This is a genomic window from Anabaena sp. UHCC 0204 (genome assembly GCF_009711975.1).
GTDB lineage: Bacteria > Cyanobacteriota > Cyanobacteriia > Cyanobacteriales > Nostocaceae > Dolichospermum.
Genome location: NZ_VIKW01000007.1, coordinates 115,343 through 173,013, shown reverse-complemented (window position 1 = coordinate 173,013; position 57,671 = coordinate 115,343). Strand labels below are relative to the sequence as shown.

The following is a 57,671-nucleotide window of genomic DNA, read 5'->3' as shown; positions in this document are numbered from 1 at the left end:
TGAGAAAATCCTAAAATTGCATTTAGCGGAGTTCTTAATTCATGACTCATATTAGAAAGAAACTCACTTTTAGAATAATTAGCTGCATCTGCTAATTCTTTAGCTTGTTGTAAAGCTTGAGTTCTTTCTTCTACTTTTAATTCTAGGGTTTGGGAATAATCATGCAATTGTTTATATAGTTGGGCATTTTCTAAAGAAATAGCTGCTTGGGAAGTAATCATTTGTAAAACTTCAAAACGATCTGTAGTAAAGACTCCAGTTGTTAAATTATTTTCTAAATAAAGAATTCCTCTTAATTTTCCCTGATAGAGAATAGGAATACACAAAACAGATTTAGGTTTATAAATACGAATATAATCATCTGTATTAAAATTTTCATCTTGACTAGCATCTTCTAATAAAAGAGGCTGTTGATTCCGCACCACATAATTAATAATAGACTTTGGTAAAACAACACAAAGAGGATGTTTATTTTGATCAGTATCCTGAGCATAATAAGTCAAGATTGGTTGTTGAACAGTAACTTGTGTAATATCTGTTGTTCCTAAGGCTTGAATCATCCAATTTTCATTCTGTTCAGAAGAAGGTGGAAGAATTAAATAACCCACTTCTGCACCTGCATTTTCAATCATAATTTTCATTAAATTACTTAACAAACTCTCTAGTTGAATTTCACTAGATAAAGCTTGAGAAGTTTTAATCACACTGGTTAAATCTAATATTTTTGTATCTGTAACTGTTTTCGGGGTTGTAGTTAATTTCTGTGGTGTAATTTCCACAGTTTCTGATTCCCAATATTCCCGATATTTTTGCTGTAAATGCTGACATTTTCGAGTTGCACCCCAACGCTGATAAAAATAATAGGATTCCCGGAAATAAAGCCGAGCAAACTGGGGTTTTCCTCTGTTTAACCAAAATTGACTTGCTAATTCATTTCCTAATGCTGAAAGCTGAAGTAATTGCAACTTTTCTGCTAATGCAATTGCAGAATCATATAAATCCATTGCTATTAAATCCTGCTGAAAAACTCGATTTTTCTCAGCTAATAATAATTCATATTGTACCTGAAAATTATCTGGGCAATTTTTTGACCATGTGTGCAGTTTTTCTAGACTTATTTCAATGATAGGTAAATATTTTTGTTGCTGCTCTGGTGAACTTTTATCATACAGTGCTAATAAATTTAAAGGACAATAAAAGTAATATTGAGAAATGGGAAACATAATAATTCCCGCTGATAATTCTTGAGCATAAGTCGCAAAAATTTCTTGAGCAAGTTGATAATTACCATGTAAATAAAGCACTTGTCCAACTAAAATTGCATACCAGGTTGAACCATTAATGAAATTATTTTGATTCCAAAACTCAATAAATTCTTGAGCATTTATTTCTTGATAACTAAAACTGAGAGCATTATCTGTTTTCCCTTGTAAATTAAGAATAACTACCTGCAATAATTCCAAGACTTTTAACATTTTTTGGTCATTGGTTTGTTGAATAAATCCTAAATACTTTTCGGAATTTTGCCAAACTTCTGACAAGGGATTACCACAGATAAATTGTGACCAAATTAAGAAAACTGTCGCCCATACTCCAAATACAATGTCTCCATTTTCCTGACACTTTTGAATATTTTCCTCATATAAAAGGACATTATTCCGAAAAGATTGACAATGATAATTTATATAATTACAAAATAAATTTCGCACTTTTGGAAGCAGCAAAATATCCTCAAGCTTATCTATTAAGTTTAATGCTAAACAACCAAATTGATACGCTATTTGATACTCTTCCTGTTCTGCTAGATACATTCCATATAGGACATAACCAAAACTAGATTCATTACTGTTACCATATTCCAAAGATAGATTGACTAAATTTAACGCACATAATAACATTAAAGGAGAATTACCATTATAAAAAGCCACTTCCCAAAACTCCATACATACCTGCATTTTTAAATGAGGAATTTCTGCTTTAATAATTGGTAAATCAATCAAATCAGCAATATGGCGATTATTTAATTTCCGATTAATTTCTTCTAATTGTTGCTTAATAAAATAGTTTTGCTTTTCTATATCTTCAGGAAAATTTAGATTTAGTTGCTTTAATAATTTTAAACCTACTTGTAACCCTTTACTATAGTCTATTCCTTGGGTAGCTTGTAAATTTTTTAAAAGTGTGAATCCTTGGAGTTTGTGGGTTAATATTTCGGCTTTATTTACCAGTAAATCAATTAATAGTTCTGATTTTTCATGATTACCATTTAAATAATTAACTTCCGCTAATTCCCGGTGATACTCAAATCCTAAATCATAATTATTAAGCCAAATATCTTCTGGAATTAAACCAATTCCTACAGTTAAATAAGATAAAGCGGAAGAATAAGCGTGAGATGTTTTTGCTTTCTTACCTGCTTGTAAATTCAATTGAGCTAATCTAAATTTTTCTAAATCGGATTGCAGATAATTAATTCCTTGATTCAAATGACTAACTGTATCAAATAATCTATCTTCTAATTTTTCTGGAGGAAGATTTTCTAGTAATAAACGCCCAATTTTTAAATGTTGCTTTTGCCGTTTTTCGGCTTTTATTAATGAATAAACTGCTTGCTGAACTCGATCATGTTGAAATTTAAATAAGATGTTTTCAGCATTGACATCAGGATTAGTTGAGACTAACTTATATTTATTACTTAAAGGAATAAGTAACCCTTCTCGAATAGCTAAAATTAATTCATTTAAGACATTTTTAGGAGAATTTTCCGTAATCATTGACAGGGTTTGTAAATCAAAAGAGTTACCCAGACAAGAAGCCAATTGTAAAATATTTTGATTGGATTGATTTAAGTTCTGAATTTTCAGAATCATTAAATCAATCACATTATCAGTCATATTTTTCTGTTGAATTTGTTGAATATTCCACCACCATTTTCTCTGTTTATAATCAAATTTTAATAAATGTTCTGTACAAAGAGATTTGATAAACTCAATTGTAAAAAATGGATTACCTTGTGTTTTTTCATAAATAAGATTACTTAAATCCTGAATAGCTTCACCAGAAGTAGATAAGATATCAGCAGTTAAAGATTTTAAAGCATCAATAGATAAATTCTCTAAAGTAATTTCTGTTACCTTATCTGCAATATTTTCTAAATTACTTAATGTAATTGTTAAAGGATGTTTTTCATCAACTTCATTATGTCTATAAGCTCCAATTAATAATAAATTATGAATTGTTTGCGACTCAATTAGTTTTTTAATGAGTCGAAAAGAAGCTAAATCTGCCCATTGTAAATCATCTAGAAATAATACTAAAATTTTCCCTGATGTGACAATAGCTTTCACAAAATTTTCAAATACTAAATGAAAACGATGACTTGATTCATTTGCTCCCATACTAATAAGAGGAGGTTGTTTACCAATGATTAATTCTAAATTGGGAATCAAATCAATTAAAATTTGTCCATTATTTCCGACTGCATTTAAAATTCTTTCTTGCCATTTTTCTAAAACTTCACTTTTTTCTATCAATAAATAGTCACAAAGTTGATTAAAGGCTTGAGTTAAAGCAGAATAAGGAATATTTTGTTGATATTGATCATATTTACCAGAAATAAATAATCCATCTTGAGCAAGAGTCGGTTGATATATTTCCCGTACCAATGTTGATTTACCAACACCCGAATACCCTTTAATTAAAATTAATTTACTATTGGCTTGAGCTTGACTAACTTGCTGCAAACATGATAATAATTTTTCTTGGTGAATTTGACAACTATATAATTTTTTGGAAATTCTTAATCGAGCCGAAATATCTTGTTTTCCTAAAGAAAAAGGTATAATATTTTGATGATTCTGTAATTGATGAAGACATTCTAATAAATCAATCTTTAACCCATAAGCTGATTGATAACGATCTTCTACATTTTTCGCCATCAATTTGAGGATAATCTCTGATATAATAATGGGAATATGAGAACAAAGCAAATGAGGAGCAATAGCTTGTTTAGCTAAATGACAATGAATTAATGCTAAAGTATCATCATTAGCAAAGGGAAGTTGTCCAGTGAGTAATTCATAAAAGGTAATTCCCAAAGAATAAAAATCACTACGATAATCAAGTGGACAATTCATTCTTCCTGTTTGTTCAGGAGAAATATAAGGAATAGTTCCTTCAATTAGATTCAGATTAGATGGATTAAAATATTGATTGTCTTGTTGAACAAAGTCACCAGAAATCCCAAAGTCAATTAATTTAACTTCTTGGGTTTGGGGATTATAAATAATATTACTGGGATTAATATCTTTATGAATTATATTGACTTTATGAATTTCTTCTATAGCAGAAGCTATTTTAATAGCTAATAGTAGAAAATCAATGATGTTCAAGTTACCCGCAAGTTTTAACTGACTTAGAGAATCTCCTCCACAGTCTTCTAAAACCATGACTAAACAATGAGGATGATTTTCTAAGCCGTAAGTTTTGATAACACCTGATAAATGCAGTTTATGAATGACTTCATATTCTCTTTTAAACCATGCTAATCTTTCAGCAGAAGCATGAATATCCTGAAGAAGTTTGAGAATAACAGGTTTTTGATCAAGGTGACGATAAGCTCGATAAACTAAAGAGTTATGGCTTTCATAAATTTTATTAATGATTGTATAACCTGTCAAATTTAACATTGTTTTACTATCGTTGGTTTAAAATGATATTTTTTATTACTAATTATAATATAATAGTCCAAGTCACTAAATGCCAGTAAATAGTTAAGATTAGAATGAACTTTTTAGAATTCAGGATTTAGAATCAGAATGTAAGCATAAATAGCTATAAAAGGTAAAATATGGTTAAACAACGATTGGATACATTATTAGTAGATTTGGGATTATGTCCCTCTCGTCAGCAAGCACAAAGGCTAATTCAAGCTGGGGAAGTAACTGTAAATCAAAATAAGATTGATAAAGTCGGAACTGAAGTGGATATTACAGCCAATATTCAAGTTAAAGAACGTCCTCCTTTTGTTTCTCGTGGTGGTGAAAAACTCGCTAAAGCTTTAGAATTCTTTGCGATTTCTGTAGCTGAACGAATTTGTTTAGACGGAGGAATTTCTACCGGTGGCTTTACAGATTGTTTATTACAAGCCGGCGCAAAACAAGTTTATGGTGTTGATGTTGGTTATGGACAAGTTGACTGGAAAATTAGAAATGATGAACGGGTAATTTTAAAAGAACGCACGAATTTACGTCAATTACAACCAGAGGAATTATATGCTGAAAATGCTATATTTGCTGATTTGGTAGTTGTGGATGTGTCGTTTATTTCTTTAACTAAAATATTGCCGGCGGTATGGCGACTAACACAAGCTCCCAGAGAGGCTATATTGCTGGTAAAACCACAATTTGAGGTTGGCAAGTCTCGCGTCGGTAAGAAAGGGGTTGTCCGCGATCCTCTTGACCAAGCTGATGCAATTTTTAATGTTATGAAAGGGGCATTAGAGTTAGGATGGAAATATAAAGGTTTAACTTGGTCGCCAATAACTGGACCGGCGGGAAATATTGAATATCTCTTATGGTTGGGAATGGAAAATGAAATGCAACCACCAACTTTAGCCGCAATTCAAGAAATTACTAAACAAGTAATTCAGGAGTTTGGGAAAAAATGATTAGTTAGGGACACTTTCATGTCAATATTTATTGATTTTTATGAATATGATTTCTATATAATTTTGGGGTTTAGTATTGCTAAACCCTGATCTAAATTAAAGATCGTAAATCAAACACTCCAAAGCATCTGGATACATTTCACAATAGGTTTCCAGGGCTGTTTTGCGGTGTTTTGCTTGTTTTTGATGGGCTTTTTCTGCTTGCAGTTCTTCGACAATATCCCAAGCTACTGCACAATTAGCGGAATTATTACCATTTTCTTCGCAAGTTGCACGGGCTTCTGTAATGGCTTCAAGAATTGCTTCTTCAATGGGTTTTTTACCATTTATAACTTCGTTTAGGGATGTCATGATAATGTTACCTTTGTTGAGGGAGATCAAGGTTAATTAGGAATTTTAAGGAGTGCTAATGAATAATTTTTACTCACGGGGAATGAAGATAATTATTCATGGTTGATTAACTCTTTTTAAGAGTAACAATTCAAATAATTATTTTTAGTTAATTTATATACTTTTTTATTCTCTGGTGATATAATCATGACGTGATACGTCAGAAGTTAGGAATTGTAAAGTAATAAATAATCCAAATATTTTAGTTATAATTTGAATAGAGTATCTGTAACTTATGATTATGGGTGAATTAGCAATTCAAGATCAATATTTACGCGAAGCCTGGGAACAAGGTTTACAACAGGGTTTAACTCAAGTTGCACTCAATATGCTGCGGGAAGGTATTGATTTATCTCTAGTAGCCAAATTAACTAATCTACCACTTGAAAGGATTCAAAATCTACAAGTTAGTGATGTCGATGATTCTCAAACATTGGTAAAAGATTTTTTGCAGTTGAGTGAATCATCATTAAATAAAGTTTGGCTTGAAGCAGAGGAAGATGAAGCTTGGAAGGATTTATAGAAAATTTTGTGAAAGGTGATGTTATCTCTGTGCCTTTTCCCTTTTCCGACGCATCTGCTACTAAGAGAAGACCTGCTTTAATTATAGCAGAATAGGATAGTAATAATATTATCGTCTGTCCTATTACGAGTAAACCAGGTAGAGATCATGAAATTAAGTTAGAAGACCAAGATTTTAGGGTTGGTAAACTAAATTTAAGTCCTTGTTATATTCGTCCTAATATTATTACCACCATAGACAAAAGTAATGTTATTCGGAATATCGGAAAATTGAAGGATGAAAAAATAAATCAAGTTATTGCTACAATTGTCGAAATCTTACAAAAACCTTCTGAACCTCCATCTCCAGCATCAAAAGCATGGGAAAGAGGCAAAAATCCAAAGCTATAAAGTTTGTGATGACTACTTAGATTCAATTTCTCAAAATTCACCAAAATTACCGCCTAATTCTTGCTGTAGGCGATACAAAATAGTATTTTTATCTACTTGTGATAAAATTTCCTGAATGACGGTATTAGCGCCTAGTTGTCCCCAAGTACAGCCTTTTTCTAGATATAGTTGTGCGGCTTTACCGACTGTATAAGCACCATAACCGGCAATTCCACCTTGAGCGATCGCACTACCCACAAAAGTAGTAATATTGAGAGGATTATCACCACTAGCGATCGCTGCGGTACTTTTACCTAAACCTAATATAAAACTACTACCAATTTCACTTAATAATAAACCACCGGAACTGAATAAAATTGTTTTTAATAATTTACTAGCCTCATAGCTAGTCATGGGTAAACCATACAGTTTAGCTAAAGCCCGAATTAAGGCTAAATCGGTAATTAAACCTCCAACCATATCGAAAAAAGCAATGGGATTTAAACCGATAGCTAGGGCTTTATATTTGCTAAATTGCCAAATAATATCTTCTGCTTCTTTTTCGCGGATATCAACGGTTTTTGCGGCTATATTTTCTTCAGATTCTCTAGCTTGAAGGAGTGCATTTAAAGCTAAAAGCGATCGCCCTTCTCTATTTAAAATATTCAATATTGTTTGCTTTAATTCCTCTACCTGGGGTGGTGGTGTTTCCCATTCATAATTAATCGTTCCATCTGGATATTCTACCCTCACTTCCATTGGTGCAGGTTCAGCCGATATCATCACAATTTCGTCTGGTAATAAGGGCTTATTTTGTAAATTTCCTGCGCCTAATTGTTGGAGATTTTTGTAAATTGCATTTCTATCTGTATCTGGGTATAAATCAATTTTATTAAATACCAAAATTAAGGGTTTTTGGGCTTGACGTAATTCCAACAATCCTTGATATTCAGTTCTGGTAATATCGCCAGAAACAACAAATAAGATTAAATCAGCTTGACGTGCTACATCTCGCGCCATTTGCGCCCGTGAATCTCCTTCAATTTCATCTAAACCAGGAGTATCAATTAATTCGACTAATACCTTATCTCCTGGTTTCCACCGCACAGAACGAGGCCATTGAGTGACACCATTTAAAGGTCCTGTTTGCAGAATTTTTTCCCCTAATAGAGAATTTAATACTGCTGATTTTCCCCGACTTACTAAACCAAAAGCGGCAATTCTTACTACATTTGCATCTAATTTACTGAGTGTGGCATTTAAGGCTTCTATTTCTGGTTTTAGCAATCCTGCTAATTCTGGATTTGCGGCTAGTTGTCCCGATTTACGGAGATATCCATACCAAGATAATGCTTGTCTGAGACTAGCACGGGCGCGGTTTAAATGTGTTTCTTGCAGGTTACGGTTACTCACAGGGAATAGGGAATAGGGAATAGGGAATAGGGAACAGGGGACAGGTGACAGGTGACAGGTGACAGGTGACAGGGAACAAGTTACAGGGAATAGGGGACAGGGGACAGATAAGGAATACAGAGATTAAAAATGTTGAATTAATTTTGCTCAGGTACTTACATATTTCTCGTAGTTCACGATCAAAAATCACTCTTTCCTAATTATTACAATTAAGCTGCTGTTAATGACTTACCTAAAATTTGAGGTTCGGGTAAAGGTTGTCCATCTTCTAAATAAGATGAAATCAGCATTTCTAAAACTTCCTGAGCATTTTTTAAAGCCTCTTCATAAGTGTCTCCATGAGTATGACAAAATTCTCCCCATTCAGGAAGACTTACCACAAAGCAGTTATCTTCTTCTGACCATTGAATAATGATTGTGTAATGATTATTCATTTTCTGCTTCCTCTTGAGCTTTTTTAATTTCTTCTATTCTTTTGATGGCGTTATTAACGTCTTTCTCCTGGTATTCTTTCGCATCTTTTCCGTCTTTACCTGATATAGTAACTCTCCCAGATAACAAAGGATGATACCAGTTAGTGTGACTACCTTTTCCAGTACGACAAGTAAAACCTGATTGCAGTAATAAATTTTTCAGTTCTCTAATTTTCTTGGGCATATCTCATATAATATCATTGTCCCAAATATGCTTCTAAAACTTTGGTATTATTTTGGATTTCTGTAGGTGTACCAACAGCTAAGTTTTTGCCTTCAGCTAATACCCAAACTCTATCACATAAAGACATAACTACATCCATGTTATGTTCAATAATCAAAAATGTCATGCCGTCGTTACGATTCCAAGATAAAATGCGATCGCTGATGTCATCAATTAACCGAGGATTGACACCAGCGGCTGGTTCATCTAACAATATTAACTTAGGATTAGTCATTAATGCTCGGCCAATTTCTAAAAGTTTCCGTTGTCCCCCAGATAAACCACCGGCATAATCAGCGGCTTTTTTTTCTAAGCCTACAGACTCTAACAAAAACATTGCTCGTTCTTTTAATTGCTTTTCTTCTTTAGCGACAATGTGGGGTTGAAATTGAACTTGCCAAAAGTTTTCACCAGTTTGTTTTTGCGCCCCCAAAAGCATATTTTCTAATACTGATAACTTCGATAAAGCCCGCGCTACTTGAAAGGTTCTAACTAATCCTTGTTGAGCGATTTTGTATGATGGCAATTGATGAATAGGTTCACCATCAAAAATGACTCTGCCTTTATCGGGATGGATGAAATTAGAGAGTAAATTAAATAAAGTAGTTTTACCAGCACCATTAGGACCAATTAACCCAGTAATACTACCTTTGGTAACTTCAATATTAGCTTCCTCAACTGCTTTAATCCCACCAAAACTTTTACAAAGTCCACTTGCAGCTAAAAGAGGTAGTTGGGGTGGTTCGAGATTTATCATTATAATCTTCTTCTCAACTTATTTTTAGGTTTTTATGAGCTTTTAATTATTACCATGAATTGATTCAGATAAGATACCTAATATTTTTTTGATATCTTTAATATAATATTCATTAAAATCAATGTAAACTACTTGATCTTGCAATTTCAAAAATTTCCACATATTTCCTGTTGTCACAATACCATAAATCAAATCTAGATAATTACCTTCCTTTTGATTAAATAATTGTGCAGCGATCTGCTTGCAGCAGCGCTTACGCTATCATTTCTGCGATACATTGACCTAATCCAACTTTAATATTTTCATTTTTTGCTTCAACGATAGTGATAATAGGAGAAGTAATAAATAATTGTTCTGGTGATTTACTAATTATAAAGTCACAAACTCCATTTAAACCCTGTTCTGGATCAACGTTAAAATCAACACCTGAGAATAAACTAATTTCTTCAGTAAAAATATTCTTGATTTCAATTAAAACTGGAGCAATTATCATTTCTGAGCGAGCTTTTTCAGTGTTAATTGCTAATGCTAAAGAAACATTAGTTTTCAGAACAGTATCTAAAATTGAACTGGCTTCCTTTTCTGGTGTGTCAGCAAATAAATCCACTTTTTCGTTAATAGTTAATCCAAATTTTCTCACTACTTCCTGTAATTTAAAATCGCTATAAGCCATTTCATTTACCTCTTAAAAGCTGCTGGTATTCTTAATCACAAATGCCCAATTATTTACCAAGAGTCAGTTCCTCCTTTTTCCCTAAAATACCTTGAGGCCGCCAAATCATTAGCACCATCAAAATTAAACCAATAAACATGACCCGAAAAGCCCCAATCCGTTCAACATCTAGGGGAACAATTTTCGGTAAAAATTCCCTAGTTAGTCCATCGTAAGCGAAGTATATTACTGCACCTAAGATACTTCCCAGATTATTACCAGAGCCGCCTAAAATCACCATAATCCAGGCATCAAAGGTGAGTTGGGGTTGGAAATTATCGGGATAAATTGCTCCTAATTGCCAAGCAAAGAACGCCCCAGCTATCCCAGCGATCGCTCCGCCTAACATTAATGATTGTAGCTTATAGGAAAAGACATTTTTACCTAATGCTTTGGGAACTTCTTCATCTTCACGGATAGATTTTAACACTCTTCCCCAAGGCGATCGCACTAAAATTTCTAACCGCCAAAATACAAAAGCCAAAAATAACAACGCTAAGAGCATTAAACCGGCTTTGGGATTATAATTATACAGTCCGATGACACCAGAAATATAAATTGCCCCAGCCAATAACCCTAAAGTAATTCCTACTATCAACCGGGAAGTAAATTCTTGTTGAAGACTGCCATTTTTAGCCATATTTCTACGGGCAGAAATTTGAGCAGTTCGCACCCAACGCCATAGAGAAAATAATGTTATCCCTGTCAATAAAGTGAGGACAGCAATCATTAACAATCGGAAAAATAAATTCGGAGTTGTTGATAAAGGGACAACATAACTTTGCACACCAAAAGACCCAGATATCCAAGTATTACCGACAGGTAACTCCTGATTATTCACCATCAACCGAATTAATTCACCTGTACCAATTGTGACAATTGACAGATAATCTTCCCGTAAGCGCAGAGTTGCAAAACCAATGATCAAACCCAACAAAGCGGCGACAAATGCTCCAATTCCTGCTGACAATAGCAATGGCACACCTTGGAAACTCAATAAAACCGTTGTATATGCACCCAAGGTCATAAAAGCAATATGACCAAAGTTAATTAAACCCGTAAACCCCCATTGTAAATTGAGTCCTAATGCAAACAGCGCAAACGTCGCGGTAGAAATAGCCAGAAAAATTAAATATTCAATCATAATTTAGTGGGTAATTATTTATTAGCTGCGCCTTGGTGGAATAAATTGTAGTGTACCTTGAGGATAATTGAGGAATACTGTTTTAATGTATAAAGTTAATTGGTTATAGCTATATGAATTTACTGCGGATTAGGATGCACCACATGATCGAACAATTAGCAGATGAGGAGTTGTATACAGTCTGGACTGTTGTTCAAGCGTTGCATTATGATTTTTATATGCTTAGTGCCATAGAAGAGGTAAAAGAACTTCAGCAACCGTGGGATATGCTTACTATAGAAGAGGCTACCAAGCAATTAATGTTTTTATGACTATTTTCTCAACCCTTTAAATCTAGGTAATGGTTAGTGAATCTGGAAGTGCGTTACGCTAAATCTTTTTTAATAGACCTCAAAAGTTTAGAACCGGCTGCCTATGAGCGGGTGTATAATTTTGTTTTTGTGACCTTAGCGGAAAAATTACAACCCCATCATCTCCCAGAACTGCGACAGCTTGATGAGGAGGGGATTTTCTTTCGCTTTAGTTTAGATAATTACCTGATAGGTATAGAAATTAGGGGAGAAATTGTGAAATTCCTCCGTGTCGTTCCCATGCCCGATGTGTAATCCAATATAGGCAGAGGAAGGGAAATTCCGGGAACTAGTTAAAAACTGTATAAGACAAAGCAGGGATCAGCAAAACCATACATTAAACTTGTGTTTGACCAACACTTTATTTGAGATTTCCCTATGGATGCTAGGGTACTTTGGCAACGATACCAGGACTGGTTATATTTCCATCCAGGATTAGGACTATATCTAGATGTCAGTCGGATGCGGTTTGATGATGCGTTTGTGGCATCGTTGCAGCCTAAGTTCGACAAAGCGTTTACGGATATGGCAGAATTAGAAAAAGGTGCGATCGCCAATCCCGACGAAAACCGCATGGTAGGACATTACTGGTTGCGGAATCCAGATTTAGCCCCCACACCTGAACTAACTCAAGAAATAGTTCAAACTTTAGAACAAATCGAAGCTTTTGCTGACCAGGTACACACTGGTGCAATTCATCCCCCCAAGGAAAGCCGCTTTACAGATATCATTTCCATCGGTATTGGTGGTTCAGCTTTGGGACCTCAGTTTGTTGCTGAAGCCCTTTCCCCAGACTCTCCCCCCCTACAAATTCACTTTATAGACAATTCCGATCCCGCAGGAATTGATCGGGTTCTCTCTCAATTAGGAAATAAACTAGCCAGCACTTTAGTATTGGTAATTTCCAAATCTGGGGGAACTCCCGAACCTCGCAACGGCATGATAGAGGTAAAAAAAGCCTACAATGCCCAAAATTTAGATTTTTCTAAATATGCAGTTGCGATTACCGGCGTAGATAGCAACCTGGATAAAGTCGCAAAATCAGAAAATTGGTTAGCCCGGTTTACCATGTATGACTGGGTGGGTGGACGTACCTCGGAAATGTCCGCTGTAGGGCTAGTTCCTGCGGCATTACAAGGCATTGATGTCCGTGCCATGCTAGATGGTGCAAAAGAGATGGATGATGCCACTCGCATCGCCGATTTCAAAAATAACCCAGCCGCTTTATTAGCCCTTGCTTGGTATTTCTCTGGAAATGGCAAAGGTGAAAAAGATATGGTGGTTCTCCCTTACAAAGACAGTTTGTTGCTATTTAGCCGCTATTTGCAACAATTGGTCATGGAATCTTTGGGTAAGGAAAAAGATTTAGACGGGAAAACTGTATTTCAAGGAATTGCAGTTTATGGTAACAAAGGTTCTACCGACCAACACGCCTATGTGCAGCAGTTGCGGGAAGGTGTACCTAATTTCTTTGCAACCTTGATTGAAGTTTTGGAAGATCGTCAAGGAAAATCCACAGAAGTTGATCCTGGTGTGACTTCTGGAGATTATCTCTCTGGTTTCTTGCTAGGAACTCGTCAAGCACTGTATGAAAATAACCGTGATTCGATTACAGTCAGCATTCCTCAAGTTAATGCTCGTACTGTCGGCGCGTTAATTGCATTGTATGAACGGGCTGTGGGTTTATATGCCAGTTTAGTAAATGTCAATGCTTATCACCAACCAGGTGTAGAAGCTGGTAAAAAAGCCGCTGCTGTGATTCTCGATTTACAAAAACGAGTTTTGGAAGTTTTGGCAAAAGAGAAGAAACCACTTTCTATTGCTGAAGTTGCAAATATTGCCGGCGTTGCTGATGAAGTTGAAGCAATTTACAAAATTCTCCGTCATTTACACGCTAATAATCGCGGTGTGGTGTTAACTGGTGATTTAGCTAAACCTGGTAGTTTAACTGTTTCTCTAGGTTAAATACAATTGACAGGTGACAGGTGACAGGTGACAGGTGACAGGTGACAGGTGACAGGTGACAGGTGACAGGGAAGAATGTTTTTCATTCTTCATTAAGGGCGAAGCATTCGGGCGACAAATTATCCATTTTTGTTCAAGGTTATTTTCCGAATGCTTCGCCCCTACGACTTCTAACTGGGCGCAGTCCCTGCGCCCCTACCTCGCTAATTAGGGTTTGCTGTTTCTGTCGGTGTCGGTGTGGGTTCTGGTGTTTCTGTAAGTGTTGGTTCTGGTGGTTCTGTTGGTGTTTCTGTGGGTATGGGATCTAGTTCTGGGGGATTTTCTGCGGTGACAGTGAGTCTATAATCTGCTGGTTCTGCTGAGGATGTAGACACAACCACAAATTCATAAAATCCGGTTTCTGGTAATGCTTTTGATAAATTCCGCTGTGGAGAATCTTCTAGAAATACGATTTTCCCAGAAGGAGAATAAATGGATAGTAAAAGTTTTGAACTTCCTTCTAGCTTAACTTCCATATTTTGATCTGTAGCTAGTCCAGCGATAAAAACTTTACCTCTTCCTGGTTGGAGTATACCCCGCACTGTTGTACCAGTAGCACCTTGAGGAAAAACTATTTTTTCAAATGTGCGTTTAGAAAGAAGGGCGTTAAGTTGATCATTAACAAATGCGTACCAAACTTGTCCAATAGGTTGATTTATAAAATCTTTACTTTTTTGTTCAGGGAATACACTGAAGAAAGCAGCATCACCTAAATCAAATAAAGAACGACTACCAACATTGATTTTATTAACTTCGACTTTCCAGCGATCGCGTTCCGATGAAGTGTAAGTTCCTAGTTGCCGACGGGAAGCAAAACTGATTACTGATAGCTTTTCTAGGACTTGGGCGGCGGTTTTATCCCATTCTGCCCGTAAACTTTCATCTTCTGGATTATTACTCAAGGTACGCCCTTTTAGGCTAGGGTTTGTATCCCAAAATATTTGATTTACTAAATTTACATAAAAGTTAGAATTTATACTTAATTGTTCACGGCGATCGCGCAATTTTTGTTTACGTTGTGTTTCTGCTGGTGAAAAATTAACTTCGGGTGTTGCGGTTTCCGTAGGATTGGGACTAGATGTAATAGTTGGATTACTCCCCTGGATATCCCCGCTGCGATTTTTGAATCCCCAAGCCAATAAGCCCATACTTGCAAATACAGCCAAGGTGACAATAAAGACATTCGTTCCTGTCCAAACACTTGGGTTACTAGGAGTGGGAGTAACCACAGGTGCGGAAACCGGGGTTTTGGGAGGAGAAAACGCGACAGTTGCAGATGTGGGGGGTGGAGTGGGAATAGAGACAGGGGGTTGAGTTTGCGGATAGCTTACAGGTTGGGGATTTAGGGCTTGGAGAAGTTGCCGGGCTGTTTGATAGCGATCGCCCGCAAGTGGTGATAACATTTTATCTATAATTTGTCCTAATGCTGGACTTAGTGTAACTTCCCGTCGCCATTGCCAACTCAGATTATAAGTATCAATTAATTCCTGGGGTTGTTTACCTGTCAGTAAAACTAACATGGTGACAGCTAAAGCATATAAGTCGCTGTGGGTAGACACCACACCAGTTTGCATTTGTTCTGGAGGTGCAAATCCTATTTTCCCTAACAAAGTTCCACTAGGAGGAGATGTGATTGCTCCTGTTTGATAATATTGAGAAGCGACAGTTGCGGCTACTTGTTTAACACCACCAAAATCAATAAGAACAGGTAATTGATCACCACTGCGAAGCATTAAATTATCAGGAGAAATATCACGATGAATCACACCAACGGAGTGAATATATTCTAAAACTGGTAAAATTTGCTGTAATAGCTGACGCACTTCTGTTTCTGTAAATTTTAATCCCTGTTGTTGACGAATATTTAATAAAGAATTATAAGTTTCTCCATCTACATGATCTTGAACTAAAAACAGACTTTCTTTCCCTTGTAAATTTAGGCGTAATAGTTCCCGAAATCGCGGAATTTGGGGATGTTGTAATTTATAAAGAACGCTTGCTTCTCTTTGAAAAAGTTCTTCTGCTTTTTGGACAACGTAGGGAGTTTGAACTTGAGGAGAAAATTCTTTGAGAACACAAGCTTCTCGAAAACGGTTAATATCTTCAGCTAAATAAGTTCGTCCAAATCCACCTTGGCCAATTTGACGAATAATAACATAGCGATCGCCTAAAGTTTGTCCCGGTTGAATCCCCGAAATTACAGGATTCTCAACAATCTTTTCCCCACACTGAAGACAGAATTTACTATTATGCGGATTTTGATGCCCTTGAGAACAATAAAGATTAGTCATTAGTCATTAATCAGTTGTTAGTTATCAATTGTCAATTATCAATTGTCAATTATTTATTCCCTACTTTATCAGATGCGATTTACTATTAGGCGGATTTTGATGCCCTTGAGAACAATAAAGATTAGTCATTGATTCAATTATCAATTGTCAATTATCAATTGTCAATTATTTATTCCCTACTTTATCAGATGCGATCGCATACCAAATTTGGAGAAAAGTTTGTTGATTTAGTTTCCCACGTTCTTGACCAGGAAACAACGGTTCAAATTTCTGATATGTGTCTGTACGTAAATCCTGAAAAGATTCATATTTACCCAATCTTCCAGCTTTAGCAAGTTGATCCCACCGTCGGGAATCTTGTTGACTATAACTACCTATTTTCCTTCTAGCCGTTTCACTTAAATTAGCCTTTTCTATATTATTTAATAACTGATCTGCTGTATTATGCCATTGTTCCCGTAAAGCTGCATCTTCCGGTTTTTCAGTTAATTTGCGTCTATTTAACTCTGGTTTTCCAGCATAGAAAATTTCATTAACTGTATTAGTAAAAACTACCGAAGAAATTTCTAGCTGTTGTACACGACTAAAAACTTGTTGAATACTACGTTTACTATTATTCCCACCTAGAGGATTATTCAGAGAAGGAATTTTCGGAATTTCGCCAATAGGTAAATTAATTCCTTTTATACCAGCTACCGCAAAATTTCCCAAGGCCAATACACCCGCAACCGTTAAAGCCACCCCCGTAGTCATAATAAAGCTCACAGCCAAAGGCCGCAACCATATCGGCATAGGAATCTGTTGCACAAATAATGTAGTCTTATTGTGGACACCACCACCAAGGTTGCGGGCGTGTTTTATCCCTGGTGCGACTACTTGCGTTTTCAACTTAGTAATATAAGGATGAGGGCTATGATTAGGACTTTGCATAGTCTGTGGTATTGACGAAGTAGATGGTGAAGGTAAATCTTTAATAACTTGTTCGGCTTTTTGATAGCGATCGCTCGGTCTATATGCCAACATCTTTTTTAAGACAGTCTCTAATTTCGGACTAACTTTAATTTCCTTACCCCAAAACCAAACGCCGTTATAGCTATCATAAAGCAAATGTGGTTCTTTCCCTGTAATCAAGACTAAAGCTGTTACTGCCAAAGAGTATAAATCACTACTTTTATATACTTGCCCCTGAATTAACTGTTCCTCTGGTGCATATCCCTTTTTACCTAATAAAGTCCCATTTACAGCCAATTGCGTCCGCCAAAAACCCTGAGAAGCAGGTAATTGTTTTACACCACCAAAATCAATCAATACGGGTAAATTATCACTTTGGCGTAAAATCAAATTATCCGGCGAAATATCGCGGTGAACTATATCTAGAGAATGAATATAAGTCAAAACTGGGAGAATATTGTGCAGTAAATTAATTACCTCTTCTTCACTAAAAGACTTTCCCTGACTCTGACGCTGTTCAAATAATTGGTAATAATTATCACCTTCAATATAATCTTGCACCAAAAAGAAAAAATCTTTAGTGCCTATTTTGGCTTGAAAAGAAGAGTGAAAATGCGGAATTTGGGAATGTTGGATTTTTTTGAGGACACTTGCTTCTCGTTCAAACAATTCCTTAGCTTTTTGTAAATCCTGCGGTTTGACAACTTGGGGCGCAAATTCCTTTAAAACACAGGTTTTCCGAGATTGTTGCCTATCAATCGCTAAATAACTCCGTCCAAAACCACCTTGCCCAAGTATCCGCGCAATTTCATAACGATTATCAATAACTTGCCCCAAAGTCAAAGGTAATGCTTCACCGCAATGAGTACAAAAACGATGACTACCATTATTTATATGTTGTTGACTGCAATATACTTGCATGATGCTGGGAGATAAAATAGGGCTAATCAAGTTATACAATAACAGCAAAACTATTTACGCAAATTTTTATCAACTGATATACAAACTTTACTTAACCCAACTTAAAGCCTGTTTTAAAGATTCTAAATTTAACGGTTTAGTTAAATAATCATCCATTCCTGCATCTAAACAAATTTGCTTATCACCCTCCATTTCATTTGCAGTCATAGCAATAATTCGGGGTTTTTGCTGATTAGAAAAATGTTGACAAATCCAACGAGTAGCTTCTAAACCATCCATTTCCGGCATTTGCACATCCATCAGAATTACATCATAACTTTGACTTTGTACTGCGGCAATTACCTCTAAACCATTAGTAGCAACCTCAGCTTTATAGCCTAGTTTTTTCAAATTCATTAAAGCAACTTTTTGGTTAATGATATTATCTTCAGCTAAAAGGATAGTTAGAAGACGATTCGCTGGCACAGAAGAAGATTCAAAATCCATATTATTAAGTGGGTATTCTGCTAAAAATAGGAATTACCGATTACACAAATTGAAGATATAATAATTAATGTCAAAAGCTGCACTTGTCACATATTTTTATCTTAACTCATTTTGTCGTCATATATAATATCATGAAACCGCAATCACAAACTCAAAAAGCAATTCAAGAACTCATAGAGTTTGTATCCATACCTCTAGAACAGCAACTTCAACAGTATCCCGATGATCAAATAGCATTAACAATTCTTAATCTATTTCAGAATGTAGCCACTAATGTACCCGCATATAAAAAATTTCTAGCAGCAGCAGGAATTCAACCTGATACTATTCAAACTTTAGAGGATTTCCAGAACTTACCAAAAATTAATAAAGAAAATTATATATCTCGTTATTTTCTACATGAATTGTGTTATTATGGAAAAATAGGAGGCTGTGATATGATCGCAGCTTCCTCTGGCTCAACAGGTAAACCCACATTTTGGCCACGTTTTTTCACCGACGAACTACAAATAGCCACCCGGTTTGAGCAGATTTTTCATGATAGTTTTCATGCAGATAATAAAACAACCTTAGCAGTAGTTTGTTTTAGTTTGGGAACTTGGGTAGGAGGAATTTTCACTACTAATTGTTGTCGTCATTTAGCCGTTAAAGGTTATCCGATTACCGTCATTACACCAGGCAACAATAAAGCCGAAATTTTGCGAATTGTGCAAGAATTAGGCAGTAATTTTGAGCAAGTTGTTTTATTAGGATATCCACCATTTCTCAAAGATGTCATTGATACAGGTATTGCCAATGGTATGCAGTGGGGACAATATCAAATTAAGTTAGTTATGGCAGGAGAAGTATTTAGTGAAGAATGGCGAAATTTAGTAGCCCAAAGGATAGGTTCTCAAAATCCCTGTCATGATTTTGCTTCTATGTATGGAACAGCAGACGCGGGAGTTTTAGGAAATGAAACACCTTTAAGTATTTGTATTCGTCGGTTTTTAGCAGCAACACCTGAAGCAGCGAAAGCATTATTTGGAGAGTCGCGTTTACCTACTTTAGTCCAATATGATCCTTGCAGTCGGTTCTTTGAAGTTGAAGAGGGAAATTTACTATTTTCGGGAAATAATGGTATTCCTTTAATTAGATATAATATTTTGGATAATGGTGGCTTAATTACTTACGAAGAAATGCTAAAGTTTTTAGCAGATTGGAATTTTGATCCCCTAAAAGAATTAGGAAATCATCGCGGAATTCATCAATTACCTTTTGTCTATGTTTTTGGACGTTCTAACTTTACAGTTTCCTATTTTGGCGCAAATATTTATCCAGAAAATGTGACGGTAGGATTAGAACAACCTATTATTAGAGAATGGGTAACGGGTAAATTTGTCTTACAGGTAAAAGAGGATATAGACAAAAACCGTTTTTTATCTGTGGTAGTAGAGTTAGCACCAGGAATAGAAGTGCAAGAAGAGAAAAGATTATCTATTACTGCTGCTATTCTTACTCAATTGTTGCGTCTGAATAGTGAATTTGCTAATTATGTTCCACCACAATATCAAACCCCTCTAGTAGAATTAAAATCTACTGGTGATGTTGAATATTTTCCTGTGGGTGTGAAACACAGATATACCATTAAATAAGTCAGTTGTCAGGAGGTAGGGGCGCAGGGCCTGCGCCCATTCAGGAATAGGGAGAAAGGAGAAAGAAGCAGAAGAAGAGAAGTTTCTGGCGATTATAAATCACTACTACACAAACAAGGTGATAAAATTCCATTTTTCATCCTGTACATCCTTCAATCCTGAACATTATCTCGACTATGGCTACGCCACGCAGGCGATCGCTCGATAACCACCTGATTCTGAAAATTTCTCTAACTAGCAACTTACGTTAATTTTTCTTCCTTCTTCCTTCTGACTCGTGACTCGTGACTGGGCGCAGGCCCTGCGCCCCTACTTCTAGCCCTATTTACAAAACTTGCCAACCACTACCTTCATAACCATAGTCGAAGATATCTGGATGTAGGATTTCTGCTAAGATTTCCACAGAATCAACTAATCGGGGTCCAGGACGGTTAAAATAGGCACTACCATTGGTAATAAAGACTCTACCGGTTTGGACAGCATGAAGTTTTTCCCATTGTGGATGTTGAGTTAATAATTTAGCTTCTTGCTGAGTTCTTTGCAAATCGAAACCACAGGGCATAAAAATAATCACATCAGGATTATTTGCTACTAGTGATTCCCATTGTATATAAGAAGGCGGCCTATCTACAAGACTAAATAATATTTGTCCTCCGGCTAAATTGATTAATTCGGGAATCCAGTTAGCGGCTGTCATTAAAGGTTCAGTCCATCCAATACAAAGGACTTTGGGTGTTTCTGCTACGGATAGTCCTTGAACTTTGCTTTGACAAATTTTGACACGGGCTTCTAAATTATCCAGCACTTTGAGTGAGTCTACATTAAAGGTGTGACTGACTCGTTCAATATCAGCCCAAACGTCTTCTAGTGTGTTCGGTTGTAAGGAAATAATCCGGGGTGAAGAGTTAATGAGTTTGCTAACAGCCTGTTCCACTTCAGGTAAACTAACTGCACAAATATCACATTGGTCTTGGGTGATTATATGTGTAGGCTGTAATTTCTCTAAAACATCAACTTTGATTTCATAGACACTCAAGGCTGATTGTAAGAGGTCATTAATTTGATCATGAATACCGCTACTGGAAGCGTAGGCATTAAAGCGAGGTTTTGTACAAACAGGACGGTCTTGTATTTCTGGAGGATAGTCACATTCGTGCGATCGCCCGACAATAGCATCAGCTAAACCTAGACTAGCAACTATTTCCGTCGCACTAGGAACTAAAGAGACAATTTTTATATTGTTATTCATGATAGTTTCACCCCCTAATTCCGGATAGGAGTTTAGAATTTAAGAATTCAGAATTGAAAATATTTTTAAGTTTTGTTAACATACATTCTTATTCTTATTCCTATTCTTATTCTTACATAATTTATCAAGAAGAATCTCTTTCTCTAGCTGTATATTCTCTATAGTCATCTGATTTAATTCGTGTATCCCTGAATGCAAGCGTAGCCAGCATCACTAGTAGAGAGAGGGAAGGAGAAACACCAAGAAATCGCTTGATTTTATCAAAATTCCCAACAATGCAAATTCATATTGCTACTTGCAACTACAACCGCTGCGGCAAAATGATCGGCTGGTGTTAATTCTCTTAAACTCCAATTTCCTGATACAAGTAATTGACTTGGTTGATTAGCTGTCAAAGATATTTCAATTTCTTCCAACTGTACTATCCCATCTCCTGTGGCTTTTAAATATGCTTCTTTGCAAGTCCAATAACGGAAAAATGTTTGTTGTTTTTCCGCTGGAGAAATTAGTCGCAGATGTTCATATTCTCTAGGTGAAAAGAATCTTTTAGCCAGACTTTCTAAATCGGACATAGTGCGAAAATATTCTAAATCTACACCAATTTGATGTTGATAACTTACTCCACACAAAGCTAAATCTTGAGAGTGAGATAAATTAAATAATAATCCTTGATCAGCAAATTTAGCCGCTAATAGAGGTTTACCACGGGGCTGATATTCAAATTCTACTTGTTTGGGTTCAATTCCTAAATACTGCCCCAAGATGGCGCGGAGAGTGCCACGTCCAGCAATAAATCTCTGACTATGTTCAGGAAAATAAAACCGTTCGGCGCGAGCAATTTCATCACTAGATAAGGTTTCCCGCAAAGATTGTAATTGTGATTCTGATTGCTGAAGATTAATCCGCCAAATATGCACATCATCAGATAATAAATTTAATGTTTTTGGTGCAGGTAGCCAGTTATAATCAAACACAGTTAAGTAGGTAGGCGTTAACAATTGTCGTTATGACAAGGGAATAGGGAACTCCAGAAGAGGTTTTGGGCGAGTAGGAATTTAAACTTTAGTTTTTTGAATGGAAACTTTTGCTATTTTTTGGCTACGACTGACTTCTATCCACTCTAAAACGCGATTCCAAGCCCACCATTGATCAGGATCTTGATATTGATTTTGACATTTTTTGCTACTTAGGTAACCAACATGGCCGCCGTAGCGTGTGAGTAATAAATCTATGACGGGATTTTGGGAAGCGGCTGTTTCTAAATCAGGAATAATTGCTGGATCAAACAATGGATCATCAGCAGCGTATAAAATTAAGGTTGGTTTAGATAGCTTCGGTAACAATTCTAAACCACTGCTGGCTTGATAATAATCGGCGACGGTGGCGAACCCCAAGCGTTCAATAACGAGTTCTTCGTCAAATCCCCAAATGCTATTAGCCCTGGCAATGGCTTCGGGATTAAGGGATTCAGGATAAGCAGCATGAATTTTCCAGGCGAGTTTTTTTAATTCCTTCGCAATGCGAGATTCGATATATTTGCCAAAAGGATGTGTTACTAAATAGGTGAGCGATCGCAGTGAATCCAAACTCGGACAAATCACCGCCCCACCAGCAATATCAATATCTTTGGGTGCTAAATCTGCTGCGGCTTTCACTCCCCAAAGTGCCAATTGTCCCCCTAAAGAATAACCTGTAAACCAAAATTGTGGCGGACAACCCATTTTGGCGGCTGCTGCGGCTATTTTGACAAAATCTTCCCCTTCATATAAACCGTCGGAAGTTAATGTTGGTGATAATTCTGCGGTTTTACCATGGGCCCGCCAATCAAATAACACCACCGCATAGCCTTGGGCGTAAGCTTTACATCCCAAAATTCGCAAAAACCATTGCTGATCTAATTCTCCGGTAATGCCATAAGTGCCAACAATGGTGCTATGAGCATTTGCAGGGATAGCGACCTTCCCAAAAATTGGCACACCTTGACCACCTGTGAAGATGACTTCGTGATATTTTGGTTCTAGGTGAGTAATTTTGCTCTCCCAATCACGATTAGCCCATAAGGCTGTATAAGCCGTCATGGTCACGCCATTTTGCAAGAAATAGGGCGGTAAATACTCGTATTTATACATAATTATAGTATAACGAACTTCACAATCATTTAATTTTAATATTTATATTAGATTTAAAATATTTTTTATAATTGAGGTGGTAATCTTTGTATATATCAAAGGTTCTATTTATCCCTAAATAAAGTAGTCATAATTTTTTAAGAATGCCGAGGATTCTTGTCATAGACGACGACCCAGCGATTTCAGAACTTGTTGCCGTCAACTTGGAAATGGCGGGCTATGATGTTAGTCAAGCCGAAGACGGCATCAAAGGTCAGGCACTGGCTCTCCAGCTACAACCCGACTTAATCATGCTCGATCTTATGTTACCTAGAGTAGATGGGTTTACAGTTTGCCAACGCCTTCGTCGGGATGAACGCACTGCCGAGATTCCCGTGTTGATGTTGACTGCTTTAAGCCAAACTCAGGATAAGGTAGAAGGGTTTAATGCTGGTGCAGATGACTACCTTACCAAACCATTTGAGGTAGAAGAATTGTTGGCACGAGTGCGGGCTTTGCTGCGACGCACTGACCGGATACCCCAAGCTGCAAAACATAGTGAAATTCTCAACTATGGACCGCTTACCCTCGTTCCCGAAAGGTTTGAGGCGATATGGTTCAAAGCAACAGTGAAACTGACTCATTTGGAATTTGAGTTACTGCACTGTCTACTACAACGTCATGGACAAACTGTTTCCCCTAGCGAAATCCTCAGAGAAGTTTGGGGTTATGATCCAGATGATGATATTGAGACTATTCGGGTACATATTCGCCACTTGAGGACTAAACTCGAACCCGATCCTCGTCATCCACGCTACATTAAAACTGTTTATGGTGCGGGATATTGTCTAGAGTTACCTAGTGTACCTCCTGGTATTGAGGGAACTATCGCTACAGTAGTTGAATAAACTAACGCTACATAGTTTTTTGATTTAATGAATTGGCACTCTATTCTGAAGTAATTCAGAGAGTGCCAATTTATGTTTTTACATAGGAAGATCAGTACAAGATTGCTGCCAAGTTAGCTTTTTTTCAACAGTTTGTTTTTCACCAGGAGGAACAGTACGCTCATCCATAAAATAAATATCCAGATTCTCTAATTTTTGATTACCTTGATGTTGACTATTCCAAGCGTAACAGAGATATTTTCCATAGAAAGGATAAAGCTTTTTACCGATCGCTCGATTAAGATTAATAAAGTAAGTACGCCATTGCATATTACGATAAATAGAACTTCTGACAGCCAGACTAGGTTTATCCCAATTCACAGGATTTCCACTGCGGAAAATATCTACCTCCGTTCCATCTTGAAGACGGCCGGGAATAATATGCCAACCATCATCTTGAGGTGGTCCAGGTGCAAAAATACTCCATGATTGATCAAGTCTTGTCACTCTGCCAAGAACTTCAGTGTTTTTCCAGATTTTGCGTTTGAATAAATCAGGAGCGTAACTTTGGATATTCCAAATAAAAGCGTAAATTAACAACATCACAGCCAGAATATTCAAAAAGCGAGAATTACGAACTTCCAGAGGACGAAATTTCAAAGGTTTGGTGAAATTACCAGCTAATTTACGATTAATGGCGATCGCTTCATAAAACCTTGTTCCCCCTGCCATGATTGGTTTCCAATTTAGCAAAGGTACTAAAAATCTAAATATCGGCGACAAACTCACCACATAAACAATACCTTTAAACTTAAAATATCGGTTTCCTTGATAATCTTCAATTACCCAAGAATTATGAGTTTGCATATCAGCATAAATATCAGGGTCTTCTTGCGCCATTAATAAAGGTGTTCCCGGCAAAATTAACAGCGTTCGTAATATATGCACTACCTTTTTGCAGAAACCACAATCAGCATCAAAGTAAATTTTTAATCCTTGACGGGCTGGAGTTTGTAGACGTTTTTCCAAACCATTCCAAAACTCACTAGGGAGAAAAGCCAACCAACTAAACGAACTCAAAAATGGGAAAATCCCGATATTTAAAGTTAAGCCAAATCCTACATGAAGTCCGATAAAAGTCAGAACTGCAACCAAGCGAAATAAACTATTCCGAACAGGAACGAATATTGCTAATGGACCTATCCATTCCAGCACCAAAGTAATTTTAGTGAAGATGTTTAAAACTGGCTGAAAATTTAGGAGAAAATAACCAAAATAAGTTACATATTGGTCATAACTCAAAGCATAATAAACCGCAGTTCCATCAGTCCAAGTCGGGCTTTTTGTTTTGATAGCGGCTGAGAATATATAAATAAAACACTGCTGACACATCAACGCCAAAGTAGCACCGGAAAACACTTTTTCTGGTAACTGACGTTGGGAAGTATTCAAAGCCCTATCAAGTGAATAACAAGCGCCCCAAGGTAGAAACATTGCCCAAAACATGAGAGCGCGTAAAACATCATCTGCGGCAAAAATCAAAGCTGGATTGCGATTGTGCATGGATATTAATAATACCCAAGATGCAATAGTAGCAATTCTAGTCCGATAACCTACTAACATCAAAACCGCAAAAAAAGCGGCAATGATAAATAATAAAATCTGAAAAATCGGTTCACCACTGATAGTATGTAAAGACCAATGTCCCGTTTTAGTGATTTCTTGGAGTAAGGTACGGGGAAGTACACCGATATCTGTATAGTGAGGGGTGAGATCACTATACCGAGTCAATAAGTCTGTGAGAATGATTAAGGAAATACCGATGCGAAAGGCTGCAAGCGATCGCAAATCTAGTCCTAAAACTGTTTCTAATTTTTTTTTCCAGGATGTTTTTTGTTGAGTAATCATAATTTTTTATTTAATGAACCACGAAGGCACGAAGTACACGAAGGAAGAAGGAAGAAGGAAGAAGGAAGGAAGAATATCAATAAATTTTGGATTTATAAAATGTTGGAGGACTAAATTTCAAAAGTTAAGCGGTTTTTACTTCTGATTCCTATTTTCTCATTCTTCCAAATATCCATCTTTTGGCTACTTGAAGTTTGTGTTTCAGGGTTGGTAAACGTTGAATATACACTCCTCTGCGAATGATGCGGGCTAGATTACCATCTAGGGTGATACCAAAGCTATAAATTACAGCATTCTTAATACCTAATGTTAGCATTTCTCCCAAATATAAATAGCTAAATGACTTTAATTTCTGTCCTGTAATTTTTGCCCAGATATTACGAGCCGTACAGGGAGCTTGTTGAAATGCTGCTTGGGCTGTAGTTGGAGATTCGTTACCTTTAATGTCTCGAATTTCTGCTAAATCTCCTAATACAAAAATATGGGGATATCCAGCTAGTTGCAAAGTTGGAGTAGCAATTAATTGTCCTTGTTGATTATGTTGACAATTTAGCTCTTTTATCCATTGAATTGATTTATTTCCACCTGTCCACAAAACTAAATCTGTGTGGAATTGCTGAGTTTTTCCTTCGTAATTGAGAATAATTTGATCAGATTTGATCGCTTCAATATTAGTACGTAAATTTATCTGCACACCCAGTTTTAGTAAAGCTCTGTATGATGCAGTTCGACAACCTGGGGGGAAAGTTTTCAGAATTTCATCACTGCGATCAATTAGACGAATTTCCCCGCGTTTTTTCAGTTTATCTGCCAATTTACAAGCTATTTCCACACCATTAGGACCAGCTCCGGCGATCGCTATTCTAATCACAGGAATATCAGATGCTTCTAAAACCCGCAACTTTTCCTTTAAATATTCAGCATCTTCTAAACTCCGAAAAGTTTGGGCATATTCTGCTGCTCCTGGGACTATATCTAATCTTGTTTCTTTACCAACAGCCAACACTAAATAATCGTAATTTATTATGTCGCCATTTTGTAATTTTACGCTATTGTTTTCTAAATCAACACCTTGAATTTCCGCTTGACAAAATTTAACTTCACTATCAGCTAACAACTTTTTATAAGTAGGTGCAATTTCCCCATTACGTAATTCTCCAGTCACCACCTCATAGAGCAAAGGAGTAAATAAGAAATGATCCCTTTTTTCTACCAGTGTAATTTCATAATCAGGTTGACGAAGTTGATTAATTTTGCTCAATTCCAAAGCCGTATATAACCCACCAAAACCACCACCCAAAATACAAATCCGCACCGGAAAATCAGTAATTGTATTTTTTCTCAGTTTCCCTTGTCTAAAAAACTTATCCTTGATCTCATACATAATTTATAATTAATATTTTACTCCCTTCCTCCTTTCTTCCTTTGCGACTTTGCTCCTTTGCGACTTGGCGCGAAATAAAAATCAGCTATTATTTGATATTTGCAGCTTTAAACTGCTCAATAAGTTCACTTGTGCGAGTACGACGGCCATCAGGATTAAGATGATAATGAGTATCAGCAAATAAACTAGAATCAGTCTTCACATTTAAGGTTTCTTTGTCATAAAGTACCGGGGCAATTTTGCCTAATTCTGTTGCTGTTTTACGGATATTATCAAGAGTTTTATCATCTGTGCTACCATAAATCCAAGAAAGCCCTAATATCAAAGTTGCTTCTTTGGCTTCAACTTCTTGTTTAAATTGCTGAATTCGCCGCAGAGAGTGGGGAGAAACGCTCTCTTTAATTGTCAATGACCACCATTCGCTGTTAGTGCGTTTTTTCATGACTGTCGGATCGCCATTAGCTGTGATGGGGTCAGAATAATAACCTGTTAAACGGCCTTTTTCCACCACATCTAAGGATGATTTAGTTGCAGCTTTTAGGGTGGGTATACCTAATAACATTAAGTCTTGAGCGAATTGTTTGGGGGGTATATTTCCTAAACCGGGTTTACCAATAGACACACCAAATTGACCAGAGCGATCGCCAAAACCATCTTTATCTAGTAATAATAAATATTCGGGAATAAGTAAGACGATATCGCCTTTTTTAATGACATCAGCAACACTAGGCAAAATCACATCTAAACCAATTGGTCCATCTGTAGCTATGTTGATGGTAGGGATGCCTAATGTCTCTTGCATCAATTTCGCATCAACGGTGTAATGAGCGCCTGAACCACCGACAATGAGAATCCGTTGGGGTGCTTGGACTTCTTTAGCTACGGCCATTTTCTGTTCATACATCATCCGCAACCAACTAAGTTCACCACCATAACGAGCATTGTAGAAGTAACCAACACTCCAAGTTAAACCAGCGATCGCAAACCAACTAGAAAGTCTGAAAAATTTGTTCATAATTAGGTGACAGGTGACAACTCACTAATAACTCTAAAATTCAAAGTAAATAAATGGAGAGGGAGTATTAGCAGCAAACAAAATAGTTAGCACTAACAAAATCCGTGACATCCAAGGAGAAATCAATAAATCATATTCAGTTTCTCCTTGTCGCCAAACTCCAATTTGTTCCATAAATAATAGTCCTATTGCTAATACCAAAGTTAATGCCAAAGCTGCTGATTCACTGCCCTTGAAGAAAGTCAAAGCTTCACCCAAATTAGATAGAGAATAATTCCAAGGAATGATCAGAACTTTCAGCTTTTCTAGCAAACGTCCTGTATTTGTTTCCATAAAAAACAGACATCCCAAAATTATCGATCCAAAAGTCAAAGCCCAGGAAATAAACTGCGGCATCAGCAACTTTTGCTGTCCCAAAAATTTATAAAAAGGTCGTCCAGCATAGCGCAATACGAGGAGTAGTAACCCGTGATAAGCTCCCCAAAGAATGAAATTCCAGGCTGCTCCGTGCCAAAAACCAGATAGGGTAAATGTAATAAAAAGATAAAATGGGGCTAATTTCATGTTTTTACCCATGAGAGGCAGAAAAACATAGTCCCGAAACCAAGTGCTGAGGGTGACGTGCCACCTCCGCCAAAACTCGTTAATACTCTGGGATGTATAGGGAGCAAGAAAGTTAAGACTTAAGTTAATACCTAAAAATTTTGCTAACCCTAGAGCAATAAAACTATATCCACCAAAATCAAAATAAATTTGTAATGTAAACAGAAAGGCAAAAAACCAAACTAACCAAGGATTATCAACTTGATCTACTTTAATGTAGGGAGAAATATTATCTGCGAGGACAAATTTCATAAATAGTCCTAGAGATAACCAGCGAAAACCAGATTCAAAGTTATCATAAGTCAACTTAAATCTAAATTTTTCAATCTGCGGAAACAAGTCTGCTCTCCGTTCAATTGGTCCGGCTACTACTTGGGGGAAAAAAGCTACAAAGTTGGCATAATCTAAAGCTGCAATTGGTTGTTTTTTGGGGCTTTTGTAGGAGTCAACCACAAAGGCTACCATTTGGAAGGTATAAAATGACAATCCTGGTGGAATTGAACCCATACCAGGAATAGACTTTGATTGCCAATTTTCTGCCAATCCTGGGATGATTAAACCTAAAACATCTTCAACAAAGAAGTTGAGATATTTGAAATAGGCCAGAATAGCGATATCAATTACTACGACAACTGTAGCGATCGCCTTAGCTTGCCATTTTTCCTGTCTTAACATCAACCACACCATCATGTAGTTGAAGATAATTTCGCAAATAAATATGACAAAACTAGATTTGGAAGCGTTCAGAAACAAGAACAACGACATTGATACCAAGCCAACCGTATCGAAAATATCTCTCCACAGGTTTAAGGACTTGGCAACATAGCGGACTGTAAAATAAGGGATGCAAAATAGGAGTAGCACCCACCAAAACGAAAACTCCGAAAAATTCAATTCACCACTCCTCTAATCTGTGAAATGATGGCAAAACTATTGGTAATGGGTAATAGATAATTGGGAAGAATCTATTACCCAATCCCCAACATTAACTACCACTAATTTTATTCCAAAGACCGCCCCAGCCTTTACCTTGGGTAGCTGCTGCTGCTTCTTCTTTTGGTTTGCTAGTAGCGGCTACTGGTTCAGCGACAGTAGTTTCTGAAGGTAATACACTCAGTTCATTTACTAAGTATTGAGCAGCCTTTTCAATAGTTGGATAGTCCCAAAGTAATGTGGAAGGAAGTTCTGCCTCTAACCAATCTTCCATATCACCAACGATTGTGACTGAATCAATGGAGTCTAAACCATAGCGGGTTAAAGGTTCAGTGACTTTGATTGTTTGAGCTTTGATTCCCAGTTGTGTAGCAATCTGGTTAACCAACCACCCTTGGATAGTATCAACAGCATTCATAGCATTAGGATTGGAGTTGGAGTTTTGGACTTGCATCATTAGTAGTTTCCTGTTGTGTAGATTTTGCTAGTTGGAAAGGAACTATGGAAAACATCTTGTCTTGGTTGTACAAGCGGATTAACTCTTGGGTAACAGCCCGATCATCAATCCGTCCAGGCAATGCTTTAGCGGGGCGAAATGTCAGCATTAGCTTCCGCAAACTAAGTGCTAACCACTCTCCATTAGCAAAGAAGTCTCCCAGATGATTGCGGTTATGAAGCCACGTATGCACACAAGCTGCCGCTACGTGCATGACGCAGTATTGTTTCGCTAGATCAAATACTTCTGGCGATTGCTCATGACCAAACTGGAAGGTAGAAGCTGTAATCTGCTCATCAAAACTGTTTAGCTCCTCCCGTACTATCTCACTTAGGGTGATGATTTGGTACAAAATATCTGGGTCGAGGTGAGAGTCTGCTTTTAAGTCTTGCAGCGATGTCAATGCCAGTTCTAGCCCTTGCAAAACATCATCTCCACCCCGATTGACCAATTCCAGCTTTTTGCCGTCGAAGGGGGGTAAAGTTTGTGTGAGGTCAAAAGTTGTGGCTAGACGTGCTTCCAAGTGTTCTAGACTTTTACCAGCGTTTCTAATGCGAGATTTGGTTAACTGCCGTAGTTGCAGTAATAGCGCATGAAGATTAACAACGCTGCTGCCATCAAACATACTGATGATGGAGTTATCCCGCAGCACTTTCTGGAAAATGCCCCAGTCGTGTGCGTCCCGCATATAAAAGCGTGAACCTAGAACAACGGATACATTGTTGACTACTGTTTCCAGGGTGGTGGTGACAAAATATTTCACCACTGCTGACCAAACGCTTATTTGCTCTGGCATGGTGTTAAATCCACGAGCGACCCCAATTGTGGCACAGTCACAAATAAGGATATCCAGAAACCCATCGGTGAGAGTGCGTTGAGGTTGGGGCATATCGAAGACTGTTTTGCCATATAGTTTACGTTCTATGGCAAATTTGAGGGTAGTACGCAGGGCTGTATCTGCTGCTCCTTGGGAAAAGGCGGCACATAAGGCTCTGGTAATTTGGAAGCCTTTGAGGGCTAGTTCTAGTCCCAGTCCTTCTGTTCCTAAGCGCATGGATTCGGGGATAAAGCAGTTCTCGAAGCAAATGCCACTCATATCCGAACCACGCACCCCGTGAGTCAGGATTTTAGGGAGGTTGCTAAAGTGATCTGGGTCAATTTTGCTCTTTTCTACCATGAATAGGGACAGGCTTCTAGCCCCTCCTGCTTCGTCGGTTCTGGCTAGTACGAAAGCAACTCCTGAGATGGTGGCGCGGTTAATTGGCCATTTCTCTCCGTTGAGGATGTAGCCTCCGGGAACTTTTCTGGCTTGCATATCACCAGCGAGTAAGTCACTACCATGTGCTTTTTCTGAATAGGCTAGGCACATAGCCCCGTTAGCATCTTTCATGAAGCTGGATAGGGTTTGCTTTTGTTCGTCTGTTCCTGCCATCCATACTAAGTATGACCAAAACATAGTAGTGAAGGCGATCGCTGCGGTTTGATCTCGCCGTGAAAGTACCCGCACAAAGGAGATAAACTCGTCAAAGCTGGTAAATTCACCACCGCATTCTGTGGGGATGTAGTAGTGTTGGAGTTTCCAGTTGTATAGCCAGTTAATGATTTCGTGAGGAAATTCTTCCTTTTCATCCAGGTCTATTACCTGTTTGAAGGACATGATATTGTCTGGATTACCAGGGTCGCCTAATTCCCGTTCTAGTGCTTCGGCGACCCAAAATTGTTTGAGTGGCTGCATGGTTTTCTCCTTAGTGGGTAACTTGCACTTGATCCAGCAAGGAATCAACTTCCTCTGATAACTTTTGGTAACTGGCACAAAATTTAGGGTTTTCGCTCCAATCGGCTAAAACGCCCAATTCACCTGCAAGGAAACTGGCTTTACAAGCCCGGCGCTGAATCTTGCCACTGGATGTTTTGAGGACGTTACCTGGCTTGACTAAGACGATCGCATAGGCTTGGAGTTCATGAATTTCGGCGATCGCTTGCCGAATTCTGTTAATTACCTCATCGGCTACAAACTCTTCCGGATTGCGTTTGACTTCCTGGACGATCACTAGTCGCTCCACTGCATCCACCACGATGGAAAAGGCTGCACCATAGTCAGGGCGTAAACAAGGATGTATTTCCTGCACTGTCCATTCTAGGTCTTGAGGATAGTGATTAGTGCCTCTAATAATGATCAAATCTTTGATCCGGCCAGTAATGAACAACTCCCCATCCTTGATGAAACCTAAGTCTCCTGTTCGTAAGAATGGACCCTCGTTGGTATTGGCTATACAAGCGCGGAAGGTACTTTCACTTTCTTCTGGACGATTCCAGTAACCATCAGCCACACTGGGGTCAGCTACCCAAATCTCACCCACTTCATCAGGAAGACAACGAGTTAAGGTGTCAGGATTAACGATCGCTACTTTGGTGTCACACACCAGTTGACCACATCCCGGAATAGCCCTGACACCATCACCCCAAGCGGTGGCTTCAACAATTTTGTTTTTCTCAATTTCCGATGTTTTGACTAAACAGAGTACCGGTGGTTCTTCTTTCGGACTAGTTGACACCAGTAACGTATTTTCGGCCAATCCATAAGCCGGCGCGAAGGTTTCCCAGCGGAATCCACAAGTTACAAATTTCTCAAAGAATTCCTCTAACACTCTGGGATTGATGGGTTCTGCGGCGTTACCTGCTGCTACCCAACTACTGAGATCCAGACTTTGCATTTGCAATTCGGTAATACGTCCGACACACTGCTCATAAGCAAAGTTAGGTGCTTGACTATGCGTGCCGCGATAGCGAGAGATAGCCTGAAGCCAGCGTACTGGCTGTTTAATAAAGGCTAGGGGGGACATGACGTAACAAGGATGACCGTTGTAGAGTGGTACAGTCAATCCTTCTACTAGTCCATAATCATGGAAGTAAGGCATCCAAGTGATGGAAACACTCTGCTCATCATAACCACAGGCTTTTTGTAAGTAGTGACAATGGTGCATGATGTTGTGGTGGCTGATCATCACCCCTTTCGGTGTGGAAGTCGAACCCGATGTATATTGTAAATACGCGAGTGTATCTGGTGTAATTTGCGGATCTTGCCACTGATCTGCTAGTTCCAAGTCAATATCTTCAGTAGTGATCCACTTTATCTGTTGGAACTCTGGAAAATCTAATTCCGCTTCTTGCAGAATTGTTAAAAAACGTTGAGTTGTCAAAGCAAAGGCAGCATTTGCATCTTTCACAATTGCTCTTAGCCTTGGTAATGCCCGTTTTAACCTGCCAGCATCAGGTGGTGGTACTGGTATGGCGATCGCTCCACCATAAAGACTACCCAAAAAAGCGGCGATCACATCCAATCCTTGCGGGTAAAGCAATAATGTCCGCTGTCCTTTGGCGTTATGTTTCTGTAACACAGCACCTATGGCACGGGCTTGGCGGTCAAGTTCTTGATATGTTAGACTTGCTCCTGCTTTTTTCCCATCCACGAGAAACATATAAGCAAGCTTTTCCATGTCCTGGGTAGCTCGCCAGCGTAGTAGTTCGACTAAGGTGGAGATGTTTGTCATTGGCAAAGTTTGGGTAGCGAGGTCTTGAGTCATTTGGCTACTTCCGAAAGACTAGGGGAATCTAAAAATTCCTGAAACTATACATATTTCGTCTGTACGGAGTAATACTGTATAGCTATCTGCTTTATAAAACTTTCTCTATACTAATCTTACTTAATCATGACATAGATAGCGGTTGACTGAATTAATTTATCGGTATTTTCACTAAAAAAATAAATTTAATTCCTACTAGCCATTCCTGGGCTAGGGTATTTACTGTGCGTAAGTCCTATTTGACAAGCATTTCTCTTGGTTATCAGGGTATTTATGTATGACCGAAAAATAAATTTTCGATGAAGTTTATTTTGTAAGGGAAAAATTTTTACGTTTTTGTGATATAATTTTCAGCTTTATCAGTGCTGAAGGTAAATCTCGAAGCGGCAAAAAATTGTAGAGACGTTCGTCCAGAACGTCTCTTTGTTACATTGAATTAGGGTGCTAGAGCGTTACCACGAATTAAGCTACCAATGGTTTTGGCAGTAATTTTGAGTTGGGTAAAGGGGTTAGCTGGAACTACAGTTTTATACAGGTAACTATCAAAAGTTAATTTCTGTACATCCATGTCATCACACATTTCTACAAATGCTTCACGGGTAGCATCGGAACGATAGAAGACATTTTGAAGAATATCTAATACCTTGTAGGTGAGTCCGTATTTCTTATCCCAACGCTTCAGGTAAACTTTTAGATCGGCTTCAGTAGGAATACGCGCTCCATTGTTAGAAGTTTCCACAATGGTTTCTGCACACATCCGTCCGGACTTCGCAGCAAAGTAAATACCTTCACCAGAGGACTTAGTAACATAACCAGCAGCATCTCCGACCAAGGCGATACGTCCGACAACGCGACGAGGACGGGGATGTTCAGGAATGGGGTGGGCTTCTACTTTGATAATTTCACCACCGGCTAGTTTTTCAGAAGCACGGTTGCGAATGCCTGCTTGTAATTGTTTAATACTGGCTTTATTAATGTGCATTGTGCCAGTACCTACTGCTACGTGATCGTATTTGGGGAATACCCAAGCGTAGAAGTCGGTAGAAACGTCATCACCAACGTACATTTCGGCCAAGTCGTTGTAATAGTCCATTTTGTCTTGGGGAAGACGAATGCGTTCTTGGAAAGCGATCGCATAATTGTAATCCCCAGCATCCATATCCTTAGCAATCCGGGAATTTGCCCCATCTGCACCAACAATCAAATCTACCTTGAGGGTTTTAGTAACTCCCTGCACCCCTTCTCCGCTATGGTCAACATAATGGATTGTGTAGGGGTCGGTATTGCTGGAGGGAATATCAACTTTATGAACAGTGGCGTTAATTAAATTTGCACCTAATTTTGCCGCCCGGTCTCTCAAGAAACCATCCAGAACTTCTCGGCGGCACATTCCTATATATTCATCTTCATTTATTAAATTGATATCAACCTCACGATTTGAGGGAGAAATCATTTTCATCTTCCGTACACGACGGTCAATAATTTCTGGAGGTAAGTCAAATTCATTCACCATACATAGGGGAATAGCACCCCCACAAGGTTTGGCGTTGTCTAACTTCCGCTCAAACAAATACGTTTCAATCCCAGCTTTAGCTAGTGTTTCAGCAGCGCATGAACCCGCTGGGCCAGAACCAACAACAGCAACCCGTAGTGTCAAAGGTTTTCTCCCAATTATCAATATTTTCCCAAAGCATCCTATCACGGACTTTTAGCTGAAATCCCTCTTTAGCTTCAGGTTTTGATAGAAATGCAATATTCCTTAACATTTTGACATAAAAACTACATATTTTGGGTTTTATGAGTAAAGATTAATCAATGATAACTAGAAGAATAAGTAATTATTAAATATGCAAACTTCTGAATTTGATAGTTTTGCTCGAAAGATAAGTATTAAAGCAATTACAGGATATCAAAGATACATTTCTCCCCACAAAGGCTTTAGGTGCGCCCATCGTGTGTTACATGGTGGAGAATCCTGTTCCCAATATGTGAAGCGGGTAATAGCTGATGATGGGTTAAAAGCGGCTTTTGTCAAGTCCCAAGCAAGATTTCAAGCTTGCAAACAGGCAAATCAAATTTGGCGATCGCAAATTGAAAACCCAGAATTACCTGAAGAAAATGAAGAAACAGAAAATATTAAAAAAGCACCAATAAAAACTCCTCAAAACTTCTCATTTTTCAACAATAATAGTATTTACTGTCTTGATTGTGCCGATTTGAGTTGTGATTGTGGTGAATTATTAGATATAGCTTCTGATTTTTCTATTGCCGATTGTAACGCTCCTGATTGTAGTTCTTTAGATTGTGGTGCTGCTGATTGTAGTTTTCTAGATTGTGGAGGATGTAGTTGGTAAGTAATCCAAATTACAAACAGGAAATTATCTGGAAAAAAATTACACAATTTAACTTAAAAATCCAGTATATTTTTCTCTAGCTTCCTGACTTTCCAATTACTTATCTTCCTGCATATTTCTGACAATTTTTGTAACTATTTTTCTAGGTATAAATCTAATACATTTAGACATTAGTTTATTAATAAAACCAGGAATAACAATAGTCTTTTTTCGCATCAAAGCATCATAACCAATCTGTGCTACAGTTTCCGCATCCATCATCTTTTTATCTTTAAGCAGCTTAGAATATGCCATTCCTGTTCTTTCATGAAATGCAGATGTAGTTGAACCTGGACAAAGAACAGTTACAGTCACACCTGTACCTTCCAATTCATTAGCGATCGCTTCTGAAAAAGATAACACATAAGCCTTAGTTGCAAAATAAACCGCCATTAAAGGACCAGGTTGAAAAGCAGCAGTAGAGGAAACATTTAATATTTTTCCATTACCTTCTTTAACCATTTCTCTCAAAAATAACTTAGTTAAATGAGTCAGACAAACTAAATTAACTTGTAGCATTTCTAGCTCATTATTTAAATCGGTTTCATGAAATAATCCATGATTGCCAAAACCTGCATTATTAACTAAAATATCAACCTTAACTCCAGCTTGCTGTAACTCCGTAAAAATTTCTTGAGGAGATGTAGGTATAGATAAATCTTTGATAATATTGATAACAGAAATACCGAACTCTTTTTGAAAATCAGCAGCTATATCTAAGAGTTTAATTCCGTCCCTATCTACTAAAACAAGATTATAATTTTCAGCAGCGAAAATCCGAGCTAATTGATAACCTATCCCACTAGCTGAACCCGTAATTAGTGCAGTCCCTTGACATTTTATGTTCATTTTAGAAAAAGTGAGTTAACAGGAATCGGCACGGAAATACCGTGCCAAAACCATTAGACAAGACTTAAAAAACCAGTTTGCACTAAATAAGATGTGTAAGTCATCAACAATTGAGAATCAATAGGAGGACAAACAATTGAACTGCCTTTGAGTGCTTCTAGGGTTTCTTCACAACTAATAATTGGTCTTCTTGCTTGCAAATACAAATCAGGAATAGTGATTTGTTCATCAGACCAACGTTCTAGCAAAAATGGCCGCAGAGTATATAAAGGATTATCTTGAGAAGTGACATTATTAATTAACTCTGCTTGCCATTCCTCATAAGGAATCATCTTCAGTGAAAATCCGAAAGAACTCACCCAATCAACTAAAGATTTTAAAGAAGCAGGTTGAGGATGTTGTAAGTGAAAAGCTTTACCTACAGATTTTTCTTGTAGAGAAAGATAAACAACAGATTTGCTGACGTAATCAACAGGAGACATATCTAGCATATAATCTACATCAGGGAAAGATCCCATTTGTAGACAACCCTTAATCATTAAATTGATAAAATCGTGGGTATTACAAATTCCTGTGGTGCTATCTCCAGAAATTAAAGGAGGCCGATAAATACTGATAGGTAAACCTCTACTACCAGCAATTTTTACTAACTTTTCCGATACCCATTTAGTTTGAGAGTAACCGAGAAAAATTCCTTGCCAATCATTAAAATCATCCTGTTCTTTAACTAACTGACCAGCATAGGCAGTTGACTCAAAAACAGCAACGCTAGAAACATAATGAACTGGCTTAACTTTAGTTTGACAAGCTAAACGCAAAACCTCTTGTGTCCCTAAAACATTGGCTGTTTTTAAAGCTGAGTAAGGATACACATAGTTCAGTAGAGCAGCACTATGATAAATAGTATCAATATTAGCCGCTAAATTTTGGAATTGTCCTGAATTAATACCCAAAAAAGGCTGTGCTAAATCACCAACAATGGGAATAAGGCGATCGCTATATTTTTCGTCCCAAAGTGCATATTGTTGCAAATTCTTTTCTAATTTGCTCTTACCTTCTACCACATCAGCAGCACGCACTAAACAATAAATATTTGCCTGAGTTGCTGCTAGTAATTCCTTGATAATAAAAGCACCTAAATAACCTGTCCCCCCAGTTAAAAATATATTTTTGGGGTCAGTTACAAAAGCAGTAGAACCACCAATAGGTTGAATAGTGGGGTCAAGAACAGCTTCAGCAGCTAAATCGAGAAAAGGAGGAGCAATATTAACACTAGAACCTGTGTTGATATGAGCATCTTTAACTTGACCATCTTCAGTGAATTCGTCTGCTAACCGCTGAGAAAGTGCAGAAATACTGGGATAATGCCATAGCAGAATCGGAGATGGTTTAAATCCTAGTAACTGCTCTAATTTACTGATGATAATCATGGCTTGGGCAGAATCCAAACCATAATTTTCTAAATTTTCATCAACATCAATTTCTGATGGTAAAACATCAATAACTTCTGCCAAGTTAGATACTAAAAAAGCTTTAATATCTTCAGCAGTATAAGACTGTTTTAAATTCATTTTTACATCTCCAATGCAGAAGGAACTGGGTGATATTGACCGTAATTAGTAGGCATTTGCAAACCCTGAATTTTTAAACTTTGAATGCGGTATAAAAACACCGTACCATTCATAATTTGATCGGCGACATCCACCACATGACGATGATGCGGTTCAGCTAAATAAGAACCACGCACCCAGTCATTGAAGCCACCCATAGCAGGACCACACCAAATTTGATAATCAACTTCCCGACCTTTTTCACCAGTGCTAGACCAGCGAGAAGATAATCCTAAATACCATCGGAAAATTAAAGCCATTTTTAGTTTTGGATTATTAACAGCTTTACCCAATTTCTCCGGATTTTTCTGGGATAAATAAGTGGCTGTTCCTTCCCAAACTTCGGCAATACTTTTGCGGAAAATTTGTCTTTCTAATTTTTCTTTTTCCGCGACTGGAATGTCTTCAATAGAGTCGTAAGTGCGGTATAATTCATACAGTTTTTGCGCTCGCATAGGGAACATTGTCCCCCGTTTGAGAACCTGTAATTTGACTCCCATTTCAAACATATCCGCAGCAGGAGCCATAATCATATCCGCCATTTCTGCTTGCGCTAACAATTTTTTAGTATGTTCACAAGCACCAGATTCAACACAAGATTGATTAATTGAACCAGTAACTATATAAGCAGCACCCATCATAAAACCAGCTAAAGCTGATTCTGGAGTGCCAATTCCTCCAGCTACTCCTATTCTAATCGGAATAGAATAATTATATTGTGCTTGAATTTCATCTCTGAGCGCAATAATTGAAGGTAATAAACATACTAAAGGACGATTATCTGTATGTCCACCAGAATCAGCTTCAACGGTGATATCATCAGCCATAGGAACTTTACTAGCCAAATTAGCTTGTAATTCCGTAATTAATCCTTGCTGAATTAATTCTTTGAGAATTCTAGCGGGTGCTGGTTGCAAAAATTTAGTTGCAACTTCCCGACGAGAAATTTTGGCAATGACCTTATTTTTGATTTCAATTTGGTTAGCTGAATTTAAACTTAAACCAGCAACACGATAATAAACAATGTTAGGTGTTAAGTCTAAAAATGCAGATGCTTCAACCGTTCTGACTCCATATTTGAGGTATAAATCTACAGCACGGCGTTCAATGGCTGGTTCATTGGGACTGTGAATTAAATTGAAAGCATAGGGACTATTAGGTAAAGCTTGTTGAATGGTATTAATGGCTGTTTCTAAACGGTCTGGAAGTAAACCACCAGCACCAAAAGAACTGAGAATTTTCTCTTTTCCTAGTGCAATTACCATTTCTTCGGAAGCAATACCACCAGCCATTGCCCCTGTCATATAGGCATATTTCACACCATGAGTAGTGAGAAAATTAAAGTCCCCAAGTTGTTGTAAGTGAATAGGTGGAACTGATATCAAAAGTTCAGCTTGTGCTGATGAACTATGAACAGTAGGTGTTAAGTAACCATCATTAGTTACACCAATTTTTCCACCGACTCTAATAATATGGCAAGGTTGATCTAATGTTAGTAATTTATCTTTGATGGTACTTTTATCAAAACTAACACAATCTAATGAACCTTTCCAAACTTGGTTTTGATGATTAATTAATGTACAAAAACCAAGTTCATTATCATGTTTATTTAGTACCGTCTCGATAGTTGTCAAGGTAGTTATTCCTCAAATTATAAGCAAAGGATGTGAAATGAAGAATTTACCTCACATAGAGATATAGAAAAAGAGGGTTGATATGCCTACATCTCTATGTGATTTTTACTTATTTTTCTTCGTTTAGTAAATTTTGAGCGCAAGCTAATTGCAATTGCATAATTTCGCTCATTTGTTGACTAAATTCCTGTCTAGCTTCTAAAAAACTTGAGTGTGCTTTAGTTAATTGGGCATTATTGACACTCAATTTTTGATACTGAGGAATTTTTAAATCATTCATGCTAATTATTTCACCAGATTCTTGATTTATACTAGTGCTGTTCTCTGCTATAACCGATTGATTATAGGTGAGGGGTAGAATTGGCTCAGAAGTCCCAGTTGACTCAGAAGATTTTAGTTTTTCTGGAAGTTTCAAACCGTTCTCCATGATAGTTTTCATAGGATTTTTTTCTGGTTGGGGCTGGGAAAAAATTTCACTAGGTGCTATTTTGTCTGCTGTCTGTAGAGAATTGATAATTCTATACTCTTGATAGTTAGGGATAGTTTGCTGCTTATTATTAGTGAAAAGCTGCCGATTTTCTGCACTCAAAATTGCAGAAGTCATAGAATTACCACCTAAAGTAACTTTCCTCAGTGCAGCTTGTTTGCGTTGTGTATTTTCTGAGGATAAGTTATACAAAGGAGCTAGATTTAAATTTACCTGATGACTCAAGAGTTTTGCTAATGCTTTAATTAGGGAACTATGATCATCTGTACCGCGTCGGTTTAGGGATACAGTTAGATGTTCTTGATTACCAAGATTTTTATCTATCCAGCGAGAACAAATACCACCAGCACCAGCTTCGATAAATATTTTTGCTCCGTCAGCGTAGACACGATTAAGTAAGCGGGGAAAGTCGAGTTGTTGACATAAACCTTTGGCAATATTGTGAGCAATTACTTGACTATCAAGTGCAATTGATTGATATTCCGCCGCCGAGTAAAATTTAATGCCGGGGATGTTTTGTGCTGGTAAAGTGTATAATTTTTCCAATTCTTGAGACTCTGATTGCATTGCTGGACAATGAATCACATGATCAAAAGGAGCAGGAAAAGCATTGCAACCAAGGGTTTTAATTACTCGCTCACAAGCTGCTGGCTCACCAGCAATTAATACTTCTTCTGGTGTATTAATCTGGGTTAAGTAGACATGATTTTCAGCTTTTAAGCATTCTCTTACCTGGGCTGGACTAGCCATGAGAACGTAGTTACTCCACAAATTATTTTCTGGAGTTGTAGAAGTCTTTGGTAGTCCCCAATACTCACGGACAGCATTTTTTTGACCAGATAACCTATCTCCAAATAAAGCTGATGAATTAAAGGTGTGACTGACTTCATAAAAATTGCTCCATACTCCTTGAGCAACCATCATGCTAGTTTCACCTAAGCTATATCCAAAGATATATTTAGGTTTAATTTGAAAATCATCGGTGATAATTGTCGAGATTAATCTTGTGAAAAGCACTTCTGCTTCAAACATTGCCAGAGAATCAGACAATAATTTTTTTTCTAGAGTTTCTAATTGTCGAGTTGACAATTTACTCAAACTTCTAGGAAATACCAATTTTTCAACATCTGCTGCTCGTTCGTCAAGACTTTTGATAATGACATCATCTAAGACTTTAGGAAATAGTCGAAAAAGAGTCCGACCAATACCCAAATAAGTATTAACAGCCGCGGGATAAATATAGGCGATTTCTCCATCTTTACCCAGCGGTTTAGGTGTGAAATAACTACCTATAGGAGTTTGCCAATCTTTACCATTTGTAAAGGCATTAGTTACACCTTTTTTAGCTGAATTAATTTCTTTGAGTAATTCTTTTTGGTTGCGGCCAATGAGAGAGAGTGTATATTTGGTCTGAGAATTCTGCTGAAATTTCACAAAGGTTTGACTAGCAATATCTTTGAGAGAATCAGTATTTTCAACAGTTTGTTGCAAATTATCCAATGCTGCTAATAAGCTAGATTGATCATCTGCGGCAATGGGTACTAAATGCAAAGGTCTTGATTCTAAATATTTGCTAATGCGTTCTGGTTGTTGGGTTTCTTCTGATAAGATCACATGGGCAAAAGACCCGTCACAACCAATACTATTAATCGCGGAAATTCGAGATTTGGCCTCTTTTTGCAAAAACCAAGGTCTAGACTCAGTAGCGACGTAGAAGGGACTACCTTCCCATACTTGCGGTGTTTTGACACCAGACCAATTGGGAGTTCCGGGAATATATCTGTGGTAAATACTCAGTGCAGTTTTAATTAAACTGGCAATTCCTGAAGCCACAAAGGCATGACCAATATTAGCTTTGACGCTGCCTATAGCACAGTGTAAACCGTCTCCAACTGGGGGATAAGCTTGGAGGATACCGTTAATTTCGGCTTCGTCTTCTGTGGGAATACCACTAGCGCAGACTTCTAAATAGTTGACTTTTGTGGGTTCAATACCTGCTTGTTGAAAAGCTTGTTGACATACTTGGGTAATAGTATCACTATCTACAGCCATAGAAGGAGCTTGACCGATGCTAATACCATCAATTACTGCATAGATACGCTGGTTATTTGCTAACGCTATATCATGGCGTTTGAGGACAACTGCACCTGCTCCTTCTCCCACATTCCAACCATTGGCATTTTCATCAAAACTTAAGGTATTAATGCCTGTATTAATTTTTCCAAATTGACTTCGCAGTAATACATTTTCTACACCTCCTGCTAAGTCAACAGCACCAACAACTACAGCATCTACTTCATTGGTAGATAGTAGCATTTGCGCTAATTCTAAAGCTTTAAAAGCGGCAGTTTCGACGGCACTAATGGTAAAAGATGGGCCAGAGAAATTCCAAATAGAAGAAATCCGGCTGGCCATAATGTTGCCAACATAACTGAGATATTCACTAAGTTCAACTTGATGATGAATACTATCTTGGACAACGCTTTCTAATTGGGTAATTTTTGCTGGTAATAAAGCAATTTCAGCCCCATTCAAACCATCTCTAATTTGCCAAGATGAATTCCATCTTTGTTGTAGCTGGTGTACAGATAACTCAGTTTCCGCAGCGATAATTACAGCTACATTGCTATTCGGTGGAATGTTGGCATCTTTGAGGGCGCGGTCAGCAACTTTTAATAATAAGAGTTGTTGAGGATTGATTTTTTCAACTTCGTTGGGGGGAATTTTGTAGGCTAAAGTATCAACATCAAAATTATGAATATAAGCTCCTTGTGGTGCTTTTCCCGCTTCTAAACCATACTCTCGCAGTAAAGTTTCCTGTTCATTAATGCCATGCCATCTTGATTCAGGTAGGGGGATAAAATGCTGTTTTCCGTCATAAATGCTGCTCTCGAAAGCATCTAATTCTTCACATCCACCAAAAAAGGCATCCATGCCCACAATTGCCATCTTTGCGGTCAAATTTTGCTTAATATTCATTTGCTTACTTCCCCTGTTCTAAAATGATGTGAGAGTTTGTTCCACCAAAACCAAATGCACTTAAAGCTACTTTTTTAGTTTCTTGATTCGGCCATTTAGTAGGAGTTCTGACAATGTTTTGAGGAGAGACAACATTATTTTCAGAACCGATTGGTTGAGTCACATTTAAAGTGGGAGGAATAACGTCATGAGACATACTTAAAATTGTCTTGGTTATTCCCACCATGCCCGCAGCAACGAGTAAATGACCAACATTTGCTTTAGTTGAACCTACTAAAGGAGTGGCTTGATATGGACTAAAAAAGCTTTCAATGGAGTTGCATTCAGTGGTATCTCCCAATAGAGTGCCGGTAGCATGACACTCTAAATAATCAATTGTTTTGGGGTTTAGTTCAGCTTCAGAATAAGCTCTTTGATATGCGATAGTTTGACCTTGAGGATTAGGACTAAGAAGATGCTTGCCTTTGCCATCATTAGATAGACCGTTACCACAGATTGTTGCGAGAATTTTGTCTCCATCTCTAACAGCATCACTGTATCTTTTGAGCATTACCATTCCTATGCCTTCGGAGGTAATTAACCCGCGTGATGATTGATCAAGAGGGCGACTAATACCATTGTCTGGATATCCTTGAATACCAGAAAATAACATTCTCACAAATAACGGATCTGAGCAACTAATAGCACCAGCTAACATCAAATCAGCTTTACCTGATTGCAGATAATGGGATGCTAATTTAATGGCGTAAAAAGATGAGGAACAAGCAGCATCTATACAGAAATGAGTTGCAGAAAGGGAGAATGCACGGGAAACTATGGCAGCGGGTAAACCGGAAACCATCGCATTGTATGGAGATACTTTCTGGGAGGTTAATGAACCACCTAAATGAAAGTCTTTTTCCTGCAAAAGTTCACCAATGGCAGGCTCAATATTTTGCTGATAAATAGGAGCAAATAATTGATTGGAAGCTTTTGTGGGAAATCCCAGTGTTCCTAAAATTACTCCACATTTTGCAAGTGCAGTTTTATTTCCCCAATAACCACTTTGAAGAATGGCTTGTTTCGCAGCATATAATGACCATTTAAAGGTATTATCTAAGCTTTGGACAAATGCCGGAGGTAAGTTATACTCATTGGCATCAAATTTAAAGTTACGGATGAATCCACCTTTGAGAAAGTAGAATTTTTCCGGTTTACCTTTGTTAGCATCGTAGAATATAGCGGGATCTATTCCCAAATCCGCTACGGTTATAGATGATGTTGAATCTTTTTCTTCGGTGAGATTCTGCCAAAATTCTTCAGGATTATTAGCATCGGGAAATAGGCAAGATATCCCGATGATAGCTATTTTTTCCACTTTTGAAATCCTCATTGGGGGATGAGGGAAAGAGATATAATTTGCTCTGTTCCCTATGTTATTTAGGATTTACGCGATTCCCCAATGTTTACGGATTTATGACGCAGGAAGATAATTAAGAGAAATTAACCACGAAGGAGCGAAGGACACGAAGGAAGAAGGAAGAAGGAAGAAGGAAGAAAGAAAATTGTAGGTTGGGTTGAGGTAAGGAATCCCAACAAGGTTTTTAAATTTAGATTTTTACTTCTTATTTAACATTTTCATTGGCCAAATTACGGCTTTTGCTCCTAAGATACGTGAGTAGATTTTTCCTTCACAATTGTGAATGATGAAGTTGACGTTTGCACCAGTATCTGTTTTGGAGTTGATTTCACAGGAAACATAAAATGGGACGTTGAATGGAACTGCTAAAAATTGTTCTGAGTATGTTAATTGTCCTGGTAAACAAACTTCTTGATGGAAGTGATTTAACCATAACCAAAGTGTTTGGGTACTCAAATCAATTATATAAGGATTGTGCCATTTGACGGGAAATTGTCCTTGTTGTTGGGCGGTGATTTCTTGCCAACAACATTCGGCTGTCAGTTTTTCTGGGCTAATATTTAAAACTCTGGTTATTTCTTGGAAAGCTGGTCCGTGAAATAAGGATAAATCGCCATTTTGATAAAAATCTTTACCTGTTTTGGTGACGATATGATCTTCTCTGAGATCCATTGCTTCATAAATGGGTGCTTCTGGCATATTTTTTACCAGTTTAATCAGAGAACTAAAATGATAATGGGTTCTACCTTCGGGAGTTTTACTCAAGATTTTGGTTTGAAATTCTACAAAATCACCATCATTTTTGGTAATTTCTTGGATTTCTAAAATATGTTCATTAGCCAAAGTTGAGTTAAAGGTAATTCCTTTCAAAACTTTGAATTCTTTACAACTTAAATATCTATAACCTGGATAGATTTCTTCACAACCATTTACCATCCAAGATTTAGCACAGGTAGCTGGTAATACGGGTGAACCGGCAATTGTATGATCATGCAAAAAGGGATTTTCTGCTAATGTCATGCGGCGGCGAATCCGATAGCTCCGTAGTTCTGTACCTAAAGGCGGAGGTGATAGTTTCATGGGGCTACCAATCACTACTTGTGAATGATTTTGATAGGCTGGATGCAGTTCATTAACTAACATTTGTGTGCCAACTTCGACGGGAATAATATCAATTCCTCTTTCGGCAAATGCTTTTTTTAATTGTGGTGTCACCATGCCACTATCCCAACCTCCCCAGTTAATTGCCACTACGTGACAATGGGGGTGATGTTGTTTGATTAAGTGGGCTGATTTGGTAAGAATTTCATTAGCGATCGCATAATCACTTTGACCAATATTTCCATAAAAACCAGTCACTGAGGAAAACAATACTAAATGTTGCAATTGCTGGGGATTTACACAACTTAAAATATTTTCTAAACCCTGAACTTTTGCTGTGTAAACTTTTTCAAAATCTTCGGATGTTTTCTTTTCAATTAACTTATCTGCTAAGTTACCAGCACCATGAATAATCCCGGTAATGTGACCAAGTTTTTGAGAAATTTCCTGGAGTTTTGTTTTCAATTTCACAGGATCAGTAACATCAACACTGATATATTCTGCTGTTCCTCCGGCGGCTTCAATAGCGGCTAATGTCTTCTGAATTTCTCGACTAGAATTAATTTGATTAAATATCTTTTGTACCATCATGGGTGTTGGTTTCTCTCCTTGAGAAATCAATTTTTCCATGATGCGTTTTTTCAAGGCTGCATCTTCTAAACAATCACGAGTATATTCTGGTTCTGGAGTAATTTCAGAACGACCTAAAAGAATAAATTTACAAGGTTGATGTTGAGCTAATTTAATAGTACATTGAGCAGTGATTCCCTTGCCGCCACCACTGACTACAAAAACAGATGATGGACTAACTTGAACTGTTGCAGTCATAAAACCTCACCTAAAAATTGACAATTGATAATTGACAATTGACAATTAATAATTGCCAATTATCACTATATAAATTACTCAGCTTTAGCAACCAGTGTTACTCGTCCTTGATCACCATAACCAACTTCACCAATATATCTATTAGAATCGTGCAATTCAGCCAGAATATATTGTGCGGATTGATGAGGATCTAATGTGGGATTGAGGTCAATTGCTCGGAAAAATACCTGTGGCCATTCCCAGCGTAAACTCTTTGTTAAACCAAATAAACCAGCAGCGATCGCACTAAAGTTTTGTTTACCTTCTAACCCAAATGCACCATCAAGATGTGCGACTGTACAAAAGCTGGTTCTTCCTGCTAAAGATGCGGCATTATTCAAAGTTGTTTTCAGATGTTTAGCCATTAAAAACACTTGTTTAATGATCGCCTTTTCTGCTTCTGGATAGGAAATATCTCCAGGTTTTTCAGAAGTAAATTGAGGATGTAGGTGAATGAATGCCCCAATTGGTCCATGTTGAGTAATGATACTTTGCAATAATAATTGCAGATGTTGTTCACTCATGTTTGCCAAGGTAATGCGGGTAACACCTACTGGTAATGGCAATTTTTCGGGAACTAATGATTGGGGAAAACTCAAAACTACAACTTTCCAACCTTGTTCAATCAGCGTGTGGGCTAGTTTGGTGGTAGTTAAAGAACCATCATCAGTAATTAAACCAATGTGTCCTTCTGGTAGTTGTGCTTCCCAGAAATCCGGTCTGGGTAAGGTTTTTAGCTTAACTGGACGACGGGGAAAATTGGAGTCTACTATTGGTGGTGGGGTTAAATCAACCAGTTCTGGGAGGGGAGTAAGAGGGCGCAGGCCCTGCGCCCCTACGGTGGTTGTTACCGAGTCAACATCAAAGTACGGCTTTTTTTTTTCACCTCCCACCAGTGTTTGGAGGTAGTTAACGATTTGTCCAATTGTGCGGAGGTCGCCTAATTCTTCTATATTTGGTTTGGGTAAGTCGGGATATGCTTCCTGCATTCCTCCCAGTATTTCTACCCGTTTGATGGAATCTATGCCTAAGTCGGCTTCCATGTCCATGTCCAGTTCCAGCATTTCGACTGGATAACCTGTTTTTTCACTGGTGATGTTTAACAGGGTTTGGGCTAAATCAGCATATTCGTTACTGGGGACTGCTTCTGTAACCGGTTCTGGTATTACTTCCTCTGTAACCTTTACACTGTCACCTGTAACCTGTAACCTGTCACCTTCTACACTGTCACCTGTAACCTGTAACCTGTAACCTTCTACACTGTCACCTGTCACCTGTAACCTGTCACCTTCTACACTGTCACCTGTTACCTGCTTTTGCAGATATTCGACAACTTGACCAATGGTGCGTTTTTCTGCCAGTTCTTCGAGGTTGGGTTTGGGTAAGTTAGGGTATAACTCTTGCAATCCTCCTAGAATTTCGACTCGTTTGATGGAATCAATGCCTAAGTCGGCTTCCATATCCATATCGAGTTCTAGCATTTCGATAGGATAACCAGTTTTTTCGCTGGTGATGCTTAATAGGTTGTTAGCTAAGTCATCCAGATTAACGCTGCTGCTTACGGGTGCGGGTTCTGGTGTGAATGCAACTAAGGGCTGGGGAGTGGGAACTGGTACTGGTGCAGTAATTACAGGTTCTGCAACTTTAACTACAGTGGGAACAGGTGCTTCTAGGAATTGAACGGTTGGCTCAATTACTGGTAATGGCTGGGGGGCGATAATGTTAACTGTAGGAGCTACTGGTGCTTCTTCAGGAGCAGGTACAGGGATAGAAGTTGTTGCTTCTTGGGTATCAGAGATCAGTTGAGAATATTCTTGTTGGATGAGTTGGAAAAAGTTTTTGCTATATTCCACCTGTTCCCGCAGATATTGTTCATGAATGCGGAGAGTATCACCTTGTTGGGAATGAAACTGCATCATGCTCCGCTCTAATGTTTCCATTACTATTTGCTTAATTTGAGCAGCATCTACGGAAGATTTAGCATTAGCAAATAAGGCGTTTTGCTGTTGCATCAGTTGGAAGAAGGTTTTTGCATATTCCATCTGATGGTTGAGATATGTGCCGTGAATTTGTAAATTCTCGCTTTGGTTTTGCTGGAACTGGTTGAGGAGTTGTTCTAAGCTGGTGAGAATTTGTTGGCAATCTACAAGTTTATCTGGTGTTTGCATCTTCCCTCCGGGTTGCTGCCCTAAAAATTCTGGGGCTTGTTTTGTAATGGTTACAGGAGTCATCTGGGGCTGTAATGAGGTGGTTTTTTTATGTCCGTTGCCGTTACCGTTATGTCCGTTAGTTGTGGGAATTTTGGCAATTACAGGAGTTTCTATTTCTAGATTTGGGGACTCCTGCGCGAGTTCTGGAATATTGGGCGCGGACCCCGCGCCCCTACTGGCTACTTGATGTCCGTTTTGCAAGCTTTGAGTAAAGGCGTTTTTGGTTTTTTCGGAAATGTAGTTGATGCCGGTTAATTTGACGCTGAGGGTCTTTTTGGTGGCAATGGGTGGTATTACGGGCTGGAGTTGGTAGGGGTCAAGGTTGCTAAGATTCATGCCGATGACACGCAACTGAACTACGGCTTCTCGGAGTGAGCGATCGCTATTTTTTGAGCTACTGGGATTTAAAGATACGGTAAGATGGGGGCGATCGCCTAAGATATCTTTGACTAAGTTACTCAACACCCGTTTGGGTCCAAATTCTACAAAGCAGTAACCACCAGCGGCATAGATGTTTTCAATTTCTTGCTTAAACAGCACGGAACTAGCTAAATGGCTTTCTAAGTTCTTTTGAATCGCTGCTGTATCTTGGGGATAATGCTTGCCGGTGACGTTGCTGAAAACGGGAATTTGGGGATTTTGGAAAGTTACAGATTTGGTAGCGATCGCAAAGGATTTCTGTGCAAATGCTATTAATGGTGTATGGAACGCCGCAGACACGGGTAATAAAACCGCACCATATCCTAGTTGTTGAAAGCGATCGCGGATTTTGTGAATTTCTGCCGTCGGACCTGCTAAAACAATCTGCGTGGGAGAATTAAAGTTAGCAATACTCACCTTGGGAAATAGCTTCAGCACCGGCTCAATTTTGCTGATATCTTCCTTCACCGCTAACATCGTTCCAGCATCATGATCTGGATCTTTTGGTGCAGCCATGGCCTGTCCTCTAGCTTTCACTAGGAACAAATAATCATCTTCACTCAATACTCCAGCCGCCCACAACGCGGTTAATTCACCAAAACTATGTCCCGCAGTAAAATCTGCTTTAAACCCAGCTTGCTGCAAAATAGCATACAACCCAGCACTAAATACTCCAATTCCTGGTTGTGCATATTCGGTTCTTTGCAAAGCAGCAATTTGTGCCTTTTTCTCAGCGTCATCAAAGCTGGAATGAGGGAAAACAATTTCCGAAACTGGTTGCAAATTATCTTGCTTGAACAACTTGTCCATTTTCCCATAGAGCGATCGCAAGCTAGGGAAATTCATCACCGCTTCTCTGCCCATTTCCAAGTATTGAGAACCTTGTCCAGAGAATAAAGCCACAACTTTTCCACCTAAATCTATCCCGCAAGAACGGTAATAAATCCCTTGAGGATGTTCCCAAGCTGTGACTGAAGGCTTACTTTTTAGTAAATCAATACTAACTTGCAGTAATTTACAAGCTTCTTGTAAACTTTCCGCTACAAACCCAATTCTGGCAGCAGTTTTAGGAATAGCTAAAGATTGACACTCTAACAGTAATTGAGAATAATATCTTTCCCCGTCGTTAGCTTGCAAATTATGAAAAGTTGCTTCTAACTTACTAATTAATTCAGCGTGAGTAGCACCAAATAACAACAATTCACCCGCAGCACCATGTAACCGATAAGAACTTTGTTGTTCTGGTTCGTATTCTTCTAAAACAACGTGGTAATTTGTGCCACCAAAACCAAAAGCACTTACACCCGCACGTCTAGGAGTTTCACCTTCTGCCTTTATCCAAGGTCTGGTTTGTGTGTTGAGATAAAAGGATGAATTTTCAATATCTAATTTGGGATTTGGTTCGTTAATATTGATGGTTGCTGGTAATATTTTGTGATGCAATGCCAGGGCAGTTTTAATTAAACTAGCTGTACCTGCTGCGGCTTTTGTATGTCCAATTTGAGATTTTACACTACCCAAAGCAATATGTTGTTTTTGGGTATCATATTGACCAAAGAAATCCCTTAAAGAACTAAATTCTATCGGATCTCCTGCCATTGTTCCTGTACCATGTGCTTCCATTAAACCCACAGTTGCAGGAGAAAATCCAGCATCATCATAAGCCCTTGCTAAAGCTTTAACTTGTCCTTCTTTTCTGGGTGCATAAATACTCTTGTAACGCCCATCGCTAGAAGTACCAATTCCCTTAATTACTGCATAGATTTTATCCCCATCTTTTTGGGCATCTTCTAAGCGTTTCAGGAGAATCATGCCAATGCCTTCACCTAACATCATTCCATCAGATTTAGCATCAAATGGTTTCACGTTCTCGCTGGGAGTAACCGCTGGAGTTTTACTGAAGGAAATATAAGCCATGATGGTGTTGTCGGTATCAACTCCACCAGTTAGCATCATATCACTACGATGTTCAACTAATTCACTAATGGCCATTTTTAATGCCCCGAATGAACTAGCACAAGCTGCGTCAACTACACAGTTTGTTCCCCCAAAATTGAAGCGGTTAGCAATTCTGCCAGCAACCACATTTGCTAACATCCCAGGGAAGGCATTTTCATCCCATTTCACATAAGCAGATTTGATTTTATCAACGATTTTTTTGGTGTCTTCGTCAGATAAACCACTACTTTTCAGAACTTTTTCCCAAATTGGATATTCTAATCTGGCAGCTAATGGCATTCCCAATTGTTTGCCCATTGCTACACCCAAAATTACCCCGATATTCTCACGGCTAAATTCACGAGAATCACCATAACCAGCATCTTCCATTGCTTCTTTAGCAACTACTAAACTTAATAGTTGAGAAACATCTGTAACTTCTAAAATGCTGGGAGGAATCCCAAATTCCATGGGGTTAAAATCAACTTCGGGAATAAAACCACCACGTTTACAATATGTTTTATCTTCTGGTGTGCGGGGATTAGGATCGTAATAGTCTTCTACACTCCAATGAGTAGAAGGAACATCAGTAATACAGTCAATTTTATTAACGATATTGCGCCAGTAATCCCGTAAAGTTCTGGATTGAGGCATTAAGGATGCCATACCAATAATTGCTATAGGGGTAGTGTGCAGTTTTCTGTTAATTGTGTTAGTTGACATGGAATTTTCTGATGGTGTGGCGTTAGTTATGTTCATTTTTTTTTCCTCTATAAACCTAAGCAAAGCCTGTTCACAACTATTAATTTGGGCTTCTAATTCCGCCAAGGCAGGATTAATTGAATTAGCAGACATAGGACATAGATTAATTGTGAGTACCGTGAATGGTGGGTGCAGCTACAGTAATTTTTCTCACTTCTGAATAATCAAAGCTACAACATATTGCAGATAAATTGAGTCCAGAATCTATAGCAGGTGACAGGGAACAGGTGACAGGTGACAGTGCTAGAAGCCTTTTATTGTCTAAATTTGAGGATTAGTTGATGTCCTAACCACCTTTTCTGTTGCTATAACTAAAAATTCTGACTTTTGTTGTCTGACTGTTTACTCGCAAGCAGGTAAAACTCAATGCTTGACTCTAAATCAACACCACAGGATATATACTGCCTGATTTTTGTCTCTAAATTGTTGGTGTTTTGACTGTTTTGAAGCAATTTTAGAACCTTGTGTTTGTGAATAAATACTAGACTCTTGATATTGCAAATTTGTTGATTACATTGTTGTCCTAACTGGTAAAATTATCTACTTGAACTGAAGATACAATCTTTACTTTCCCTTTACCAGTTAAATACTCTATTTGCTTTATGGCAATGTAATTAGTATTAATGACAACATTTTGTATGTTGATAAATGCCATAAGTAAGTAGACGAGAATAAATCAAAGTAGATTAACTAATGTAAAAATCTTGAGATAATTTGGTAGTAAGGGCTACCCTGCGGGAACGCTACGCGAACAGCCCTTAAATTAGGACTAAAGTCCTCACTACAAACTTTGAATTGTTCTGTCTTTTCTACTTAGCTAGTTTAAAATCCTAGTCCATACAGGCTGAAGTTTGAATTCTGAAATAATTTGGTTGAGTCAAGTTTTTGACGATTTGTGTAATGGGTATTTTAGTGATGTGGCTATGTACTAGGCTTATCTATTCTAGCTGATTTAACCCAGAAAAGCTGCAAAACCCGTTACAGAAATATCATCAATCCATTTCAGAATTTATGAACAATGAAAAAATACTTAACCTTTTTGGGAATTGTATAGCAGCTTGTAACTGATAAAGATCAAAAACCTAAGTTTCTCAAGCTATGGATTTTGTTTTTTTCAGCAATTCTGCTGTTATAAATTGGTTGATTTTAGTATTTCTTCTTTTTACCTGCAATCAAATCAATAGTTTCCTTTTGATTTAGAAATATTGAATTAATAAAAAGACTAGCACAACTTATGAAAATGGAATAGTTCATTTCTAGTAATTTTTGAGGAAAAATCTAGCTGCAATTATCTCCTTTTTTAATATAAACCAAGTAGACAAGTATCATCTAAAACTAGATTTCTCTATCAAACCTACCTGATATTTACGGTTGAGATATCAATAATAGCTTGAGGATATCAGCTTTCTCTATAAATTGTCTCCTAAGTTACTAATCAATAAATACACACAGGAAGTATTTGAACATAATCATGTCTTTTTTCAGCAAACTATCATAATCAAGCCTATATTTTTGATGAATTTATAAGATAACTCACCTTTTATAGGCAATTAGTTATTTATAAACCAAACATTAATTTTTTCAATGTTGATCACTAACCTGTATCTATATCAATTGTGATGAAATATGGACACTTGTCCTTGATTGTCCGTGGTTTTGCTAAAGCAATTACAGATTTTAAAATTGATTTATGAGTATAAGTATTGAAAATAAAGGAGTGATTAACTAGTACACAATAGCGTCAGTCAATCAACCATTAAAAATTTGCAAGCAGCTTGTATTATCTGCTTTTTAAGTTTTTAATTATTAATTTTTAATTTCGCTTGGCGCTACTAGATTAGTAAATCAAGTCTCACCTTAGTTTAATAACTCAAAATGAGTTGACAAGATAGGATTTATTTGAGATAATTGAGAGTGAGTTTAGCAATTCTACCTAATTTATTATCATCATTGATTGGGGATTTGAGATTTCTATTTCTCTATAGGGGTATCGTATTTTAGGCTACTTAATTAAATGCCAATTCAAGATAGAACTGATAGCATGGCGTGGCGTTAATCATAGATGCTCAAAAGTAAAAGCCCTATTAATTCTAGCACTAATGTGGGTATTTATAACGGCTCAAAGGCTGGCAACAATTCATACATAAATAATGAAACCTATCCTTCTATGAAAGCAACAAAGGATAAGTTTACGGATATTCAGAGGGAACAGAAAAGACTCATGTTTAACTCAAACATGAGATTGAAATAATGACACTGTTTTTTTCGTGCTACACATCTCAAAAAACATCTTTTTTTTGACTGAGTTTCTTTTTCTTATCTGTTCCCTTTTTTTGGAAGTATTCAGCGGTAAACCAATACCCATTCACAGTAAAAATTTCTGGTATTGAGTAAAAAAACAACAAAGAAATTCTGAGCTAATAGCTGTTGGTATAGTCTGCGGTTAGACATCAGCTAAGGGCTGAATTCTTGCAACTAATATAACCATTACGAGTATTTTCTGGCATAACACCATTGGAATAAAAATATGGCAGTAAACAAAGAACGCCAATTATTCAAACTCTCTGGACTAAAGTGGAAGATAATTTTAGCAACTTCTCTAACTTTAGCGGCAGGATTAGTATCTTTATACAGTTTTTATCAATTGAGGATAAATTCTCATACTCAATCTCGTTCTATTTCTCCAGTGAGTACCTCTCAACCCACTCCTGTTAAAGTCGCTATCACTGCTTTAGGAAGGTTACAACCAAAAGACAAAATTACTTATTTATCTGCTCCTAATTCTATCAATGGTGTCCGAGTAGAAAACCTGTTAGTGAAAGAAGGAGATAATGTCAAAAAAGGACAAGTATTAGCTTATCTAGAAGACCATGATCGTTCTAAAGCAGCTATTCAGCAAGCATTTGATAAATTGTTAGTTGCTAAATCTAAACTTGCACAGGTACAAGCTGGAGCTAAAATTGGCGATATCAATGCTCAAAAAGCCGCAATTACTCGGTTGAATTCCCAATTAAAAGGCGAAATTGCGGTTCAATTAGCATCAATTAATCGCATTCGGGCTGAAGTGGAAAATGCCCAGAAAGAGAGCAATCGGTATCAGCAATTATTTAAAGATGGTGCTGTTTCTGCCTCTGTTGTTGATACTAAAGCTTTAGCATTAAAAACGACACAACAGCAACTCCAAGAGGCTGAGGCTACTCTCAAAAGGACTCAAGATACTCTCCAGGATCAACTTAAAGAAGGCAAATCCAAACTTAACAGCATTAAAGAAGTACGAGTTGTTGATGTGGAGTTAGCAAAAAGTGAAGTTAAAAGTGCAGAAACCGCAATTCAACAAGCCAAAGCCGACCATGATTTAACTTACATTACATCTACTATAGATGGGACAATTTTGCGAATTCATGCCAGAAATGGAGAAGTAATTGCTACTTCTGGCTTTGCCGAAATTGGTAATACATCACAAATGCAAGTGCTGGCAGAAGTCTATCAAACTGATATTCAAAAAGTCAAAATTGGTCAAAAAGCTATCATTACTAGCACAACATTTCCTGGTAAATTGCAAGGAACTGTGCGTGAAATTGGTTGGCAAGTTGACAAACAAAATATCTTTAGTGTTAATCCCAATTCTGATACCGACCGGAAAGTAATTGCGGTGAAAATATCTATTGATAGTCCTAGCGATAGTCAAAAAGTATCTCGATTAACTAATTTACAAGTAGATGTTGCCATTCAAATTTAGTGATTAGTTATTAGTTATTTTAAACAACTGACCACTGACAACTAACACCTAAAAATATATGAATATCAAAATTCCTTTAGCATGGCTACAGCTTGTCCAACAAAAGCTGAGGTTTGTTATTGCTGTAGCCGGAATTGGTTTTATTGTCCTGCTCATGTTTATTCAACTTGGTTTTCAAGATGCACTTTATTCTAGTGCAACAGCAGTACATCAAAGATTACACGGTGATTTATTTTTAGTTAGTTCTCAATATAAATCTTTGACAGCAATTCAAAGTTTTTCTCGCACTCGTTTATACCAGACTCTAGGTTTTGATGGTGTGGATTCAGTCAGTGCAATTTATATGCAATTTGCAAAATTGAAAAATCCCATCAGTGGTGAGAAATATTCTATATATGTCATTGGTTTTGATCCAGCAAAATCAGTGTTGGATATTCCCGAAGTTAAGCAAAATTTAGATAAACTCAAAATCCCTGATGTCATGATATTTGATCGGGATTCCCGTCCAGAATTTGGTCCAATAGCAGAATTATTTAATCAAGGAAATACTGCACAGACTATTGAAATTTTTCCCTTTGATGCTGTTAAGGGTTATCGGGTAAGAATTGGTGGTTTATTTAGTTTAGGACCTTCCTTTGGTGTTGATGGTAATTTAATTGTGAGTGACTCAACTTTTCTCAGAATTAATCCTAATAGTCGCCCAGTTGACAAGATAGATATTGGTGTCATTAAACTCAAACCAGGCGTTGATACAAAACAGATTCTAGCCAACTTAAAAGCAAATTTACCAGAAGATGTAGAGATATTT

At 37.7% G+C, this 57,671-nt stretch carries 39 protein-coding genes and 1 pseudogene (2 of these 40 running past the window's edge); 11 read left to right on the top strand and 29 right to left on the bottom strand.

Going from position 1 to position 57,671, the window contains the following annotated elements:
* Positions 1-4,688 carry the 5' portion of a hybrid sensor histidine kinase/response regulator gene (locus tag FJR04_RS08250; RefSeq protein WP_168493496.1) on the bottom strand. 1,312 nt of this gene lie to the left of the window's left edge, so the window shows 4,688 of its 6,000 coding nt (coding positions 1-4,688); it begins with the start codon at positions 4,686-4,688; its stop codon lies off the left edge, out of view.
* Positions 4,689-4,849: 161 nt separating this feature from the next.
* On the opposite strand from FJR04_RS08250, the gene FJR04_RS08245 reads away from it, so the two are divergent.
* Positions 4,850-5,668 (top strand): TlyA family RNA methyltransferase, encoded by an 819-nt coding sequence (locus tag FJR04_RS08245; protein ID WP_168493494.1) that lies wholly within the window; start codon positions 4,850-4,852, stop codon positions 5,666-5,668.
* A 96-nt stretch (positions 5,669-5,764) separates the two neighbouring features.
* On the opposite strand, the gene FJR04_RS08240 is transcribed toward FJR04_RS08245, so the two are convergent.
* Positions 5,765-6,019: a Calvin cycle protein CP12 gene (locus tag FJR04_RS08240; RefSeq protein ID WP_168493492.1), complete on the bottom strand. Its 255-nt coding sequence runs from the start codon at positions 6,017-6,019 to the stop codon at positions 5,765-5,767.
* Between the two features lie 280 nt (positions 6,020-6,299).
* Between FJR04_RS08240 and FJR04_RS08235 the strand changes: the two genes are divergently transcribed.
* Positions 6,300-6,581 (top strand): hypothetical protein, encoded by a 282-nt coding sequence (locus FJR04_RS08235; protein ID WP_168493520.1) that lies wholly within the window; start codon positions 6,300-6,302, stop codon positions 6,579-6,581.
* Between the two features lie 107 nt (positions 6,582-6,688).
* Entirely contained in the window at positions 6,689-6,970 is a 282-nt protein-coding gene (locus FJR04_RS26100) for a type II toxin-antitoxin system PemK/MazF family toxin (protein ID WP_371717461.1), read from the top strand.
* 30 nt (positions 6,971-7,000) lie between these two features.
* Here FJR04_RS26100 and FJR04_RS08225 read toward each other — a convergent pair whose 3' ends face one another.
* The 6 genes and pseudogenes from FJR04_RS08225 to FJR04_RS08200 all read right to left on the bottom strand — a co-directional run bounded on the left by FJR04_RS08225 (position 7,001) and on the right by FJR04_RS08200 (position 11,671).
* Positions 7,001-8,362 carry a GTP-binding protein gene (locus tag FJR04_RS08225; protein WP_168493490.1) on the bottom strand — a complete coding sequence of 454 codons (1,362 nt, stop codon included), beginning with the start codon at positions 8,360-8,362 and terminating at the stop codon, positions 7,001-7,003.
* 209 nt (positions 8,363-8,571) lie between these two features.
* Positions 8,572-8,796 carry a type II toxin-antitoxin system HicB family antitoxin gene (locus tag FJR04_RS08220; RefSeq protein ID WP_168493488.1) on the bottom strand — a complete coding sequence of 75 codons (225 nt, stop codon included), beginning with the start codon at positions 8,794-8,796 and terminating at the stop codon, positions 8,572-8,574.
* On the bottom strand, positions 8,789-9,019 hold the full coding sequence (locus FJR04_RS08215) for a type II toxin-antitoxin system HicA family toxin (protein ID WP_168493486.1): 231 nt from the start codon (positions 9,017-9,019) through the stop codon (positions 8,789-8,791). The genes FJR04_RS08220 and FJR04_RS08215 overlap by 8 nt, the downstream gene beginning before the upstream one ends.
* 13 nt (positions 9,020-9,032) lie before the next feature.
* The gene (locus tag FJR04_RS08210; RefSeq protein ID WP_168493484.1) at positions 9,033-9,815 is read right to left on the bottom strand and encodes an ABC transporter ATP-binding protein; all 783 of its coding nucleotides are present in this window, start codon (positions 9,813-9,815) and stop codon (positions 9,033-9,035) included.
* 42 nt (positions 9,816-9,857) lie between these two features.
* A pseudogene (locus FJR04_RS08205) lies at positions 9,858-10,488 on the bottom strand (hypothetical protein).
* A gap of 49 nt (positions 10,489-10,537) precedes the next feature.
* A complete protein-coding gene (locus tag FJR04_RS08200; RefSeq protein ID WP_168493482.1) occupies positions 10,538-11,671 on the bottom strand; it encodes a branched-chain amino acid ABC transporter permease in 1,134 nt (377 codons plus the stop codon).
* A 113-nt stretch (positions 11,672-11,784) separates the two neighbouring features.
* On the opposite strand from FJR04_RS08200, the gene FJR04_RS08195 reads away from it, so the two are divergent.
* The 3 genes from FJR04_RS08195 (at position 11,785) to FJR04_RS08185 (ending at position 13,986) form a co-directional block, all read left to right on the top strand.
* A complete protein-coding gene (locus FJR04_RS08195) occupies positions 11,785-11,982 on the top strand; it encodes a hypothetical protein (protein ID WP_168493480.1) in 198 nt (65 codons plus the stop codon).
* Positions 11,983-12,018: 36 nt separating this feature from the next.
* Complete coding sequence (locus FJR04_RS08190) at positions 12,019-12,276, top strand: cytotoxic translational repressor of toxin-antitoxin stability system (protein WP_168493478.1); 258 nt, start codon at positions 12,019-12,021, stop codon at positions 12,274-12,276.
* A 123-nt stretch (positions 12,277-12,399) separates the two neighbouring features.
* Complete coding sequence (locus tag FJR04_RS08185; protein WP_168493476.1) at positions 12,400-13,986, top strand: glucose-6-phosphate isomerase; 1,587 nt, start codon at positions 12,400-12,402, stop codon at positions 13,984-13,986.
* 203 nt (positions 13,987-14,189) lie between these two features.
* On the opposite strand, the gene FJR04_RS08180 is transcribed toward FJR04_RS08185, so the two are convergent.
* From FJR04_RS08180 to FJR04_RS08170, 3 genes are all read right to left on the bottom strand, one after another.
* Positions 14,190-16,316, bottom strand: a complete 2,127-nt coding sequence (locus FJR04_RS08180) for a serine/threonine-protein kinase (protein WP_168493474.1) — start codon at positions 16,314-16,316, stop codon at positions 14,190-14,192.
* 165 nt (positions 16,317-16,481) lie between these two features.
* Entirely contained in the window at positions 16,482-18,188 is a 1,707-nt protein-coding gene (locus FJR04_RS08175; RefSeq protein WP_168493472.1) for a serine/threonine-protein kinase, read from the bottom strand.
* 87 nt (positions 18,189-18,275) lie between these two features.
* A complete protein-coding gene (locus tag FJR04_RS08170) occupies positions 18,276-18,674 on the bottom strand; it encodes a response regulator (protein ID WP_168493470.1) in 399 nt (132 codons plus the stop codon).
* Positions 18,675-18,805: 131 nt separating this feature from the next.
* Here FJR04_RS08170 and FJR04_RS08165 point away from each other — a divergent pair, with 131 nt between their 5' ends.
* Positions 18,806-20,308, top strand: coding sequence for a phenylacetate--CoA ligase family protein (locus FJR04_RS08165; RefSeq protein ID WP_168493468.1), 1,503 nt, complete (start codon positions 18,806-18,808; stop codon positions 20,306-20,308).
* 325 nt (positions 20,309-20,633) lie between these two features.
* Here FJR04_RS08165 and FJR04_RS08160 read toward each other — a convergent pair whose 3' ends face one another.
* The 3 genes from FJR04_RS08160 to FJR04_RS08150 all read right to left on the bottom strand — a co-directional run bounded on the left by FJR04_RS08160 (position 20,634) and on the right by FJR04_RS08150 (position 23,686).
* Complete coding sequence (locus tag FJR04_RS08160; protein WP_168493465.1) at positions 20,634-21,557, bottom strand: cobalamin-binding protein; 924 nt, start codon at positions 21,555-21,557, stop codon at positions 20,634-20,636.
* A gap of 260 nt (positions 21,558-21,817) precedes the next feature.
* Positions 21,818-22,531, bottom strand: a complete 714-nt coding sequence (gene hetI / locus FJR04_RS08155) for a 4'-phosphopantetheinyl transferase HetI (RefSeq protein WP_168493463.1) — start codon at positions 22,529-22,531, stop codon at positions 21,818-21,820.
* A gap of 81 nt (positions 22,532-22,612) precedes the next feature.
* Positions 22,613-23,686, bottom strand: coding sequence for a YheT family hydrolase (locus FJR04_RS08150; RefSeq protein WP_168493461.1), 1,074 nt, complete (start codon positions 23,684-23,686; stop codon positions 22,613-22,615).
* Between the two features lie 143 nt (positions 23,687-23,829).
* Here FJR04_RS08150 and FJR04_RS08145 point away from each other — a divergent pair, with 143 nt between their 5' ends.
* Positions 23,830-24,573, top strand: a complete 744-nt coding sequence (locus tag FJR04_RS08145; RefSeq protein ID WP_168493459.1) for a response regulator transcription factor — start codon at positions 23,830-23,832, stop codon at positions 24,571-24,573.
* A gap of 78 nt (positions 24,574-24,651) precedes the next feature.
* Here FJR04_RS08145 and FJR04_RS08140 read toward each other — a convergent pair whose 3' ends face one another.
* The 8 genes from FJR04_RS08140 to chlP all read right to left on the bottom strand — a co-directional run bounded on the left by FJR04_RS08140 (position 24,652) and on the right by chlP (position 36,132).
* Positions 24,652-26,460 (bottom strand): HTTM domain-containing protein, encoded by a 1,809-nt coding sequence (locus FJR04_RS08140; protein ID WP_168493457.1) that lies wholly within the window; start codon positions 26,458-26,460, stop codon positions 24,652-24,654.
* Between the two features lie 148 nt (positions 26,461-26,608).
* A complete protein-coding gene (locus FJR04_RS08135; protein ID WP_168493455.1) occupies positions 26,609-27,844 on the bottom strand; it encodes an NAD(P)/FAD-dependent oxidoreductase in 1,236 nt (411 codons plus the stop codon).
* An 88-nt stretch (positions 27,845-27,932) separates the two neighbouring features.
* On the bottom strand, positions 27,933-28,859 hold the full coding sequence (locus FJR04_RS08130) for a hypothetical protein (RefSeq protein WP_168493452.1): 927 nt from the start codon (positions 28,857-28,859) through the stop codon (positions 27,933-27,935).
* A gap of 33 nt (positions 28,860-28,892) precedes the next feature.
* Entirely contained in the window at positions 28,893-30,356 is a 1,464-nt protein-coding gene (locus FJR04_RS08125) for an MBOAT family protein (RefSeq protein WP_168493450.1), read from the bottom strand.
* A gap of 91 nt (positions 30,357-30,447) precedes the next feature.
* Positions 30,448-30,852 carry an acyl carrier protein gene (locus FJR04_RS08120; protein ID WP_254445234.1) on the bottom strand — a complete coding sequence of 135 codons (405 nt, stop codon included), beginning with the start codon at positions 30,850-30,852 and terminating at the stop codon, positions 30,448-30,450.
* Complete coding sequence (locus FJR04_RS08115; protein ID WP_168493448.1) at positions 30,818-32,626, bottom strand: acyl-CoA dehydrogenase family protein; 1,809 nt, start codon at positions 32,624-32,626, stop codon at positions 30,818-30,820. Before FJR04_RS08115 ends, FJR04_RS08120 begins: the two co-directional genes overlap by 35 nt.
* A gap of 10 nt (positions 32,627-32,636) precedes the next feature.
* Entirely contained in the window at positions 32,637-34,475 is a 1,839-nt protein-coding gene (locus tag FJR04_RS08110) for a fatty acyl-AMP ligase (protein WP_254445233.1), read from the bottom strand.
* A gap of 436 nt (positions 34,476-34,911) precedes the next feature.
* Entirely contained in the window at positions 34,912-36,132 is a 1,221-nt protein-coding gene (gene chlP / locus FJR04_RS08105) for a geranylgeranyl reductase (protein WP_168493446.1), read from the bottom strand.
* 190 nt (positions 36,133-36,322) lie between these two features.
* On the opposite strand from chlP, the gene yidD reads away from it, so the two are divergent.
* Positions 36,323-36,829, top strand: coding sequence for a membrane protein insertion efficiency factor YidD (gene yidD, locus FJR04_RS08100; RefSeq protein WP_168493444.1), 507 nt, complete (start codon positions 36,323-36,325; stop codon positions 36,827-36,829).
* A 96-nt stretch (positions 36,830-36,925) separates the two neighbouring features.
* On the opposite strand, the gene FJR04_RS08095 is transcribed toward yidD, so the two are convergent.
* The 7 genes from FJR04_RS08095 to FJR04_RS08065 all read right to left on the bottom strand — a co-directional run bounded on the left by FJR04_RS08095 (position 36,926) and on the right by FJR04_RS08065 (position 53,217).
* Positions 36,926-37,717: an SDR family oxidoreductase gene (locus FJR04_RS08095; protein WP_168493442.1), complete on the bottom strand. Its 792-nt coding sequence runs from the start codon at positions 37,715-37,717 to the stop codon at positions 36,926-36,928.
* Positions 37,718-37,770: 53 nt separating this feature from the next.
* A complete protein-coding gene (locus FJR04_RS08090; RefSeq protein ID WP_168493440.1) occupies positions 37,771-39,288 on the bottom strand; it encodes a thioester reductase domain-containing protein in 1,518 nt (505 codons plus the stop codon).
* A gap of 2 nt (positions 39,289-39,290) precedes the next feature.
* Complete coding sequence (locus tag FJR04_RS08085; RefSeq protein ID WP_168493432.1) at positions 39,291-40,961, bottom strand: PfaD family polyunsaturated fatty acid/polyketide biosynthesis protein; 1,671 nt, start codon at positions 40,959-40,961, stop codon at positions 39,291-39,293.
* Positions 40,962-41,070: 109 nt separating this feature from the next.
* The gene (locus FJR04_RS08080; RefSeq protein WP_168493430.1) at positions 41,071-44,427 is read right to left on the bottom strand and encodes a type I polyketide synthase; all 3,357 of its coding nucleotides are present in this window, start codon (positions 44,425-44,427) and stop codon (positions 41,071-41,073) included.
* 4 nt (positions 44,428-44,431) lie between these two features.
* Entirely contained in the window at positions 44,432-45,784 is a 1,353-nt protein-coding gene (locus tag FJR04_RS08075; RefSeq protein WP_168493428.1) for a polyketide synthase, read from the bottom strand.
* A gap of 240 nt (positions 45,785-46,024) precedes the next feature.
* Entirely contained in the window at positions 46,025-47,755 is a 1,731-nt protein-coding gene (locus tag FJR04_RS08070; RefSeq protein ID WP_168493426.1) for an SDR family NAD(P)-dependent oxidoreductase, read from the bottom strand.
* A 74-nt stretch (positions 47,756-47,829) separates the two neighbouring features.
* Positions 47,830-53,217: a type I polyketide synthase gene (locus tag FJR04_RS08065; protein WP_168493424.1), complete on the bottom strand. Its 5,388-nt coding sequence runs from the start codon at positions 53,215-53,217 to the stop codon at positions 47,830-47,832.
* Between the two features lie 2,434 nt (positions 53,218-55,651).
* On the opposite strand from FJR04_RS08065, the gene FJR04_RS08060 reads away from it, so the two are divergent.
* Both FJR04_RS08060 and devC read left to right on the top strand, forming a co-directional pair.
* Complete coding sequence (locus tag FJR04_RS08060; protein WP_168493422.1) at positions 55,652-56,863, top strand: ABC exporter membrane fusion protein; 1,212 nt, start codon at positions 55,652-55,654, stop codon at positions 56,861-56,863.
* 58 nt (positions 56,864-56,921) lie between these two features.
* Positions 56,922-57,671: the 5' portion of an ABC transporter permease DevC gene (gene devC, locus FJR04_RS08055; RefSeq protein WP_168493419.1), read on the top strand. It continues 429 nt past the right edge of the window; 750 of the gene's 1,179 nt are visible here — the first part of the coding sequence; the start codon lies at positions 56,922-56,924; its stop codon lies off the right edge, out of view.

Bases quoted from the DNA above. Each gene is read 5' to 3' on its own strand.
- FJR04_RS08245 (WP_168493494.1), top strand. From the start codon at position 4,850: ATGGTTAAACAACGATTGGATACATTATTAGTAGATTTGGGATTATGT.
- FJR04_RS08240 (WP_168493492.1), bottom strand. From the start codon at position 6,019: ATGACATCCCTAAACGAAGTTATAAATGGTAAAAAACCCATTGAAGAA.
- FJR04_RS08235 (WP_168493520.1), top strand. From the start codon at position 6,300: ATGGGTGAATTAGCAATTCAAGATCAATATTTACGCGAAGCCTGGGAA.
- FJR04_RS08220 (WP_168493488.1), bottom strand. From the start codon at position 8,796: ATGAATAATCATTACACAATCATTATTCAATGGTCAGAAGAAGATAAC.
- FJR04_RS08215 (WP_168493486.1), bottom strand. From the start codon at position 9,019: ATGCCCAAGAAAATTAGAGAACTGAAAAATTTATTACTGCAATCAGGT.
- FJR04_RS08210 (WP_168493484.1), bottom strand. From the start codon at position 9,815: ATGATAAATCTCGAACCACCCCAACTACCTCTTTTAGCTGCAAGTGGA.
- FJR04_RS08200 (WP_168493482.1), bottom strand. From the start codon at position 11,671: ATGATTGAATATTTAATTTTTCTGGCTATTTCTACCGCGACGTTTGCG.
- FJR04_RS08195 (WP_168493480.1), top strand. From the start codon at position 11,785: ATGAATTTACTGCGGATTAGGATGCACCACATGATCGAACAATTAGCA.
- FJR04_RS08185 (WP_168493476.1), top strand. From the start codon at position 12,400: ATGGATGCTAGGGTACTTTGGCAACGATACCAGGACTGGTTATATTTC.
- FJR04_RS08180 (WP_168493474.1), bottom strand. From the start codon at position 16,316: ATGACTAATCTTTATTGTTCTCAAGGGCATCAAAATCCGCATAATAGT.
- FJR04_RS08175 (WP_168493472.1), bottom strand. From the start codon at position 18,188: ATGCAAGTATATTGCAGTCAACAACATATAAATAATGGTAGTCATCGT.
- FJR04_RS08170 (WP_168493470.1), bottom strand. From the start codon at position 18,674: ATGGATTTTGAATCTTCTTCTGTGCCAGCGAATCGTCTTCTAACTATC.
- FJR04_RS08165 (WP_168493468.1), top strand. From the start codon at position 18,806: ATGAAACCGCAATCACAAACTCAAAAAGCAATTCAAGAACTCATAGAG.
- FJR04_RS08160 (WP_168493465.1), bottom strand. From the start codon at position 21,557: ATGAATAACAATATAAAAATTGTCTCTTTAGTTCCTAGTGCGACGGAA.
- FJR04_RS08150 (WP_168493461.1), bottom strand. From the start codon at position 23,686: ATGTATAAATACGAGTATTTACCGCCCTATTTCTTGCAAAATGGCGTG.
- FJR04_RS08145 (WP_168493459.1), top strand. From the start codon at position 23,830: ATGCCGAGGATTCTTGTCATAGACGACGACCCAGCGATTTCAGAACTT.
- FJR04_RS08140 (WP_168493457.1), bottom strand. From the start codon at position 26,460: ATGATTACTCAACAAAAAACATCCTGGAAAAAAAAATTAGAAACAGTT.
- FJR04_RS08135 (WP_168493455.1), bottom strand. From the start codon at position 27,844: ATGTATGAGATCAAGGATAAGTTTTTTAGACAAGGGAAACTGAGAAAA.
- FJR04_RS08130 (WP_168493452.1), bottom strand. From the start codon at position 28,859: ATGAACAAATTTTTCAGACTTTCTAGTTGGTTTGCGATCGCTGGTTTA.
- FJR04_RS08120 (WP_254445234.1), bottom strand. From the start codon at position 30,852: ATGATGCAAGTCCAAAACTCCAACTCCAATCCTAATGCTATGAATGCT.
- FJR04_RS08115 (WP_168493448.1), bottom strand. From the start codon at position 32,626: ATGCAGCCACTCAAACAATTTTGGGTCGCCGAAGCACTAGAACGGGAA.
- FJR04_RS08110 (WP_254445233.1), bottom strand. From the start codon at position 34,475: ATGACTCAAGACCTCGCTACCCAAACTTTGCCAATGACAAACATCTCC.
- yidD (WP_168493444.1), top strand. From the start codon at position 36,323: ATGCAAACTTCTGAATTTGATAGTTTTGCTCGAAAGATAAGTATTAAA.
- FJR04_RS08095 (WP_168493442.1), bottom strand. From the start codon at position 37,717: ATGAACATAAAATGTCAAGGGACTGCACTAATTACGGGTTCAGCTAGT.
- FJR04_RS08090 (WP_168493440.1), bottom strand. From the start codon at position 39,288: ATGAATTTAAAACAGTCTTATACTGCTGAAGATATTAAAGCTTTTTTA.
- FJR04_RS08080 (WP_168493430.1), bottom strand. From the start codon at position 44,427: ATGAATATTAAGCAAAATTTGACCGCAAAGATGGCAATTGTGGGCATG.
- FJR04_RS08070 (WP_168493426.1), bottom strand. From the start codon at position 47,755: ATGACTGCAACAGTTCAAGTTAGTCCATCATCTGTTTTTGTAGTCAGT.
- FJR04_RS08065 (WP_168493424.1), bottom strand. From the start codon at position 53,217: ATGTCTGCTAATTCAATTAATCCTGCCTTGGCGGAATTAGAAGCCCAA.
- FJR04_RS08060 (WP_168493422.1), top strand. From the start codon at position 55,652: ATGGCAGTAAACAAAGAACGCCAATTATTCAAACTCTCTGGACTAAAG.